The sequence below is a fragment of the Mucilaginibacter sp. GW821-FHT07G05 genome, from assembly GCF_059418565.1.
This window is the reverse complement of sequence record NZ_JBWKQC010000010.1, coordinates 173,015-227,614: the sequence shown is the minus strand read 5'-3', so window position 1 is coordinate 227,614 and position 54,600 is coordinate 173,015. Positions and strand designations below refer to the sequence as shown.

44 protein-coding genes, 1 tRNA gene and 1 pseudogene (1 of these 46 running past the window's edge) are annotated in these 54,600 nt (G+C 43.1%); 22 read left to right on the top strand and 24 right to left on the bottom strand.

The window, feature by feature from the left end:
• The 13 genes and pseudogenes from AC07NA_RS22400 to AC07NA_RS22340 all read right to left on the bottom strand — a co-directional run.
• A pseudogene (locus AC07NA_RS22400) lies at window positions 1-353 on the bottom strand (phosphoglucosamine mutase); the annotation flags it as partial.
• Between the two features lie 17 nt (window positions 354-370).
• On the bottom strand, window positions 371-2,332 hold the full coding sequence (gene nagB, locus AC07NA_RS22395; protein ID WP_494899925.1) for a glucosamine-6-phosphate deaminase: 1,962 nt from the start codon (window positions 2,330-2,332) through the stop codon (window positions 371-373).
• A gap of 138 nt (window positions 2,333-2,470) precedes the next feature.
• The gene (locus AC07NA_RS22390) at window positions 2,471-3,820 is read right to left on the bottom strand and encodes a Gfo/Idh/MocA family protein (protein WP_345209801.1); all 1,350 of its coding nucleotides are present in this window, start codon (window positions 3,818-3,820) and stop codon (window positions 2,471-2,473) included.
• 34 nt (window positions 3,821-3,854) lie between these two features.
• Window positions 3,855-5,138 carry a sugar MFS transporter gene (locus AC07NA_RS22385; protein ID WP_494899924.1) on the bottom strand — a complete coding sequence of 428 codons (1,284 nt, stop codon included), beginning with the start codon at window positions 5,136-5,138 and terminating at the stop codon, window positions 3,855-3,857.
• A gap of 13 nt (window positions 5,139-5,151) precedes the next feature.
• A complete protein-coding gene (locus AC07NA_RS22380) occupies window positions 5,152-5,817 on the bottom strand; it encodes a carbohydrate-binding family 9-like protein (RefSeq protein ID WP_494899922.1) in 666 nt (221 codons plus the stop codon).
• A 3-nt stretch (window positions 5,818-5,820) separates the two neighbouring features.
• Window positions 5,821-6,945: a phosphotransferase enzyme family protein gene (locus AC07NA_RS22375; RefSeq protein WP_494899921.1), complete on the bottom strand. Its 1,125-nt coding sequence runs from the start codon at window positions 6,943-6,945 to the stop codon at window positions 5,821-5,823.
• Between the two features lie 20 nt (window positions 6,946-6,965).
• Complete coding sequence (locus AC07NA_RS22370; protein WP_494899919.1) at window positions 6,966-8,573, bottom strand: glycoside hydrolase family 31 protein; 1,608 nt, start codon at window positions 8,571-8,573, stop codon at window positions 6,966-6,968.
• Between the two features lie 14 nt (window positions 8,574-8,587).
• On the bottom strand, window positions 8,588-10,135 hold the full coding sequence (locus AC07NA_RS22365) for a DUF4832 domain-containing protein (protein ID WP_494899917.1): 1,548 nt from the start codon (window positions 10,133-10,135) through the stop codon (window positions 8,588-8,590).
• Between the two features lie 17 nt (window positions 10,136-10,152).
• The gene (locus AC07NA_RS22360) at window positions 10,153-11,274 is read right to left on the bottom strand and encodes an acyltransferase family protein (RefSeq protein ID WP_494899915.1); all 1,122 of its coding nucleotides are present in this window, start codon (window positions 11,272-11,274) and stop codon (window positions 10,153-10,155) included.
• A gap of 59 nt (window positions 11,275-11,333) precedes the next feature.
• Complete coding sequence (locus AC07NA_RS22355) at window positions 11,334-12,191, bottom strand: PKD domain-containing protein (protein ID WP_494899914.1); 858 nt, start codon at window positions 12,189-12,191, stop codon at window positions 11,334-11,336.
• A gap of 39 nt (window positions 12,192-12,230) precedes the next feature.
• The gene (locus tag AC07NA_RS22350) at window positions 12,231-13,748 is read right to left on the bottom strand and encodes a RagB/SusD family nutrient uptake outer membrane protein (RefSeq protein ID WP_494899912.1); all 1,518 of its coding nucleotides are present in this window, start codon (window positions 13,746-13,748) and stop codon (window positions 12,231-12,233) included.
• 29 nt (window positions 13,749-13,777) lie between these two features.
• Window positions 13,778-16,789 (bottom strand): SusC/RagA family TonB-linked outer membrane protein, encoded by a 3,012-nt coding sequence (locus AC07NA_RS22345; RefSeq protein ID WP_494899911.1) that lies wholly within the window; start codon window positions 16,787-16,789, stop codon window positions 13,778-13,780.
• Window positions 16,790-17,095: 306 nt separating this feature from the next.
• Window positions 17,096-18,124, bottom strand: coding sequence for a LacI family DNA-binding transcriptional regulator (locus AC07NA_RS22340; protein ID WP_494899910.1), 1,029 nt, complete (start codon window positions 18,122-18,124; stop codon window positions 17,096-17,098).
• Between the two features lie 141 nt (window positions 18,125-18,265).
• On the opposite strand from AC07NA_RS22340, the gene AC07NA_RS22335 reads away from it, so the two are divergent.
• Window positions 18,266-18,775: a DinB family protein gene (locus AC07NA_RS22335; protein WP_494899909.1), complete on the top strand. Its 510-nt coding sequence runs from the start codon at window positions 18,266-18,268 to the stop codon at window positions 18,773-18,775.
• Between the two features lie 22 nt (window positions 18,776-18,797).
• Here the strand turns inward: AC07NA_RS22335 and AC07NA_RS22330 are convergent, their stop codons facing one another.
• Window positions 18,798-20,288, bottom strand: coding sequence for a TonB-dependent receptor (locus AC07NA_RS22330; RefSeq protein ID WP_494899908.1), 1,491 nt, complete (start codon window positions 20,286-20,288; stop codon window positions 18,798-18,800).
• A 324-nt stretch (window positions 20,289-20,612) separates the two neighbouring features.
• Between AC07NA_RS22330 and AC07NA_RS22325 the strand changes: the two genes are divergently transcribed.
• From AC07NA_RS22325 to AC07NA_RS22310, 4 genes are all read left to right on the top strand, one after another.
• On the top strand, window positions 20,613-21,425 hold the full coding sequence (locus tag AC07NA_RS22325; RefSeq protein WP_494899907.1) for a phytanoyl-CoA dioxygenase family protein: 813 nt from the start codon (window positions 20,613-20,615) through the stop codon (window positions 21,423-21,425).
• 67 nt (window positions 21,426-21,492) lie between these two features.
• Entirely contained in the window at window positions 21,493-23,985 is a 2,493-nt protein-coding gene (locus AC07NA_RS22320) for an alpha-L-rhamnosidase-related protein (protein ID WP_494899905.1), read from the top strand.
• A 28-nt stretch (window positions 23,986-24,013) separates the two neighbouring features.
• Complete coding sequence (locus tag AC07NA_RS22315; RefSeq protein WP_494899903.1) at window positions 24,014-24,838, top strand: sugar phosphate isomerase/epimerase; 825 nt, start codon at window positions 24,014-24,016, stop codon at window positions 24,836-24,838.
• Window positions 24,839-24,851: 13 nt separating this feature from the next.
• Window positions 24,852-25,742, top strand: a complete 891-nt coding sequence (locus AC07NA_RS22310) for an AraC family transcriptional regulator (RefSeq protein WP_494899901.1) — start codon at window positions 24,852-24,854, stop codon at window positions 25,740-25,742.
• Window positions 25,743-25,754: 12 nt separating this feature from the next.
• On the opposite strand, the gene AC07NA_RS22305 is transcribed toward AC07NA_RS22310, so the two are convergent.
• Window positions 25,755-27,830 (bottom strand): ATP-binding protein, encoded by a 2,076-nt coding sequence (locus tag AC07NA_RS22305; protein ID WP_494899899.1) that lies wholly within the window; start codon window positions 27,828-27,830, stop codon window positions 25,755-25,757.
• A gap of 201 nt (window positions 27,831-28,031) precedes the next feature.
• Between AC07NA_RS22305 and AC07NA_RS22300 the strand changes: the two genes are divergently transcribed.
• The 6 genes from AC07NA_RS22300 to AC07NA_RS22275 all read left to right on the top strand — a co-directional run bounded on the left by AC07NA_RS22300 (window position 28,032) and on the right by AC07NA_RS22275 (window position 34,292).
• Window positions 28,032-28,301 (top strand): hypothetical protein, encoded by a 270-nt coding sequence (locus AC07NA_RS22300; protein WP_494899897.1) that lies wholly within the window; start codon window positions 28,032-28,034, stop codon window positions 28,299-28,301.
• A gap of 85 nt (window positions 28,302-28,386) precedes the next feature.
• Window positions 28,387-30,483: an HRDC domain-containing protein gene (locus AC07NA_RS22295; protein ID WP_494899895.1), complete on the top strand. Its 2,097-nt coding sequence runs from the start codon at window positions 28,387-28,389 to the stop codon at window positions 30,481-30,483.
• A gap of 160 nt (window positions 30,484-30,643) precedes the next feature.
• Window positions 30,644-30,946, top strand: coding sequence for a hypothetical protein (locus AC07NA_RS22290; RefSeq protein ID WP_494899893.1), 303 nt, complete (start codon window positions 30,644-30,646; stop codon window positions 30,944-30,946).
• 78 nt (window positions 30,947-31,024) lie between these two features.
• The gene (locus tag AC07NA_RS22285; protein WP_494899891.1) at window positions 31,025-32,545 is read left to right on the top strand and encodes a DUF4394 domain-containing protein; all 1,521 of its coding nucleotides are present in this window, start codon (window positions 31,025-31,027) and stop codon (window positions 32,543-32,545) included.
• A 130-nt stretch (window positions 32,546-32,675) separates the two neighbouring features.
• A complete protein-coding gene (locus AC07NA_RS22280; protein ID WP_494899889.1) occupies window positions 32,676-33,044 on the top strand; it encodes a response regulator transcription factor in 369 nt (122 codons plus the stop codon).
• A gap of 93 nt (window positions 33,045-33,137) precedes the next feature.
• Window positions 33,138-34,292 (top strand): thioredoxin-like domain-containing protein, encoded by a 1,155-nt coding sequence (locus tag AC07NA_RS22275; protein ID WP_494899887.1) that lies wholly within the window; start codon window positions 33,138-33,140, stop codon window positions 34,290-34,292.
• 21 nt (window positions 34,293-34,313) lie between these two features.
• Here the strand turns inward: AC07NA_RS22275 and AC07NA_RS22270 are convergent, their stop codons facing one another.
• Window positions 34,314-35,636 carry a PAS domain S-box protein gene (locus tag AC07NA_RS22270; protein WP_494899885.1) on the bottom strand — a complete coding sequence of 441 codons (1,323 nt, stop codon included), beginning with the start codon at window positions 35,634-35,636 and terminating at the stop codon, window positions 34,314-34,316.
• 177 nt (window positions 35,637-35,813) lie between these two features.
• On the opposite strand from AC07NA_RS22270, the gene AC07NA_RS22265 reads away from it, so the two are divergent.
• Window positions 35,814-36,506, top strand: coding sequence for a hypothetical protein (locus AC07NA_RS22265; protein WP_494899883.1), 693 nt, complete (start codon window positions 35,814-35,816; stop codon window positions 36,504-36,506).
• A gap of 54 nt (window positions 36,507-36,560) precedes the next feature.
• Here the strand turns inward: AC07NA_RS22265 and AC07NA_RS22260 are convergent, their stop codons facing one another.
• Window positions 36,561-37,463, bottom strand: coding sequence for a metallophosphoesterase family protein (locus AC07NA_RS22260; protein WP_494899881.1), 903 nt, complete (start codon window positions 37,461-37,463; stop codon window positions 36,561-36,563).
• A 421-nt stretch (window positions 37,464-37,884) separates the two neighbouring features.
• Here AC07NA_RS22260 and AC07NA_RS22255 point away from each other — a divergent pair, with 421 nt between their 5' ends.
• Window positions 37,885-38,346: a hypothetical protein gene (locus AC07NA_RS22255; protein ID WP_494899880.1), complete on the top strand. Its 462-nt coding sequence runs from the start codon at window positions 37,885-37,887 to the stop codon at window positions 38,344-38,346.
• A 73-nt stretch (window positions 38,347-38,419) separates the two neighbouring features.
• Here the strand turns inward: AC07NA_RS22255 and AC07NA_RS22250 are convergent, their stop codons facing one another.
• The 6 genes from AC07NA_RS22250 to kdsA all read right to left on the bottom strand — a co-directional run bounded on the left by AC07NA_RS22250 (window position 38,420) and on the right by kdsA (window position 43,024).
• Window positions 38,420-39,532 (bottom strand): MBL fold metallo-hydrolase, encoded by a 1,113-nt coding sequence (locus AC07NA_RS22250; protein WP_494899878.1) that lies wholly within the window; start codon window positions 39,530-39,532, stop codon window positions 38,420-38,422.
• A gap of 78 nt (window positions 39,533-39,610) precedes the next feature.
• Window positions 39,611-40,324, bottom strand: coding sequence for a DUF2931 family protein (locus AC07NA_RS22245; RefSeq protein WP_494899876.1), 714 nt, complete (start codon window positions 40,322-40,324; stop codon window positions 39,611-39,613).
• 1 nt (window position 40,325) lies between these two features.
• Window positions 40,326-40,643, bottom strand: a complete 318-nt coding sequence (locus AC07NA_RS22240; protein WP_494899874.1) for a hypothetical protein — start codon at window positions 40,641-40,643, stop codon at window positions 40,326-40,328.
• 3 nt (window positions 40,644-40,646) lie between these two features.
• Complete coding sequence (locus AC07NA_RS22235; protein ID WP_494899872.1) at window positions 40,647-41,183, bottom strand: hypothetical protein; 537 nt, start codon at window positions 41,181-41,183, stop codon at window positions 40,647-40,649.
• A 114-nt stretch (window positions 41,184-41,297) separates the two neighbouring features.
• Window positions 41,298-42,233, bottom strand: coding sequence for a KpsF/GutQ family sugar-phosphate isomerase (locus AC07NA_RS22230; RefSeq protein WP_494899870.1), 936 nt, complete (start codon window positions 42,231-42,233; stop codon window positions 41,298-41,300).
• A gap of 17 nt (window positions 42,234-42,250) precedes the next feature.
• Complete coding sequence (kdsA, locus tag AC07NA_RS22225) at window positions 42,251-43,024, bottom strand: 3-deoxy-8-phosphooctulonate synthase (RefSeq protein ID WP_494899868.1); 774 nt, start codon at window positions 43,022-43,024, stop codon at window positions 42,251-42,253.
• A gap of 128 nt (window positions 43,025-43,152) precedes the next feature.
• On the opposite strand from kdsA, the gene hscB reads away from it, so the two are divergent.
• The 4 genes from hscB to AC07NA_RS22205 all read left to right on the top strand — a co-directional run bounded on the left by hscB (window position 43,153) and on the right by AC07NA_RS22205 (window position 46,370).
• Entirely contained in the window at window positions 43,153-43,680 is a 528-nt protein-coding gene (gene hscB / locus AC07NA_RS22220) for a Fe-S protein assembly co-chaperone HscB (protein ID WP_494899866.1), read from the top strand.
• 19 nt (window positions 43,681-43,699) lie between these two features.
• A tRNA-Leu gene (locus tag AC07NA_RS22215) sits at window positions 43,700-43,779 on the top strand.
• Between the two features lie 317 nt (window positions 43,780-44,096).
• Window positions 44,097-44,897 carry an alpha/beta fold hydrolase gene (locus AC07NA_RS22210; RefSeq protein ID WP_494899864.1) on the top strand — a complete coding sequence of 267 codons (801 nt, stop codon included), beginning with the start codon at window positions 44,097-44,099 and terminating at the stop codon, window positions 44,895-44,897.
• A 3-nt stretch (window positions 44,898-44,900) separates the two neighbouring features.
• Complete coding sequence (locus AC07NA_RS22205; protein ID WP_494899862.1) at window positions 44,901-46,370, top strand: sensor histidine kinase; 1,470 nt, start codon at window positions 44,901-44,903, stop codon at window positions 46,368-46,370.
• Between the two features lie 429 nt (window positions 46,371-46,799).
• Here AC07NA_RS22205 and AC07NA_RS22200 read toward each other — a convergent pair whose 3' ends face one another.
• On the bottom strand, window positions 46,800-48,353 hold the full coding sequence (locus tag AC07NA_RS22200; protein ID WP_494899860.1) for an FG-GAP repeat domain-containing protein: 1,554 nt from the start codon (window positions 48,351-48,353) through the stop codon (window positions 46,800-46,802).
• Between the two features lie 254 nt (window positions 48,354-48,607).
• Here AC07NA_RS22200 and AC07NA_RS22195 point away from each other — a divergent pair, with 254 nt between their 5' ends.
• The 5 genes from AC07NA_RS22195 to AC07NA_RS22175 all read left to right on the top strand — a co-directional run.
• Complete coding sequence (locus tag AC07NA_RS22195) at window positions 48,608-50,188, top strand: hypothetical protein (RefSeq protein ID WP_494899859.1); 1,581 nt, start codon at window positions 48,608-48,610, stop codon at window positions 50,186-50,188.
• A gap of 109 nt (window positions 50,189-50,297) precedes the next feature.
• The gene (locus AC07NA_RS22190; protein ID WP_494899857.1) at window positions 50,298-50,918 is read left to right on the top strand and encodes a hypothetical protein; all 621 of its coding nucleotides are present in this window, start codon (window positions 50,298-50,300) and stop codon (window positions 50,916-50,918) included.
• 93 nt (window positions 50,919-51,011) lie between these two features.
• The gene (locus AC07NA_RS22185; RefSeq protein WP_494899856.1) at window positions 51,012-51,566 is read left to right on the top strand and encodes a dihydrofolate reductase family protein; all 555 of its coding nucleotides are present in this window, start codon (window positions 51,012-51,014) and stop codon (window positions 51,564-51,566) included.
• Window positions 51,567-51,711: 145 nt separating this feature from the next.
• Entirely contained in the window at window positions 51,712-53,043 is a 1,332-nt protein-coding gene (locus tag AC07NA_RS22180; protein ID WP_494899854.1) for a nucleotide sugar dehydrogenase, read from the top strand.
• A 311-nt stretch (window positions 53,044-53,354) separates the two neighbouring features.
• Window positions 53,355-54,600, top strand: partial view of an undecaprenyl-phosphate glucose phosphotransferase gene (locus tag AC07NA_RS22175; RefSeq protein ID WP_345209842.1) — the 5' portion only. 158 nt of this gene lie beyond the right edge of the window; only the first 1,246 of its 1,404 coding nucleotides appear in the window; its start codon is at window positions 53,355-53,357; its stop codon lies beyond the right edge, outside the window.

The following is a 54,600-nucleotide window of genomic DNA, read 5'->3' as shown; positions in this document are numbered from 1 at the left end:
TCGTTCAGCAGTTTCAGCGCGTTCCATTGTTTGGGGTTATGGCTGGCAGTTAATATAATACCGCCTGCCGCCTGTTCCAACGGAACGGCTATTTCTACCGTTGGGGTGGTGGATAAGCCCAGGTCTACCACATCTATACCTAAGCCTTGCAACGTGCCGATCACCAGGTTATTTACCATAGTGCCCGAAATGCGGGCATCCCTGCCCAGTACTATTTTCTTTATTCCTGTTCTTTTTACCGCCCAGCTGCCATACGCTGATGTGAATTTTACGATGTCTATGGGTGTAAGGCCGTCTCCTGCCGGGCCGCCTATTGTACCCCGGATGCCTGATATTGATTTGATTAACGTCATTTGTTGTGCTTAAAGTTTTAGTCGAACTTCCATTTTACAAAGGCCTCAATGGCTTCGTATTCCGCAAGTCCCAGTTCATTGTATAATCGTGCGGTTTCGCGGGTACGGTCTTCTGCCCTCACCCAAAATTCGCGCGCGTCATCCCCCGGGAAAACCGGGATATCTTTTTGCGATTGGTGTTTGAAGATAGCCAAACGTTTACGCTCTACCTCCTGTGGCGAAAGCGGCACGGCCATTTCTATCTCGTGGATCTCAAACTCGTGCCATGCGCCACGGTACAGCCACAACCAGCAATCTTTAGTCCAGGCTTCAGTTTTACGCAAACGTGTAAGGGCTTCCAGTATGATCTCAAAGCATATTTTATGTGTACCATGCGGATCGGCAAAATCGCCGGCGGCAAATATCTGGTGCGGTTTCACCTTTTGCAGCAATGCCATGGTTTGCTGTATATCGGCCTCGTACGAGTAATTCTTTTCTACCTTGCTGCCATCGTAAAATGGCAGGTCCATAAAATGAATGTTTTCGTCTCTTAAACCTGATAGACGCGCCCCTGCTACGGCCTCCCCTTTCCTGATCAGCCCTTTTATGGTTTTCAGCTCTTTGGTATCCGACTGGTTAGGTTGCTTGCTTTTCACAAACGCGGTGGTCGACGCGTATAGATCAGTCAGGTAGGTAACATCCTGACCTGTTGATTTGGCAAAATCTATAGAAAACTCGATATAGCGCAGGGCATCATCATCCCAAACGGCGGTATTACCCGATGTTTGGTAGGCCACATGCACATCGTGCCCCTGATCGGCCAGGCGAATGAAGGTACCGCCCATCGAAATTACATCGTCATCAGGATGCGGTGAAAACACGATAGAACTCTTCACCTGTGGCAAAGCACGCTCGGGGCGCTGACTGTCATCGGCATTAAATTTACCACCCGGCCAGCCTGTAATGGTATGCTGTATATTATTAAATATGCGGATATTGATATTATACACCGGCCCAAACTCGGTAGCCAGTTGCGACATGCCGTTGGTATTATAATCGTTTTCGGTGAGTTTAAGTACAGGTTTTTGCAGCGTTTTGGCCAGCCATATTACCGCCTTTTTAATCAGTATATCTGTCCAATGGCAATCTTTTACCAGCCACGGCAGGTTAAAACGGGTTAGCTCAACAGCGGCATCCTCGTCAATAACAAACTCCGTATTGGCCGACATTTGCAGGTAGGTAGCAGGCACATCTGTTGATATGCCACCCTCAACCGCCTTTTTTATAATAGATGCCTTCTTCTCATTCCAGGCCATCAGTATAATTTCGCGGGCCTTAAAAATAGTGCCGATACCCATGGTAATGGCTTTTTTAGGCACGTTATCCTTTCCGCCAAAATCTTTAGAAGCATCCCTGCGGGTAAGATCGTTCAGCGTAACCAGGCGCGTGCCTGAATTGGGCGCTGAACCCGGCTCGTTAAAACCGATATGGCCTGTACGGCCTATACCCAGTATTTGCAAATCGATACCGCCATAACTGTTTATCTTTTGCTCGTAGGCCAAACAAAAATCGGCTATATCTTCCTGCGCCAATGTGCCGTCGGGTATGTTTACGTTGGCTATATCTATGTCCACATGATCGAACAGGTTTTCCTTCATAAAACGGACGTAGCTTTGTTCGGCATCGGGCAGTATCGGGTAATACTCATCCAGGTTAAAGGTGACCACGTTGTTGAAGCTCAAACCTTCCTCTTTATGTAAGCGGATCAGCTCCTTATACACTTTTATGGGCGATACACCCGTTGCAAGGCCTAAAACGGCCGTTTGGTTGTTTTGCTGTTTGTCTTTTATCAGCTTAGCTATCCTGTGTGCAATTGCAATACTTGCCTCGCTATCATCGGGGTATATTTTTACCGGGACCTTTTCGTAGCGGGTTTCTTCTAACAAGTTTATTTTTAGCATTTTATCAGATGTTTTGGTTTTATGCCGTCGCCTGCTCATATTTTAAACAGCGCACAGCAGTAACACTACCGTGCGGAACCCTGCATTTTGCAGGGCCGCCGGTTATTATATATTGTATCAGGGTTAATTATTTACCGGCGCTTAAAAAGCGCCGGTTGTCAGTTAAAATGATCTTGCTTAAAATCCGCTATCGTCAAGCGCGAAAGTATTTTTACGCTCCTTCCATTTACCCGCGGTAAAATCAGGGAATTGCTGCGGCGTGTTGCCATCGGCAATTGATTTTTCTGATAACGGGGTGATCACGCTCATGGTTAACGAATCGTAAATATCTATAGGGGTTTGCTTGCGTTGCTTAACCGATTGTACAAAGGCGTTAAACACAAACCAGTCCATACCGCCGTGGCCTGCGCCTTCGGCTTCACTCTGGAATTTTTTCCAAAGCGGGTGGTCGTATTTTTCGGTCCATACATCGGCTTTATCCCACTGATCGTAGTTCTTTGATTTATCCTCAATGTAAATAGCGTCGGCTACATCCATCCATAAACCCTCGGTACCCTGCACCCTGAAACCTATTGAATACGGGCGTGGCAAGTGCGTATCGTGTGTTAATGTTACGGTTTCGCCATTAGCGCAATTGAGCATGGTAGTTACAATATCGCCGTTTTTGAATTTGATATTGGCATTTTTATTACCCGGCGATACCTTTTTGATGTAGGCATTTAAACCCGGAGATTTTGAAGCGAACGATACCAGGTTGGTGAAACGGTTGCCGCGGTTAATGTCAACATAGTTCATGATGGGGCCAATACCGTGGGTTGGGTAGATATCGCCGTTCCTGTCAATGTTGAATTGGGTACGCCATTGCGCTTCGCCCATGGTATTCGGCCCAAACTCGGCTCCTTTGCCGTTAAAGCTTTTGCCATCGTTAAAGAAAATACCGCGCAGGTCGTGCTGGTAACCGGCCTCTAAATGCACCAGTTCGCCAAAAAGGTTTTGCCTCACCATGTTCAGCACCGCCATTACATCACGACGGTAGCAAACGTTCTCCAATGTCATGTATGGTACTTTGGTTTCCTGGTATACTTTTAAAATATCCCAGTGATCCTGCACGGTAATACCGGCAATTACCTCGCAACCTACATATTTGCCCGCACGCATGGCATCAATAGCCTGCGCCTTGTGAAACTGCCACGGTGTAGCGATGATCACGGCATCAATATCTTTCCTGTCCAGCAGTTTCTTGTAGGCATCCAGTCCGCCGGTGTATTCGGCAGGCAGTTTTTTGTTGGCCTTTACAAACTGTTCGCGGCAATATTTAAGTGAGCTTTCCTGTATATCACAGATAGCTACAATTTCAACATCCGACCGTAATAAACCTTCACCAATGTGGTTACGCCCACGTAAACCAACACCAATGTATCCTAAACGTACTTTATCGGCATCCCTTGCAAATAATGTTCCTGAAGGCAATATTGTTAACCCCGCTAATCCAACCACGCTGTTTTTAACAAAATCTCTGCGATCCATAAAATTCAATTTTAATTTGTTTGTTTATTGTGATTTATAATGATTTGTTTAATAACTGTTTGCCCACTTTGTGCCCGCTGATGGCGTAATAACCTATCATGAGGTAAATGGGTATCAATATGATATAGGCATGGTGCAGGCTGAATTTATCTGCCAGAAAACCATAAGCTACCGGCAATACCGCGCCGCCCGCAATACCCATAATTAATAATGATGAACCTATTTTGGTATACTTGCCCAATCCCGATAACGCCATTGGCCACAAGGCCGGCCATACCAGCGAATTAGCCAGGCCCAGCAAAGCTATCATCGCTACCGATACAAAACCGGTGGTAACCAATGCCAGTACAGAAAGAATGAGCCCAAGCAAAGCACAAAGCTTCATGGCGTTTTCCTGGCTGATGAACTTAGGGATGCAAGTAATACCGATAAAGTAGCCCAGCAGCATACATACCAGCGTACCCGTTGTAAAATATTTAGCCGCGCTTAATGCTATCCCCTGCGATGCACCGTAGTTAATAATGGTATCACCGGCTATAACCTCGGCCCCTACGTACAAGAACAAGGTAAGTACGCCCAATAATAAATGCGGGTATTGAAACACACTTGTTTTGCCTGCTCCTGTTTCGGTAACGCTGTCTTCTTTATCGGTATCAACTTCCGGCAATGCCGAATAGTAAATAAGCGCAGCAAGTATGAGCAGCACTACCACGATAACTATGTACGGAACAATTACTCTTGAAGCAAGTTCATTAAGCTCGTTCAGTTTTGTGGCAAGATCCATTTGAGTAAGGCGGGCTTTTAAACCATCGGCATCTTTAAGGGTGATGGCTCCTAATATGATAGGTGCTATGGCCCCTGCTATTTTGTTGCTGATCCCCATAATGCTGATGCGTTTCGCAGCGCTTTCGGGTGGCCCTAATATGGTGATGTATGGATTTGAAGCCGTTTGCAATAACGCTAAACCCGAGCCCTGTACAAATAAGCCTAACAAAAACAAGGTATAAGTGCGTGTAAGCGCGGCCGGGATAAATATCAATGCACCGATAGCCATAACCCCCAGCCCTAACGACATACCTTTTTTAAACCCGGTTGAATTTAGTATCCACGATGATGGAATTGCCATTACAAAGTAGGAAATGTAGAACGAAAAGGCTACCAAATAAGCTTCGGTATTATTTAACTCGCAGGCCAGTTTCAGGTACGGAATAAGTACCGAATTTAACCATGTAATGAACCCGAAAATAAAGAACAGGATACCGATGAGCACAATAGGGCTCAGTTTTGATGTAGGATTTGAAGTGGTGGTTACTGACATTTAATGCTGATAATTAGTATGTGGAAATGGCTATAGTTTTCGGATTGAATTTGATCTCTTTAAAAAACCCGCTTAAATGAAAATTGGGTTGTGTGGCCTCAATATTGTTCCAGCACAGGTAATGCGGCACCGGCAAATCGTCGCCGCATTTGTATACGTTAACCCTTGCCTGGGTTTGCGATAGCTGCAAACCGGGATGAAAACAAAACACCGATTTAGGGATACACAAGGTAAGCTGCCAATCTACCAGACCTGAAAAAGCATTTGTTTTAAGCTGCGCCTGATGATTGATACTTTTTAATATAGCCCCCGAAATAAATACCCTATCCGTTTTGCCTTCGCCATATTGGGCAAGGCAATTGCCCGCGCAGTTAAACTCCAGGTTATAGTAGCGCGTATCGTTATCAAAAGCGATGAAAAACTCCACACAGCTATCCTTATAAACAGGGTCGTTCAGTTTATTGTATTTAGCGCTGATATTTTGCTCGGTAACGTAGTATTTTAAAAATAGGTAGTCGTCATTATAAGCTAAAGAGAACGACGCCTGCACTGCCGCCTCATCTGCAGCCCATGGCGAATTGATTATCTGCTGCGCCGGGTATTGATCCAGCGAAGCCGATACATAGTCGGTAAGCCTGTATGCCTGTACGTTATCCGTATTTAAATGAGGTATCGTCATTGTTCAGGCTTGTTTTTGCTGATAAACTGCCATTTCGTTATTGATGATCGTTTGCAAGGCATCCGCGTTTTCGTGCAGTAACTTATGCAATTGCAGCTGGGCCCTGGTACGCTGCAAATTATGAGCATCAAATTTCACCTTAAAGTAATGATCTCCGCTGATATAATCGGTTAAAAAGCGCACCGCCTGCATATAAGGCAATAATAAAGCCCCCATCACCAGCGAATCAACCTCGCTGCCGGTTAAAAACTGCCCTGCCTCTTTTAAATAGCCTTTGGTATAAGCCTCAAACAAGGGCATGTTTAGTTTTATCTTATCCAGGTCGGCTTCGTCTTCGGCGGCGGTATTGATGATGGTACGTATGGCATCGCCAAAATCATAAGCGATATAACCATCCATCACCGTATCCAGGTCGATAACGCATTGTGCCTGATCGTTCTTGTCTAACAGCACGTTATTAAACTTGGTATCGTTATGGGTTACTCTTTTTGGCAAAGCAAGCTGCTGCTGTGGTTGCTGAAAGTACAGCATTTGCTGCGCGTGGGTAGAAATGTATTCCAGTTCGGGCAATACCTTTTTCATCCTGTCTAAAGCATCGGTACCGGCGGCTTCGTTCAATGCCGCGAGACGTTTTTGGATATTATGAAAATCCGGGATCACATCGAACAATAATCCCGACGGAAGATCGGACAGCATCTTTTGGAACTTACCAAACGCTTCACCACCCTGAAATGCCTGCGTGGTGTTCTCCACCACATCATAACTGCGGGTATCCTTTAAAAACAGGCACAAACGCCAGTAATCGCCGGTTGAATCCCGGTAATAATACTTACCGTCAATGGCAGGTATCAGGGTCATCACCTCCTTATCCGGATCGCCCGCGCCTTGTGTTTCCACCTTGCTTTTCAGGTGCGCTATCACCCTGCACATATTTTGGGTTAGTTGATCAACATCCTTAAAAATATGGTGATTTATGCGCTGTAATAAATAATCCTCCCCCGAAGTTGCACTGTTTTTAAGAAAATAAGTATCGTTGATATGCCCCGAGCCAAACGCCCTTAACGATTCAACATCAACCTCACAGTTAAAATTTGATACAACCTCCACTATGTTAGCTACGCTTTGCACAATATATATCTTTATATTATCTAATTTTTTAACAACTCAAATACCGGCAACCTGTCGGCCGCTACTTCTATTTCAATTTTAGCGGGGCCTTTTACCTTCTTCCCCAAATCATTTTGCCAGGTACCTTTTGGCAAATACACCGTTTTAGTAGTACCGTTAGCTACCATTGGCGCTACAAGGTATTTACTGCCCAGCATAAACTGCCCCTGTACATTGGCAAAACCCTGGTTAGGAAATTCATATTCCATACTGCGGGCAATAGGTTCGCCGCTTGTGGCAGATGCCTTTACCAATTGCATAATGTAGGGTGTATACTTTGCCCTTATCTCCACCGCTTTTTTAACCGCCGCCAAGCTTGGTTTTGATAATACCCGCCATGGTGCTACCGAAAATTGCATCATGGGCATCAATGCCGAGCATTGCGCCGATCGTACCACCAATTGCTCATCCAGTTTATCCTTACCTATGAACGAGCCGTACTCGCCACCGCCGATCATATCGGGGCAGGTAAACTGGTAACCCAGCAGCCCCGCGGTGGTAAGGTGCGGTATCAGCTTTTGCAGATCTTCCCAGTTATGTTTTTTATCGCGCAGGCGCTGTACCAATGGCTGGCCCCCCATTTTCCACATGGCACGGTACTCGTTGAGCGGGTAAAATAAACCCAATTCGGCCCAAAGCCTGCTGTGTTCATTAGGTGTCGCTTTTTTGTAGGATAAAGCCGTAGCCGGATAAAAATCAGCATCGCCTGCATCAAACTTAAAACCATCGAGGTGATAGGTATTCAGTATATGATCTAACCGGCCACGGAACCATGTAATGGCTTCCGGATTAGTAAAATCCATTACCGAGCTGTACCCGTTCCACCACGATATGATGGCCGGCTTATCCGCCTTTACCCATGTTTTGGTGGTATCGCCGCCGTTATCAAACAACAATAGTTTTTTATCAAGCAGCTCCCTGAAAACTTCGGTATCAGGCGATACAAACGGACTAACCCATAACATCACCTTAAAACCTAAACTATGCAGGGTATCAACCATAGCCTTTGCATTGCTGAACCTGTCGGCACGAAAATCGAAACGGCCATAATAATCTGCCCAGTTATCGTCTATCATAATTACTCCCGGCGGAAAACCATTATCAATAATGGCATGGGCGTAATTCAAAATGTCCTTTTGGTTCTGATTGTAAACCAGCTCAATCCAGGTGTTGTATTGCGGCTTGCTGAACAACAAGGTATCGGGCAGTTTATTTTTCGAGGGGAAAAAACGTTTCGCGGCGTTCTTAAATGCCTCGCGCAGGTTTTTACCAGCCGAATCAATTACCAAAGCGCCTTTTACATCACTGATCACCAAACTGTTCTTTTTAAACGTAAACTTAAAAGGCTCTTCGCTCCAAATAAAACGGCCTTTGGTTGATACCAATAAGGGCGCTGCCTGGTTGCCGCGGGTATCGCCATACATATTCAGGCTGTAGCCGTCGGCAAACGGCATCAGGTGGGCATCGTTTACCGCGCCGCCAAACCATTTTTCACCATTCTTAATAGCTATAGTTGTTTGCGCGTAAAGCTGTACAGTTGTACATAACATCACTGCTAAAAACAAAGCTATTTTAAATAATTTTATCATTTACAGCAGTATTATCAGTTAACTTTTATGGTGTGGTTTAGCTTGTTGTAACCTGTTGTGGCTTCCCAAACATTGTTGTTAGCTAAACGGATACTATACTCCGGACGGGTAGCTATGCTGGCATATTCGTCGGGCAGGTTAAGCAGCATTTCATAATCGCCTGCCGGGAAATCAGATGGTATACTGATGCTTTCCTCTACCTTTTGCGTACCCGAATACCATTTTCTTACATCAGTTGCCAAGGTTAGTGACTGTATCTCGCCAGTTTTGGTGTTGCGTAATACCAGTTTGGCGGTACGTTTATTATATGGCGATGCATAACCCACGTTTTTAAGGTTGATGGTGATGTTTAATGATGTACCACGAACTACGTTATCAGGCAGTACGGCACTCTCCAACACAAAACGGTAGCCTAAATTCTTTTTAATGTTATCCATACAACCGCCTGTTTGCCAGTCGTTATTTACCTCGGTATTGTAATGGGCGTTAATGTAGCTGTAGTGCATGGACGCAAATTCTTCCTGCGCGTGGCCGCCCGGTTCGCAGTCATTAGCCGGACTATAAGCATCTGAACAGGTTTCGCCGCCTACTACCACGTATTTGCTATCGGCCTTAACATACTCACGCAGGGCATTTACTACCGAGCCGTCGGCACTGCGGCCGGTTGAGCTGTTGCCCAGATCTTCGTAAGTACCAAAATCATTTGAGCTGGCCAAAAAGCAATCGTTGTGGAAACCTATCCGTGCAGCATCACTCCCCGAAAAGCCTTCGCCATCGGTTAACGCGGCTGAGCTTACCTGCGAATTGATACCGTAAACATAACGCTGTTTAAACTGCGGCGTGCGTACTTGCACCATCCTGTCGGCAGGTACGGCATCAAGCATGGCTTTCAGCACGGCTATCCTGTCCTGCCAGTTATTGTCAAGCAGTTTACCTTGCGCGGCGTTGTTTGATGGATCGCCAAAGTAATCGCTGTAATAATTTTCGCCCCAGGTACCTATAAAGCCCAACTGCACACAGGCAATTACATCGGCATTTTCATGCAGTATAGGTTTCAACTGCGCTATGTGGCTTAATATGATCGCTTTTGAAGCATCGCCATAAGGCGCGCATATAAAACCTTCGGGGCAGCTGCCTGCATTCGCGGTAGCCGTATACACAAAACGCGGTACCAGTTTTACACCGGCAGTACGGGCAGCCACCATATCTTTTTGTATGTTGCTTAAAAAGCTGGCGCCTATTACCGCGTTAGTCAAATTATCCAATATATAATAACGAAACACCAGTGTACTATACACCTGGTAATTAGCCGTAGGTATAGCTTGCAGTGTGCGGTAACTTTTCAGTTCATCGGCATTTAGCAACTGGTAGTTACTGGCGTAAGTTTCCGAATAGCGGTAAAAGCCACGTTCCGGGTTCGGAAAATCTTCGGTACTTTCGGTATAGCTAACGTTTACCTTCTCTACCTTTACCAGGTTGTCGGCCTTATCTTTACAGGACATAAAGTTTGTTGCCAGCATTACTGCCGATAACAGGTATACAGATGTAAATTTTATATTCATGTTGTTAATAGCTAATGTTATAGTTTAAAAAATATCTTGTTTTTGAACAACCAGTAGCATAGCGCCCACTCCAGTACCCAAACTGAAAGTGCCGATATCAGCGCAGCTAATTTTACAGGGATGCTAAACAAAGTGATCAGCATATCGCCGGTAAAAATGGCTACTACCCCATTCAGCCATTGTACGCCTATGGTTTCAAAAAACAGGTAAATAAAAATGGCGTTCATACCTACTACGGTAAATATCCATACGTATTTCAGGTTTTGCTTCACGTCTATAAGCCAATAGGTTGCAGCCAGTATCAACAATACCCAACCACCCGAAGCAAACGCGAACGAACTGGTACTGATACGCTTGATGATAGGCTTTATACCCGTTACATCCAACCCAAAGCCAATTAGCAGTGCAATTAAACCGGCCACTACAAGCGCTTTTATTTTATAGGCCGATGTATGGCCCGATACCAGCAGCTTGCCCGCAAGTACACCCCATATAGTATGGGCAGCGGTAGGTATGCAATTGATGGTTACCCAGCCGTCGCTGTTGATCTTACCCATCAGCAGGGTATCCACATAAGCGCCGAAATTGTGGCCTTCTGTAAAAGGTTGCTCAAAGCCGGGCATCAGTATGGTGCGGTACAAAACTTCGGTTAAAATGAGTAACGCTATTGAGAATATCAGTTGCCAGCTGTATGAGCGATTAATGATCAGGTAAGCTACTATACTGGTGAATGACAGTTGCGTGAGCACATTCCACAGTTCCCAAACGGGTTTGCCCGCGTATACACAATGCAGCGCGGTGCCGCAAATGAACAACTTAAGGCTGCGCCATAATACATGCTTAAAATTTGTTTGCCAGTTGGTGCCTTTATCCAGCTTTCGGCTGTATGATATGTACATTGCCGCCCCCGCCATAAACATGAAGGCAGGCTGCACCAAATCCCAAAAGTGCAGACCATGCCATGGGTGGTGGAAAAACTGATCCACCAATAACGCCGCGGGTTGTACCGGCTCCAGGTGTTTCAATGCTTCAAACAGCATGCAGCTTTCGGCACAAAGCAATATCATGATCATACCACGCATCACATCTAAGGATACAAGGCGACCGGCAACAGGCTGATTAGCTGTAGTAGTAGTCATATAGCGGCTAAATAATTAATCATTTAATCTATTGATATTAAAGCGAATAAGCAATAAGCTTACTCACTCATATCTAACTGAAAGCTTGCTGTGCCGTCATCCGGCGCGCTGCCCAAAGTTACCGACCAATCATTTTTTATAGCCTGAATTGCAATACGTAATCCCGAACCTGTAAGTCCTTTCAGTTTACCACGGGCAATACGCATTTCAAATTTCACTAAGCCGCCTTCTTCTTTAATGGTGCCTACAGTGTAAGCATCGGGAATTGATTGCTGATCGAAACTGAAAGCGCTTTGTGCCCCTTTGTGGTAAAATATATCTACCCCTTTGGTAAGCAACTGTCCTTCTAACAAAATATCATAACCACCATCGGTAAAGGTACCTGTCAGTAAACCTGTAGTCGCGCTGTTATCCGAATCGATATAAAAATCGAAGATATCGGCATCGGCCTTTGTGCGGGCCATTTCAATGTAGGCATAAACATAGTTACCATCATAATCAAACTTAACGGTATTGAATACTCCTTTTCTTGCACCCAGGGTAATAACGTTATTGTTAACATTATCCCAGTCGGCCAGTGAGTTATCATTGATTTTTACCGGGGTTGTTTTGGCTATACGCAACACGGTTGACGCTTCGGCTGTTTTACCGCTGACTGATGCTGTTAACGTAGGTACGTATTTGCCTTTGCCCGGATAGGTATGCGAAGGATTTGCATCGGTAGAGGTTGTACCATCGCCAAAATCCCATTTGTAATTGCTTACGCCTTCGGTTTTTACCGTGAAGGTGGCGGTGGCTCCGTCAACCTCCACTTCATACAGCAGGTCGGTTAACAGGGCGGTTTTATCTTTTTTACATGAGCTGAATACCAAACATGCTGCCGATAGCATGAACACGTAAATTTTTAAATTTTTCATATCAATTTGTATGTTAATATTACGGTGTGATAATTTCAATTATGGATTTTGAGTTACAGCAGGGTTGCTTAATACCTCATCAATAGGAATGTAGTATATGGTGCGCGGACTGGTGTATGGCACAGTAAGGTTAGGATAACCGGTTGGCGTTTTCGACAGATCTACATCGGTTTCTTTTAAACCGGCCAGGTGGTATCCCCAATAAGCCTTGTTCAAAGTCTTCTTGTTACGGAAAACATCATAAGTGCGGTGACCTTCAAATGCCATCTCAATACGTTTTTCCAACAATACTACATCTAAAGCGGTGGTGTTAGCCGGCACCACTTTGTTATAGAGCGATGCTTGCAAACCACGATTTCTGCGAATCATGTCCACATCATCCAGTGCGGCGTTATTGTTACCTGTTTTGGCTTCGGCTTCGGCACGGATCAGGTACATTTCGGCAAGGCGGAACATGATAGGCGAACTTAAGTTAGGTAAGCCGCCCTGAAAAGAGAACTTGCTGATGTAATAAACTTCAATACCGTTTCTTTTTACTATCGCACCATTCGCGTCTTTTGATGGTACAATGTACGACCATCGAACATCCTCGGGATGCGCAGACATAGCAGAACGTAATGATGATGATGCATATTCCTCGCCCCACCCCGAGTTACCATCTGAATAGATCATTGATGCTATTGAACCAAACTTGCCGTAATCATCAATTTGTGTAAAAGCGACACAGAAAATTGTTTCGGAGCTTGTAGTAGCATTAGCGAATAATGTTGGGTAAGTAGCAGCGGTAGATAAAGTGTATTTACCTGTATTAATTACCTTGTTAGCATACTCAATAGCTTTAGCGTTATCTTCTTTATAAATGTTAACACGAGCTAATAATGCCCATGCTGCCGCCTGCGATGCGTATTGTACACCGCGTGGCTGGGTCATTAAATCGGCAGCCTTTTCAGCATCGGCAATTACTGACGCGTATACCTCGCTTACTGTTGATCTTCCTTTTTTAGCCGGATCGGTAAGGTTGGTACGTAAAATTATACCCGCCGAATTTGGATCTACACTGTACGGTTTACCAAAAAGGCGTACCAGGTTAAAGTGGCAAAACGCACGTAAAAAATAACACTCGCCCAATAACTGGTTGGTGGCTGCATCTGTTTTGCCCGATTTTTCAACCGCGTCGATAACCGTGTTTACGCCGGTAATGATCTTGTATGATACATACCAGTAATAACGGGTATTACCTTGCGATGGCGAGTGGCCAAGGCTAAAGCTATAATACAGAGGGTCGGTAGTTACCTGGCCGCAAACTATGTCATCACTCGCGAAATCCGACAGGTGATAGAACTGACGCAGGTACATGTTGTTTTGATCTATAGTACCATTAAATTCGATATGGTCTTTCAACAAAGCGTAAGCTCCGTTTAAGGCATTGGTTAAACCATCGGTAGTAGTAACCAGTGTATTGGTGCTAATGGCATCGCTCGGAGAAACATCTAAGTTTTTACAGCTGCTTGCTGCAACAACCATAAGGGTAATGAAGGTGAATATTTTCTTTTTCATATACTTTATATTAATAGGCTGCAGCCTGCTTAAAAGTTGAAATTAACGGTTAACAGATACTGACGGTTGTTAGGATACTTAAAGTCGGACACGCCCGGTGTTGCAAAGCTGCCCGGTGTAATAGTAGTTTGCGGATCCTGACCAAGGAAATTTGAGAAGGTGGCCACGTTATCGGCAGTTACACCAACACTAATACCTTTCATGCTTATTTTGTTAGCCCATGCTGTTGGCAGGGTGTAACTGAAAGCGATGTTCCTGATGGTGAAATAGCTGCCATCTTTTAAGTAACGGGTTGATGTTTCGGTTGAGTTGGCCGAGTTTTGCGGACTTGGCTCTGTTGCCTGCGTATCACCAGGGCCGCTCCATATCTTAGCACCGTCAGGCAGCCTGATCTGGTTATAATATGGCTCGTGTCCGTCATTCATCATAAACCTTAAGTTATTGCTGAAAACCTTGTTGCCGTAGTTAAAGTAAGTACTCACCCTTAAGTTAAAGTTTTTATACTTAAAGCTGTTATTAAAACCGCCCTGGTATTTAGGCAACGCCGAACCAACTTCCTGGTTGGTGGCCTGCGCGTAATCTGATGTTTTTTCGCTGGCAACGGCTTTGCCTTCGTTATTGTAGATCAGTTTTTCCCAAACAGGGGCACCGGTTTGCGCGTCGACACCTAACCATTTAGGCATGTAAAATTCAAACAGGTTACCGCCGTTACGGTAGATCTGCGATATGCTCCATGAACCTGTCTTGATAATATCCGACGGGAAGCCCGATAGTTTGTTATTGTTAAAATTGATAGTGAAATCAGTAACCCATTCAAAATCCCTCGTTTTGATGTTGGTAGAGTTAATGCCTACCTCTATACCTTTATTGATAACGGTACCGGCATTTTCCCACTTGGTTTCAAAACCAACCGACAGCGGTTGCGATACTTGCAGCAACAGGTCTTTAGTATCGTTACGGTAAAGGTCGACAGTTAAGTTTACCCTTTTAAATAAACCAATGTCAATACCCGCATTGATCTGGCGTTTGCTTTCCCATGTTAAATTAGGGCTTGCCAATTGGTAAGGCACCGCGCCTACCAATGAGTTATATTGTGTAGTTAAGGAGAATAAACCAAGGTATCTCGACGCACCGATATCCTGTGTACCGGTAACACCGTAGCTGCCTCTTAAACGCAGGTTACTGATGACACTGTTATTGGCCAAAAACTCTTCGCTGCTGGCCAGCCATGATGCCGATATAGATGGGAAACCACCATATTTATTACTTGGGGCAAAGTTTGATGAACCATCATACCTGTACGAACCGGTAACAAAGTACTTGCCTTTATAGCCGTAGTTAACCTGCGATAATAATGATTGCAGTATATACTTATTATTGTAGCCATTAACCAATTGGTTGTTTGATACAACGTTCAATACTTTCAGACCTTCAGGCAATCCTTTACCCGAACCGCCCGAATATTCAATGCGGCTGCTTTCAAACGCGGCACCTGCAAAACCATTAAGGGTATGGTCGCCAAACTTAAAATCGAACTTGAACAACTGGTTACTGATAACACCGTAGTTAAGAGTATTCAATTCATCAATGTAACCGGTACCATGATAAGTACCTGCCGCTATAGGCGATACATAATTAGTGCCTTTGTTAAATGATGCCGATACCCTATTGGTGCTTGCAAAAGTTAACCAGTCGGTAATGCGGTAGTTGATACCCAGATCGTAATTTACATCGAAGCCTTTGTAAGAGTGATCTGAATTTTGCACGGTATTGATCGGGTTGATCTTATCTCTCGACCACCATTTAAAGGTAGAATTACCATCTACATAAATTGGCTGGCCATTTGCATCGTAAGGGTTATCCCATGGCATATTCAGGAATGAATAATATACATCCATGTAATCGTAGCTTTTACCCTGCGATGCGCTTAGGTTGATATTATTGGTTATATCTAATTTCTTTGAGAAATGATAGGTGGAATTACCACGTAAGTTAACACGCTCAAAATTGGTATTAATAAAAGTACCTTTTTCTTTATAGTACGATGCACCTACATAGTAATCGTTCTTTTCGGTTTTGCCGCTGGCAGATAGGTAAAAGTTATATACCGGTGCCGATTTAAACGATTCTTTCGACCAGTTATAGTCCTGATCTCTTAATGACAGTGGGCGCTCGGCATAAAATTTAACCAAATCGATCTTGTACGAGTTATCAGTAGCCCCCACGATATAATCGCGGTAAAACTCTTTTTGATAATCATACAGTTCGCTGCTGTTCATCAGCTTCATTTTACCAAAGTCGGCCGTTCTGAAACCGGTTGAAATTTTCGCCTCAAATTTGGTTTCGCCTTGTTTGGCGCTTTTAGTAGTTACAATGATAACGCCCGCGTTGGCTTGCGAACCGTATAATGCCGTTGCACCCGCATCTTTCAATACAGTAATGCTTTCCACATCATTAGGGTCGTAATTACCGCCAATAATACCATCAACCACAAAAAGTGGGCTCTGGTTGGCATTAACCGATGATACGCCGCGCAGCCTGATCTCGGCCACCGAACCCGGCGCACCAGAGCTGTTAACCACCTGTAAACCGGCAACTTTACCCTGCAACATGGTACCCACGCTGTTAGCGGTAACGTCTTTCAGTTTGTCTGCAGATACTACGGTAACGGCGCTGGTTAACTCGCTTTGTTTTTTGCTGCTGTAACCTACCACCACTACATCATTCAACTGGGTTACATCTTCAACAAGCGATATCGTTAAATTTTTTTCACCGGCGGTAACTTCTACCTCTTTGGTTTGATAGCCTATAAAGCGAGCTTGCAGTATCGCTTTACTACCGGTAATACTAACAGAGAAACTACCATCGGCTTTGGTGGCGGCACCTCCCTGGCTACCTTTTACCGATACTACTACACCCGGCAGGGGTTGCTTGTCCGCAGCGGAAACCACAGTTCCGGTAACTGTGGTGGTGGTTTGGGCAAATCCGTTTAGATAACCCAGCAGACAGCAACAACAGATAAGTAAAATTTTGTTAATCATATTGTTAGTTAAGTTTTAAGGAGTACGTGTGTATTTGATTTATCGTGATACCGTAAAATTGATGTAAAACAATTGTTAATAAAAGGCACACGCGGCAGGCGGAGTAAAAAACAATTTGCGCAAACGTTTGCGCACGTTACGCAAACGTTTGTTCTATTTTGCGTAATTTGCGCAAAAGCGGATTTTTATTTTGAATAATTCAATAAAACACCGCATTATATACCACTAACACCAATAATAACGTGCATATATTTGGCATTTATTACAAATAAGGCAATGTATACCGAATAAAAATTGGGAAGGGAATTACAGTGAGTAGTCGATCATCTGCGAATCGATGATGTGCTGAAAATAGGTTTCGTTCGATGTGGATGCTTCGTCAGATCTTTCGATCATCTTAAACAAATATTCGGTAGCCATGCATGATTGCTGCCCTGCGAATTGTTCAATAGAAGCCAGCGGCAATGTATCCATATATTCCCATATTGGGAGATTGGCAAAGCTAATGAAGCTGATATCTTTATTTACGGTAAGCCCGGCGGCTTTAACAGCGGCAATGCAATCAAGCACCACATAATCGTTAAATACAATTACGGCCGTGGGCCTGTTTTCCAATGTCAGCAGCTTCTCTATAGCCTTAACATTATCGCTTTTGGCCAGCGTGGTAGCTACCATAATATCCTGATCAACCGGGAGGTTGTTTTCTTTTAAACATTTAAAATAGATCTCCAGCCTTTGCAGGGTAGCGGCAAGTTTGGCGGGACCGTTAATAAGGCCGATACGGCTATGCCCCATGCCTACCAGTTTGGTCATGGCTTGTAACATGCCCGACAACAGGTTACAGGCCACAAAGTTGATATCCTTACGTGCGGGCACCCTGTCAAAAAACACTACGGGAATGTTATACTTTTTCAGGTTTTCGAAATGGTCGTACGTGGAGGTGTCTTTGGTAAGCGATACCAGTACGCCATCTACACGGTGATCTTTCATGTTCTCAACTATCCTTTTCTCCCGCTCAAAATTATCAAGCGACTGGCCAATAATTACGTTGTAATTATTTTGCTCGGCAATGTCCTCAATTCCCGTTAGGGCCGATGAAAAAAATGGTTCGGAAAGGTTAGGAATGATCACCCCTATGGTGTAGGTTTTGCGCTCTTTAAAGTATATGGCAGATTTGTTTACCTCGTAGCCAAGCTCCTTGGCCATTTTGTGTACGCGCATAGTAGTAACCAGCCCTATACTGGGGTGATCGTGCAACGCACGCGACACCGTGGAGGCGGAAACATTAAGCTTTTTGGCAATTTCTACTATTGTAGGTAACTTATTCTTCTGCATTTATAAAACACGCGCTTTTACTGTCTACCGTTCTAAATCTACACAAAAAATTAACATTTAATAAACTAAATAACAACCACTACTTCATAAACTATTAATGTTGAACGCTGTTAAATATACTATCACCAATCCTCAAAAACCATGAACGATCTGTTATTTGCAACAGCATTTGCTAAAGAGCTTGAGGCCGAAGCACCTGCTACCATTAAATGTCTCGAACGTATCCCGGCCGAACTTTCTAAATGGAAACCGCATCCAAAATCAATGGAACTGGGTTACCTCGCACTGTTGGTCGCCGAAATTCCGCTGTGGATAACGCACATCATTAAAGACTCGGAAATTGATTTTGCCACCTTTTCACACCAGCAGGCCACAACACCCGAAGAGCTTGTAGCACATTTCAAAAGCAATGTTGCCGGAGCAAAAGAGGCCTTGTTAAATGTTAAAGACGGCACGCTGGATGAGATATTTTACCTGAAGGCAAATGGCGAAACGCTATTCAGTTCGCCCAAGCACGAACAGGTTGAGTCAACCATTAATCACCTGGTGCATCACCGTGGGCAGCTTACCGTTTATATGCGGCTAAATGATATCGCGGTACCATCTATCTACGGCCCTTCGGCCGATGATAAGAATTTCGCCGGTCAATAGCCATACGGCATTACTAAAACAGTCACAAACTGTCTGATGAGGTTTCGGCCAGGTCACCGGCCGGGGCAATAGTTTCATCAATAACAACAGGCTCGGAAGAATAACCGAACAGGGCTTTCGCTTTAATAATATCGGCAACCTCGTTTGGTACATATTCTTCCCAGCCGGTTGTGCCTTGCTTAATAAACTTCAATACCTTATCAGTCTCCACATTCAGGTTGTTCTCGTTATAATGCCTGATATCTTCTATCTTATTATTAGCGATCAGGTAACGGAAAAGATCTATCAAATGCGGCGGTGGCGTGAATTTAAGGCAATTCCAGATAACGCCATTGCGCAAAGTTGGGTACACAAACAGTTTCACCTTACGGCTAAACAGCGTAGCGAACGATTCGAGGATACCACCCGGTAATTCGCGGTAATGCTCTTCCGAAAATATATACTCCAGGTTGGGATAACCTAATACCACCCCCATTTTAAGGCTGGTGATTTTCGACAGGTACGCCACCAGTTTATAGTACTCGTGGAAATTAGAGATCAATACCGTTTGCCCAAGCGAGCAAAGGATATCTACACGATCTAAAAAGTCTTTTTCGTCGATCTCGGCAGTGGTATCGGCATCACGCTCTTTTAAGGCTTGCAGCGTGAGCTCGGTAATTACCATTACGTTCTTTTTATCTACATCGGGCTCCTGTACAAATTGTTTTACGCCCTGGTTAAGCATATCCAGATGAACGTTGATCAGCGGACGGAAACGGCCGCGAATAACCACAATATGTTTTTTGTATAATACCTCTGATGGCTGCTGGTTCTTACCATCCGGACCGAACACGGCGGCATCTGAAAAGCCATATTTCACCAGGTGCAAGCTCATCAGCCTGTTATCAACCTTGGTAAAGCCCGGCCCCTCAAAGCGTATCATATCTATCTGTATCCTGTCTTTCGACAGGTTATCCATCAGCGATTGCAGGAAAACCGGCGGGGTATCATTATAATAAAAACAAGCGTATATAAGGTTCACGCCCAATATACCTACCGCCTGTTGTTGCAGGTTATTATCGTTATCGAGCAGTTTAACGTGTATTACCACATCATGATATTCGCCATTAGGCTCCATCTGGAAGCGCACGCCCATCCAGCCATGACCTTCGTTGGTTTTGTAATAGTTAAGCGCCGAAAAAGTACCCGAAAATGCGAAGAATGTAGTTGAGCTGCCTCGTTGCTCGGCCAAACGCTCTTTCAATAAGCCATACTCATGGTCGAGCATGGAGATGAGGCGGGTTTCGCTAACGTAACGTTTTACTTTTTGCACGCCGTAAATGGCATCAGAAAAGGTCATGTCGTAAGCCGACATGGTTTTGGCTACAGTGCCGGCGGCAGCACCGGCTTTAAAAAAATTTGCGGCTACATCCTGCCCGGCACCAATTTCGGCAAATGAGCCATATATTTTAGGATTAAGGTTTATGGCAAGTGCTTTTTGCTTTGTTCCGATATCTTTATTATGGATGCTCATATTTCAAATTGAGTATTTCAGTGTGGCTGAAAAAATAATTACTCAAAAATATAAGCATTTCACCGCATTACCGCAATAATATTGTAGAAATCTACCGGTCGGCTTTGCGGGGCCATCAATTTTAATATTAGATATATTTTATTTCGTTAAACTAAAATAGCGATTATAAACCGTTCTAATAAATCCGTAGCGTATACCTCTCTAATTTTCCATTTAAAACCGATCAATTATATCAAAAAGTACAAAAGAAAACACCGATCGTATTAACAAACGCAAAGCGATTTGGGGTACTTTTGGTTTATTAACCTCAATTAATAAACCTGTATGAAAAACGAATTAACAGCCAATGCGATAGCGCAATACCGTCGCGATGGTTTTTTGGTTATCGAAGATTTTTTATCGCCCGATGAACTTAATTTTTGGCGTGAAGCCCTAAACGAAGCGGTAGCAAAACGCAATGGCAACAAAATGCCCGATCGTAAAGAGGTTTATGGCAAAGGCGACGATGCCGATAAATCATACTACGATAATGTGTTTGATCAGCTCATTAACTTATGGCAGGATAATGATAAGATAAGACAAATAATGCTGGATGAACGGCTTGGTAAAATGGCTGCGCAACTTTCGGATTCGGATGGTATAAGAATATGGCACGACCAGGCGCTGATAAAAAAGCCCTGGGCCAACCCTACTTCCTGGCATTTGGATACGCCTTACTGGTCGTTCAGCGACAGGAGGGCATTATCAATATGGGTAGCCCTCGATGATGCTACTTACGAAAATGGCTGTTTGTTTTTTATACCCGAATCATACCATACCACAACTTTTGAAAACCCGGGCATAGGCAAAAACATGGGCGCTATTTTTACTACCTATCCCGCATTTAAAACTACAAAAGCGGTAGCCGCCCCCATGAAAGCCGGAAGTTGCTCGTTTCATAACGGGCTAACCATACATGGTGCCCATGCTAACATGACACCGGGTTACCGACGTGCCATGACCTGCGCTTACATGCCAGATGGCGGCACATTTAACGGTACGCAAAATATTTTAAGCGACGAAGAGGTTGCCAAACTACAACCCGGCGACCTGCTTAACAACGACCTGCTTACACCATTAATATACAGCAAACATTAAGTAAATTTGACATTAGCTTACACAAGTACATTATTCTTAACATCAAGTATTTATACCATACCAGTAAATGACATTCAAAGCCCCATTATTTGCTTTTCTTATTTTGTTATACGCTTTTCAACCTGCACGCGCAGCGGAAAAAGTCGTACCGGGAATAATCAACAACACAACCGCTAAAGAAATTACCATCAGCACCCCGGATAAAAACCTTTCGATGGTGATTGATTACTCTACGGGCTGCGTGGTGAAAAAATTGAATATAAAGGGCAAAAATGTATTATCAGTGTCGGGCATTTATACTGGTTTACGTATCGGTGGAGATAAATTTTCTTCCGCAGAGGTACTGAATAGTATAAAGGTTATCAATAATACACAAGGCATCACTTTAAGCAATATAAGCTATGCCGCCGGAGTAAAGGAAACGTGGGCATTCAAACTGAACGGCAATAAAATAGTCTGGAAAATCACCCGCGACTATGCTACCGACCTTCACCTCGAAGATATGGCCTTCCCGAAATGGAATTTCGCTAATCTGAACGTTTGGAAAGGCGGCATAATAGATAACGGCGGCATGGTATGGTGCAAATATTTGAAAGAGGTAAATGATACTTACGGTGTACACACAGGCGGCATAACCTTTTGGAATGCCGAAACAGGCAACGGTTTACGCATAGTGCCGCGCATCGCCAATGGCAAATCAATTGCCTCGGCTTACTCCCACAGTCCTGCTAACGAGTTTACTTTTACACAACTGCTTACCGATGCACCGCTTAAACAACGTTATAATCTGAACCGTTTTGTTGCGCAAAAAGCAGATGTATTTGCCCCTTTTGATATAAAAAAAGGCACCGCAACGGTAAGTTATGAGTTGCAATATATCGACTATGGCAAAGAATATTCGAAAGGCGAACTGCCCGGTGTAGATGCCACCGTAGTGCGTGAGCTGATGAACACTACCGGGCGTTATGGTGTGGTAGATAATACCATTGTGGGCGCTAATGGCTGGCTTACCAACTGGAAATGCCTGCACGAACCCTTCTTCGCGCAGATAGGAATGGCGCTCAACGACAGCAATTACACCGCCAACATGGCATCAACCCTGAATCGCGAACGGGATGTGGCCATGCAGCCCGATGGCCGTGTACTCTCCCGTTGGCATAATGAGGCAGGCGATGAAATACCCGGAACTTACAATGCCGAAACAGGCTATTATGAAGCGATGTGGGGCTATACCATTGATTCTCAAACAGGTTACGTAATTAACGCAAGCGAACAGTTTGACCTTACCGGCGACGTGGAGTGGCTGCGTTCGCACCAATCGTCCTGCGAAAAGGCGCTCGACTGGCTCATTAAACGCGATAGCAATAATAATGGCCTGGTTGAAATGATGAACAACAACATCGCCGAAAAAAAGGCCAGCGACTGGTTAGATATTGTTTGGGCAAGCTTTGAAAACTCCTTTGTAAACGCGCAATTATATGAGGCTTTAACGCTGTGGACCAACTGCGAAACCATTTTAGGCAATAAGCAAAAAGCAAAGTACTACGCTGCCGTTGCCCAACGCCTTAAAACGGCTTTTAATAAACCTATTGAGCAGGGCGGCTTTTGGTCGGCCAGCAAGCAGCAATATGTTTACTGGCGCGATAATGATGGTTCGGTACATGGCGATAATTTAGTTACACCGATCAATTTCGCGGCAATTGCCTTTGGTTTATGCGATGATGCTGACCGCAAGGCATTAATATTAGATCAGATTGAAAAACGCGCTAATACCGAGCATTTGTTTCACTGGCCGTTATGTTTTGATTCTTTCAAAAAAGAGGAAGTGAGCGGCGGTAACTGGCCCTTCCCTAAGTACGAGAATGGCGATATATTCCCTACCTGGGGTTACCTGGGCATAAGAGCTTACGCGCAATACGATAAGGCTATAGCATTAAAATACATCAGTAACCTTATTGAGCAGTATAAAAAAGACGGCCTTTCATCGCAACGCTACAGCCGTACCACGCAATTGGGCCTTGGCGATGATATTTTGGCCGGGATATGCACAAGCATCACCGCTTTATACCGCGATATTTACGGCATTCGCCCTAAATGGAACAGGATGGGCCTTGAACCCAATCTGCTTGCCAAACTCAACGGAACCGAATTTAAATACACGCACCTCGGCACATTATATACGCTCAACTTAAGCGTTAACAATTATGTAATGCGCAGCAATGGTTTCACCATCAGCAGCAAAGCAGCCTTCGGAGCTAATAAAACAGGCAACACATTGAGCTATTACCCCAGTAATGCAGAACTCGTCGCCTTAAAAATAACCGCTGCAACCAAAAAAGCTATCGATGTAAAGATCATCGACCCGTCATTGCCCACCCTTTCGTGGAATATTAACTCGGCCGATGCCTACCAAATTACATTGCAAGGTTTGCAGCCTGCAAGTGGTTACAAAGTTTTGATAAATAACAGGGCGCAAAACGTAAAGACAGATACAAAGGGAAGTTTTTCAATAAAAATAACTTGTAAAGGGGTTACGCATTTTGTTGTTAAGCGTTTATAACAGACATTTGAATAAACCAGCTACCAAAATGCAGATCAAATTTTTCAGCCCGCTTTGGGGGCATGAACACCTCCCAATTTCCGACTATCTCGACCTGATAAAAAACGCCGGGTACAATGGTATTGAAACATGGATACCCGCTAACGCTACCGATAAACGCATACTGTTCGATTACTTACAGCAGCACGAAATGGATATCATTTCCTTTCAGCATGAGGCCGATGGCAACACATTCGACGAATTTAAGGCATCGTACCTGAAGAACCTGCATGCCTGTGCCGAGCCGCAACCCATCATGATCAATTCGCATACCGGCCGCGATTATTTTTCGCTTAGCCAAAACATGGAACTGATTGATATAGCGACAGAATTCACCGAAAAAACCGGGATACTGGTAGTGCACGAAACCCATCGTGGCCGGGCAGGGTATTCGCCGCAGGTGGCAAAAGAGATGTTCGATATCAATAAGGATTTTATGATCACTGCCGATTTTTCGCACTGGGTTTGCGTAACCGCCAGCATGCTCCAAAATTTTCAGGAGACTATAGCCGAGGCGATAAATCGCGCACCTCACATACATGCAAGGGTTGGTTTTGAAGAGGGCCCGCAAATTGGCGACCCGAGAGAACCCGCGTGGAAGTACGCTTTAGATACCTTTTTACAATGGTGGGATAAGATAGTGGAGATTAATGCCGCCAGCAATTCAGATGTTTTAACCATTACTACCGAGTTTGGGCCGCCGCCTTATATGCAATTACAGCCGTTTACTGATCGGCCTTTGTATAACCAGTTTGATATTAATTGCTACATGAAAGATCTGCTTACCGAAAGGTATAGCCAATACATCGGGTAATCATCAAAGGCCAATGCATCCTAACTATTTTAAATACCTTAATATAACCCCGGTTGAAGAGCGCTGGGGCTTGTATGTAACCACCACAGGGTATTCGAGGATAGCGCCAAATGACGATTACCCCAATACAGAGCATCCGCCAAGTCATCACCTTACCTGGAACAGGGGCCGCATTTTAAATGACTATTATGTGGTGTTCATTTCAAAAGGGAAAGGCGTGTTCGGTTCGGCCTTAAGCTCACCGGCAGACATTGTTGCCGGTAATTGTTTCCTGCTTTATCCGGGTGTATGGCATCGCTACAAACCCGAGCAACGATCGGGCTGGGAAGAATACTGGATCGGTTTTAATGGCTATTATGCCAAGCAGCTGATGGAGAACGGTTTTTTTGACAATAAAAACCCGGTTATTGATTTAGGTTTGAATAAAGATATGCTCGTACTTTTCCGCTCGTTAATTGAGCAGGTACAGCAGGCCTTAACAGGTTATCCGCAGCAAATCGCGGGCATTACGCTTCAAATTTTAGGATTGATCAGTAACATTATCCAGCACCGCGATAACCATAACGACCCAACCGGCAAATTGATAGCCAAAGCTAAATTCATCATTCACGAATCGTTTGAGAACGTGCTGGATATGGAGAAACTGGCCAAAGAGTTGCCGATGGGCTATGTTTCTTTCCGTAAGGCGTTTAAAAAGATCACCGGCGAATCGCCCAATCAATACCACCTCAATTTAAGGATGGAACGCGCCAAAGACCTGCTTACTTCAACCGTTTTAAACATCAACGAAATTGCAGATCAAACCGGGTTCGATTCTGTCTTTTACTTCTCCAAGCTGTTTAAAAAGAAACATGGCATTTCGCCAAGCGTATATCGTAACAACCACGAAAAAATTATTGAATAATAATTGCGGATATTACGCCAAAGGCAGGCTAAAGTAAAAAGTAGAACCTTCACCTAAAATACTCTCCGCCCATATTTCGCCGCCATGGCGATAAATGATCTCGGCACACAGGTACAGCCCAATACCAAAGCCGCTGATGGTTTTGGTTTGGTTGTTCTCCACCCGGTAATAGCGTTCAAACAGGCGTTCCAGATCGTGTTCGGCTATGCCAATTCCCTCATCTTTTACGCTTACCTGTACGGTACCGTCCAAATGCGTGCATACCAAATGAATGGATTTGCCTTTAGGCGAATATTTAATGGCATTGCTCAAAAAGTTATTGATCACCTGCCCTATCTTATCCCTGTCGGCCTCTACAAATATGGCCTCGCATTTGGTAAATTCAAGTTGATGGCTCGGGTTGGTTAATTGTACATCGCCCTGTACTTCTTCAATCAACTCTTCAAGGTTAAAATGTTGCGTACTCAGGTGGATCTTGCCCGATTCCAGTCGAGATACATTCAGGAAGCCATTGATCATGGCGGTCATTTTTTTAACCTGGTTGTTGGCTTTTTCTAAGGCGCCGCCGGTAAAGGTATCTTCTGCTTTTTGGGCTTTAGATGCCAACATTTGAATGTAAGCGCTCAATGAAGTAAGCGGCGTTTTAAGCTCGTGACTCACCATACCAATAAAGTCGTTCTTACGCAGATCGTCCTGTTTTGATTCGGTGATATCCAGCAGTGTGCCGGCTACAAAGGCGCCGTGTAAGTCATCGCCCTCATATAATTGTCCCGTTGCCCTGACCCAACGCAGTTGATGATCGTGCAAGCCGGTAACATTAAACTCTTGTTCAAAACTCACCTTGTTTTGTATGGCTCCCCGCATTGCGCCTACAAATACATCTTTATGTTCATCGCTGATACAAGCCAAAGCATTCTCATAAGTAATGGCTTCATCGACATGAAAGCCGAATAACTCCTTAAATCTTTCCGAAGCCGTGAATGTTTTGGTATTAAAATTAAAATGCCAGGTACCCAATTTGGACGATTCTATAGCCAGTCTTAATTGCGTTTCGGCCTGCTCAACGGCCTTACGGGCAACAACGCTATTGGTATTATCAATAACCGTGGCCAGTACGCGGTTCACTTTGCCATCCAGGTCTTTCAAAGGCTGATAATGGTAGTCAACATAAAATAAGCGCCTGCCCTCTACATGATTGAAGTAAACAGGCCTTTCGTGGTGAACAATGGTTTCGCCGGTTTCCAGTACGTGCTTCCATAATGAAGGAAAAGGCTGCGATTTCAATTCAGGAAACACCTCCAGCATCGGGCGGCCAAGCACTTCATCGGCCTTTTTATTCCAAAAAGAAAGTATGGCCTTGTTGGTGGTAGAAATTATATGATCGGGGCCTAACAGCACCACTACCGGCGCGGCCAGCGTATTCAGTATCTGGTCGAGTTTTGACTTACTGTAACTAAGGTCGTGATGAGCAGCGGTCAGTTGCTCGTTTATAGCGGTTAGTTCCTCGTTGGTAGCATTCAGCTCTTCGTTAAGCGCGGTATATTCTTCATTGAGCGAGCTAAGCTCCTCGTTACTGGCCTGGTACTCTTCCACTACGGCAGCCAACTCATCGTTTGAGGTGGCGAGTTCTTTTATAAGCCCTTGTTCTTTAATATCCTGTTCGGCAATGGAGTGCCTGTCAGTTACGTTTTGGGTTACATCGTGCGCGGTATGCAATAAAGCGTACACCTGCCCCGCTCCGTTGCGGATGGCGCGGTATTCAAAATTAAAGTAGAAAGTTTGCAATACACCATTCGCCATCAAATCGGCAGGCGTATTTTTAGCGGTATACGTTTTGCCGGTTTGCCACACGCCTTTTAGCAGGTCGGTAAAGGGCTGACCTTTAATTTCGGGAATAGCTTCTTCAAAAGTTTTGCCGATAACAGAGCGGTCTTTACCCCAAATAGCGATCATGGCATCATTGGCGAAACCTATTTGCAGCTCTTCATTGGTATAAATCGCCGTTGCTTCATTGGCGAGCATCAACACATCTATTAATGCAGTATCCTGCAAATAATTACCTGTATCCATCAACCCTATATGCTCCATTCAGCAAAAATAAAAAAAGGCCTCACTTTACAGCATCTTATCATCGTATTTTCAAACAGTTTTATTTACAGCTGACATTTATTCTTAACGGTTTATTTAGGGCGATGTTTTAGCTTATCCAATTTAAAAAAACCTCAATAAATACTAAAATAATTAGTAATTTATTATATTTGACACCAAATATTGAGTGTTTAAATAGTGATGAATAATAGTTGCCTTACCAAAGAAGCAAAAGCCTGGGTAAAACGCAAACACGGGCCCGATGAAATAGTACGCGTTATACCCGCCATGGAACGCAATGGCGTAGTATTATGCTATCAGCTATATTCCGCATTCGACGAAAACCCGGAAGACCTTGGGCGGATCTTGTTCGATACGCAAGGCTATTGGATATACGACGGCGATATGCTAACCATTGCGGAACAGGAGCAGGTGGCCCGCTTTATTATCAACTATACCGAAGTTTACTGATCGTTCCCTCCCATTAAGCGTTATTAAAATTTACGGGTAGCTATCCGGCAGCAAATATTACCTTTGAACTCATTTGTTAAATTATATGGTACTGGAGCCCTTTCATCAACTTGTTCTGAATTTTATTGAACACACCAACAGGCCCATATTTTTAACAGGAAAGGCAGGCACAGGCAAAACCACTTTTTTGCGCTGGATAAAATCAAACATTACCAAAAACCTGGCTGTGGTAGCCCCTACAGCGGTGGCTGCTATCAATGCAGGCGGGGTAACCATCCACTCCTTTTTCCAGGTGCCGTTTGGCCCGCAATTACCTGCTACTAATGGCAGTTACGAAATAAGGCAGATCAGCCTTGAAAAAGATAAGTTACTGAAATGTCTCGACCTGCTGATCATCGATGAGATCAGTATGGTGCGTGCCGATACGCTGGATTATATCGATGCCGTTTTGCGACAGTCGAAAGGTTCATCACGACCGTTTGGCGGGGTACAGCTGTTAATGATAGGCGATTTGTTTCAGCTGCCGCCCGTTTATGAGAAAGACTGGCCCGTACTGAAGAACTTTTACACCGGTCCGTACTTTTTTCATAGCCTGGCATTCAGGCAATTTCCGGTACTTACCTTTGAATTAACACAGGTTTATCGCCAAAAAGACCCGCTTTTTGTAGATATCCTCAACCACATCCGTAACGGCTATGCCAATGCAGAAATGCTTGCGCAGCTAAACGCGCATTACGATGCCAACCTGAATGCCAACTGGCTTAAAGATTACGTAACGCTATCAACCCACAACAAACTCGTTAACGAAATAAACCAGCAGCGGCTGCAAGAACTGGATGGCGAACCCTTCACATTTAAGGCCACCGTTACCGGCGATTTCCCGAAAGATGGTTACCCTGCCGAGCAGGAACTGGTGTTGAAAGTTGGCGCGCAGGTAATGTTCATTAAAAATGACAGTTCGGGCAAAAAGCAATATTACAATGGCCGTACGGCAAGGGTTACGGGCATGTCGGCAACCAATATCAGGCTTACATTTTTAGATGACGATTCGGAATTTGAGGTAGTGCCCGAAACCTGGAACAACGTAAAATACGCCCTGGCTGCCGATGAACGCCGGGTGAACGAATCAAATAACGGCTCATTCAGTCAGTACCCTTTGCGCCTGGCCTGGGCCATTACCATCCACAAAAGCCAGGGACTTACTTTTGAAAAAGCGGTAATTGATGTAGACGCGGCTTTCGCGTTCGGGCAGGCTTACGTAGCGCTTAGTCGCTGCCGTACGCTGGAAGGGATGATTTTGAAAGCCCCTGTTCGTGCCGAAAACATCCGTACCGATCCGGAGATCATTCGCTTTATGCAACAGGCCGTGGCGACATTGCCGGATATGCATCTATTGGAGAAAACAATCCGCGAGTTAGAGTTGGAAACGCTTAGCGACATTTTTGATTTTACTGTATTGGCCAGTGGCTGGCAGCAGCTTAAAAAGTATTTCCCTGCGGATGAACAACAGAACAGCACTTTAAACAACCTGATACAACAGGCCGAAACTTTAATATTACAGGATATTAAAACCATAGGCGACCGCTTTATTCGAAAGGAATTATCTCCGGCCATCGCTTCTGCCGAGCTTTGGAGTAATGATGCGTTTACCGGTCGCTTAAAAAATGCCGCTGCTTATTTTGTGCCGAAGGTTAGCAGTCTTGGCAAAATTATCAATGATATTTATACCGTTATAAAAGGCACCGACCTTATGGTTGAGTTTTACGACAGCCTGAACCACTTCCTCGTTAACCTGAAAGCTAAAACAGCAGCGTTTACACGGTTACCCGTAGCATCGTCCGTTAACGATGTTTTATCGTCGGTACAGGAAGCGGGTATTAGCTTTCAGCCTATTTATAAAAACTGGAACAGCAAAGCCCTTCCGCAAGAGAAAGAGATTGTAAACCCCGAGCTTTACCAGCAATTACTTTTGTGGCGCAAAGAGGTAAGTGAAGAGCGCAAACTTTTAGAATACAACCTTGTATCAGATAACGCGCTTCGGGATATTACGGCCAAGCTCCCACGCTCATTAAATCAGCTGGCTCAAATAAAAGGTTTCGGCGATGTAAAAGCTAAAGACTTTGGCGACCAATTATTAAAAATGATCCGCGGCTATTTGGGTGAAAGCGACTTGTTCGGATAAATGGGTAAACCATTTTAAAAAATACCAGTGCATTTTGAAGAATATGAAAATCACCCTTCGTTTTAAGAATATTTTTATCGCAAAAGCATCGTTTAGCAAATCTATAGCTAAACAAATAGCGTATATAGCTGTATATTGATACATAACATCAATACAGCCTATGCATCAAAAGTTACTTTATATCATAGCCATTACCCTGCTCTTCGCCTTTTCGGCCAGGACGGTGGCTAATATTAAAGTAAACTTTATTGATAAGAAAGTTTTGGTTGAACAAACCGAAAGCGACGAAGATACCGAGAAAGACATCAGCAAAGAGAAACCGGAACCGATAACCTATCATTCCACCCCGGTACGCTGGCGGGCATTGGTAACTGCTAAAGTTACCTTTCTTAACTTCAACGAGCATCCTGCAACGGCTAAGCATTTTTTCGCGGTACCTACCCCACCGCCCTGGCTATCGTAAAACTCCCATTATTGTTTCTTATACACGGTTAATTCAAAGGCCGTAATTATTCATCATTTATCTTTTTAAAACATTAAAATGAAAACATTTAAACTTTCGTTAACAACGAAGCGTGTGGCTATGTGCGCTATTCTGTTAAGCATCTTTTTTACGGCCTGCCGCAAGGACAGGAACGATAATATGAACGGCGACATCATTGGCCCCAACATTAACTTCTTCGCTTTGGGTGCAGATAACAAATTGTCTATCATCAACGCGCAAACAGGCCAAAGCGGTGGGCAGGCAACCGTTACCGGTTTACAAAGCGGCGAAACCCTTATCGCTATCGATTTCAGACCAGCCACCGGTCAGCTATACGGCTTAAGCAGCGGCAGCCGTATTTATGTGATCGACTTAAAAAACGGCGCGGCCAAACAGATCGGTACAAATCCCTTAACGCCAACTATCAGCGGTACCGCGGTAGGCTTTGATTTTAACCCAACGGTTGATCGTATACGTATTGTTACGTCAACAGGGCAAAACCTACGCGTACACCCCGAAACAGGCGCGGTAGCCTTTACCGATGGCAGCATTGCTACCACAAGTAAAGTAACATCAGTAGCTTACACCAACAACCAGGCAGGTGCAAATACCACTACACTTTTTGATATTGATGTAGCCAACGACAAGCTATACAAACAAGACCCGCCGAATGACGGCACATTGGTTGAAGTAGGTAGCCTTGGTGTGGATGCCGACGAAGCAGGTGGTTTTGATATTTCACCGGAGGGCGATATCGCACTGGCTGTATTAAGCGTTGGCGGGCAGTCAAGATTATATGTTATTGATTTGGCTACCGGTAAAGCTTCACGGACAGGCAGTTTCGGTAACGCGGTTATCGGCCTGGCTATACCAACCAACCCGGTTGCTTACGCCATCAGCTCGGCTAATGAATTTATTATTTACAACCCAGCTACCGGCGCTACCGTAACTAAACCAATTACCGGTATGCAAACCGGCGAAAACGTATTAGGGTTAGATACCCGTCCGGCAAATGGTCAGCTTTATGTGTTGGGCAGCAGCAGCCGTGTGTACACGCTGAACGCGTCATCGGGCGCGGCAACAGCAGTGGGTACCGAGCCTTTTGCTACCCTACTTTCGGGTACCGATTTCGGTTTCGATTTTAACCCGACGGTAGATAGGATCCGCATTGTGAGCAATACCGGCCAAAACCTGCGTGTACATCCCGAAACAGGTGTAGTAGCATTTGTTGACGGCGCGCTTAAACCGGGCACACCATCAGTAACAGCAGCAGCTTATACCAACAACTTTGCAGGCGCAACTACCACTACCCTGTTTGATATAGACAGCGAAACCAATACGCTTTACAAGCAAGACCCGCCGAACGATGGTACGTTAACCAGCGTTGGCGCATTGAACGTAAACATTACTGCGGCCAATGGTTTTGACATAGGCGGTTACAGCGGCGATGGTTTTGCCATATTAAGTACCGATGCAGGTACTAATTTTTACAGGATAAATCTTACCACAGGCGCGGCCACAGTAGGCAGGGCATTCCCTACCGGTGTGCGTGGCTTTACAATGGGCTTAGGTTTTTAATTGTTTTTAATGATTGTTGTTTAGGTTTTACCCCTTCGGCATTTGCCGGAGGGGTTTGTTATTTTAAGTGGTCTACATTAATTATATCAACCCGATGCTTAACTGGCCTTTTATTTGCATGGTTAATAGCATGAAAAGAAAAGTACTAATTATAGAGGATGAGCCGGTTATCAGCGAGATGATGTGTATTTTGCTGGAAACAGAAGGCTACATAGTGATCAGTTTGAGTGACACTGCCATTGCACGGCAACAATTACTAATGCACGATGTAGCCATGGTAATGCTGGATGTTAATTTAAACGGCGAAGATGGGCCATCCATGTGTACCTATATTAAACAGGAAGCAAACCTGAAACATGTTCCTGTGGTATTGGTTTCGGCAAACAGCGAATTGGAGACAATTAAGAACACCTGTGGTGCCGATGATTTTATTCAAAAACCCTTCGATCTCGACTACTTTATTAATAAAGTAAACACTTACGGACGTGCTGTTGCATAAGCAATTAAAAAGTAGAACTGTTAAAAATTCTTTTAACCATCTTATATAACTAAATATTTAGTTATATATTTACAGGAAACAAATCACATTATCATGTACCTGATTTCCTGTCGCATAAGTCGCTTGCTATTTGTAGCATTTTCAATAATAACTTTATCATCAATAGGTAGTAAAGTATACGCGCAATATAACTACCACATTAACGGCACAATAAAAAGTGGAGCAGGCAAAATGCTCTACCTGTCCCCAGATGTTTTTGTAGCCAATACCGATAAAAGAAAAATGGACTCGGTAAAAATTAATACTGATGACCGGTTTCAATTATCAGGTAAGATTAGGTACGCCGGGCAGTATGCTCTGTTCTTTGCTGATCAAAAATCATTCAGGCCATTAATATTAGATACCAGGAATACCGTTACGGTAAATGCCGATGTTAATGCGATTTACAGGGGATCGGTAACAGGTATGGAACAAGACTTGATCAATCAATTTGAAAACCGCGACCGACCGATCATGGATTCTTTAGCTCACTTTCAAACACTGGCTGTACGGGCAAGTAAACAAAATCCGGTTGACACCGCATTAGTTTCAGGTTACAGTTCTAAAATAATCACTTTAAACAAAATGCGTGCAGCTGAGATAGGTAGTTTTATGAATGTTCACCCGCATAGTTTCGCCACACTGTTGTATACAGAAAACTTTTTGGGTAATCTGATAACTTTTGAAACAGCAGAAAAAAGAATGAAAATCATGCCGGCGATATACAGAAACAATCCTGTCTATCTTAAAATAATATCATTAATTAGCGGACATAAAGCCACGCAAACAGGTAACGTGCTTGCCGACATCATTTTGCCCGACCTCGCCGGAAAGAAAACGGCGATAAGTACTATCCGCAACGCGAACGATTATGTTATAATCGATTTTTGGGCAAGCTGGTGTGGCCCGTGCAGGGCAAATAACCCGGCGTTGAAACTCCTTTATAAAAAGTACAAGCCGCGTAAAGTTGAAATTATAGGCATTTCAATCGACGAAAATATAAATAGCTGGAAAACCGCCGTTAAACAGGAAGCCACCGATTGGCTGCAATTATCAGATGCTAAAGGTTTCAGCAGTAAAACAGCTTTGCAATTCAGCATTCAAAGCATCCCAACCTATCTTTTGGTAAACAGCTCCGGCAAACTATTGCTGAACACACACAGTGTAGATGAATTAGAACAAAAACTCAGCGAGTTGGTAAAAGATTAACAGGCGGTAAGGGGCAATTGCTTAGCGCACATCATCCGCGTTTATTTCGGCCATGATCTCTTCGCTGTGATGAACTATCTTTTTAACAGCCTCATCCAAATCATTTACCGATATATCCAGGTAACGCAGCAACTGTGGATCTGCCTGTTCGCTGAGTTCATCTGTGATCATATCAGATAGGGACATAATGCGTGTGAGCGGTAACCTAATAACGTGCGATTGCATGTGAGCGATCTCTTTAAGCTTATCGTTTTGTTTACGGATGGCATCGGAATGGCTTACCAGCTGACTAATATCCGTTGCTACGATCATTCGTGCATCTTTACCCTCAAAGCGGATATCACTGCGGGTAATTTCGGTATGGATGCGTTTACCATCGCGGGCTAAATGCTGTGTGGTGTAAGCGGGCAATACATTATCACCATCGGCAGGCGACCGTAAATGAAACAACATCTCTTCCATTTTTTCATCTGGGTGGATATCAGAAAGCTTCATAGATAAAAACTCCTGCTCTGAGTAGTTGTAATTACGCACAGCCGCTTCGTTCACCTGCAAAAACTGAAGGGTATCCATATCAAAAATAAGTTTGGGTGATGGGCTGCGGAAAAACAGGGTTTTATAATGCTCTTCAGAATCTTTTAGGTAAGCGTTCAACCGCTTCCTTTCGGCCAACTCTTTTTGCAGGTTTGAAAACAGTACCGCCTCTTTACGCATGGTACGTTGTAAGCCGTTCAAAATCTGCCTGATCAAGGTAACCACTACCAGGTCCATAAACAAAAAATTGGACGAATATATAATCCAATGCGAAAAACTAACATTGGTATTAAGCGGTATATCGAATAACTTATAATTGATCACCACTCCAAAACCCAGGCATATTAAAAAGTTAAGCGCTACCGAGCCATAAGCCAAAGCATCTTCAAATTGCAAGGCGGCAAATACACTAAGTGAAAAAAGATAGATGCAGCCCATACTGAATGAACCTAAAGACGCGGTTAATACTACAGCCACCAAAGCAATGGTTACAGCTACTGTTATTTTGCGAAAGTAAAGTGTTAAACTACTGCTCAGCGTAATGCAGCCCACTACCGTTATAGCAAGGATATCAAAAATAGCGAGAAAGAATTGCCCCTCTTTATATTCGATAAGCACACTGGGAATAAGGGCGATAAGGCTTAGCGGCATGGCAAACATTATGGCATTGGTAAACAAGCGGTTTTGCCAGTATAAAAAACCCTGCCCGCGGGAATAAGCCGGTGCCTGGATAGCATTTTCAATATAAAGTCGGTATTTTTTAAATACAGATAAGCAGAATGAACGGAATGTGAGAGGCTGTTTTTTCATTCAATAGCAGATTAACCCAAAGTTAAATACAATTATGTTCTTATACTAAAGTGCCTGCCTTATTGTTGCGCTGTAGTGCCAAAAAGCCTCTTTTTTAACAAAATGAAATAACTAAGAGCAAAATAGATTCATTAAATTTATTGTAAAATATTAAATAGATACGCTTAAACCTTAGTAATGAAATTCGATATACAAAATGTTATTATAACAACATTAACGATCAGCCTTTTTTATTCATGTCAATCTGATCAAACAGCAAAAAGCACTCATCGTTATAACAAACCCCATACTAATGTTAATAAAACTCACAGCAATATTGCGCCTGCTAAAAAACTATATGTAAAAGGTGACAGTATATATATTACAGTCCATTCAAAAATATTCCGCGTTGTAAAAGACTCAACTATAAACGTCAACAACCCTTATGACGGAATTTATGAGGTCAATAATGGTAATTTCAAAAAACATTTTAGTTTCATAAAAGGCGACCTACTTTACTTTAATATATCTGATGATGTAGGTTTTGGTTATAGGGCTAATTTGTATGTTTATAATCTTAAAAAGAAAACATTCATTACAGACAATCACTTTCACAGAAACTACCTCTATAGTTCAGCCGGAGTATTCTTTCTTACCAATAGTAAAATTATCGTAATGGGAAAATCATCGTGGTATGAAAAAGAAAATACAGGTATTACACCAGCATCAATTTACTCGATCAAAGGCACCCATTTTAAATACCAAAAGTCCATCTATACACCCGGGGATAGCACTGCAGATGATACATCAATAACAAACTTTTACAATATAAACTGGGGAAAGAAAGCAAAAAAACAACTATTGTTACCTGCTGATTGGTGGAAACAATAGTTGTTGTATCTTAAAAAAACAATATACCTTATCAGTATAACTGATAGTAAAAAATTAATAATTCACATACCGTTCTTCAAAGCTGCCATCACTGTACAGATCTATCAAGCCGTAACCGGGAGCAGTTTCGCGGCGGTTACCCTCCCACCAGGCACCGCTTACTGCGCCATCGCATATGTAGGTTACGTTGTTGTACTGCAACTTTTCGCGCAGGTGAATGTGCCCGCTCAGGCATAGCTTTACGTTAGGATGCTGATAAAACAGCTTGATGATCTTTGATACATCGGTATGCATATCGCCGCCAAGCATTTGCCAGCGGTTAATAATATCATCCTCTATTAAATTGGTAGCCGTAAGTATAGGTATGTGCGACATGATGAGCACCGGCATAGCCGGGTTGGTAGTTTGCAATTCATTTTGCAGCCAGTTAAATTGCTCATCGCCAAGTTTACCTATGTACCAGGTACCGTCAATATCCAAATTCACGCTATCAAGAATAATGAACTTCCAGCCGTTTTTTACCATGCTGTGATAAGGCTTGCTTAGTTTTAACTGATCCATAGCGTATTGTTTACCGTATACGGCCTGCCCTTTGTTGTTTTCGGCCCACCATATATCATGGTTGCCCAGGCAATAGCTTACCGGCAAGCTGCATTCGGCCTGCATAATATTGTTCACCAGTTTCCACTGGGCGTTAATGGTGTCGAGATTTTCTTTATTCATGTCGAACACAATATCGCCGCCGTTCAGCATAATATCTACCTTGGGGCTTTGTTGTTGCACGTGGTGCAGGCATTTTACAAACTTGGCGGGCGCGCCAAATTTATCTTTCAGGTGAATGTCGGTTAAATGGGCTACACGTAATACCTGCTTACGTTCGGCTTTGTTTGCCGCTAAAACTACCGATGGTGCCAGCAATATACCACCAAGACTTTTAAGCGCTGATCTTCTTTCCATAATCAATTATCAAAAAAATATAAAAGCAGCGATGCGTTATTTCGCTTACAGCTGCTTGTTGTTTTACGGTTTGGATAGGGTTCTACAATGAGGCGAATATTTTGGTAAAAAGAGTGGCGAATGCCTGTTTCCCTTAAGTTTTTTATCGCCTTTATTGCAGCGCAAAAGTATAAGTGCTATAATTCGGCTATATTATCAGTTTATTAAATTATCGGGCTACATACATCACATTTCCTCCATCAGCCAATGTTTTCAGCCCATGTTGAGATCTTAATATCTCCATGTATTAGCGGTCATCATTTTTGTTAAGCCATATTGTAAACTAAATCTCCAAGGCAATAACTGCGATGACTATCAACAATACTTCTACTATATTTAAGTAAAATATTTACCTTCGCCGAAATTTATTTACTATTTATATATGAGAAAAATCTATTCTATGCTGATTATCGGCCTTTTGGTGATTGGCGCAACATCGTGTAAGAAAGACAAAAGCGAAAAATCAAAAGAGAAGATTGAAGGCAAATGGTTTGTAACTAAGGTATCGGCTACCCTTTATAAGAATGGTACGCAGGCAAGCCAATCTGAAAATACCAATTTTAATGATAGAAATGCCTTTATCCAATTTAACAGCAGTGGTACCGGCCGCGTAGAAGAAGCCGGACATGGTTACAATTTCAACTATAATGTTAGCGGTTCTGATATTCAACTTACCAACCTGAAATTTGATGATAACGATGCTGACCTGGAAATAGATGAATTGCCATCGTCACTTACCATTACCCGAGTAACCTCAACAGAGCTTGTTTTACATACCGAAGTGAGCTACAAAATACTTAATGATAACTACAGAAGTGTGGAAGACACTTACCTTAACAAGTAATTGATACTTGAATTTAGCAATGCCGCACTGTAAACCAGGGCGGCATTGTTATTTATACGCAATTGGTTTACCATTAATCAACACTCCACCAATCATTGGTAAGCGCAGGGCTGTCAACAGTGTAGGCTTGGCCAATTTTAGGGATAGTAACCGGGATATTAAGGCTATCGGCAGCGATTTTCATCCGTGTTACCGATTCATTCCAAGGGTGATTAGCTTCTGCGAATTTACCCCAATGTACGGGTAGTATCATGCGGGCTTTCAGGTCGGCTGCTGCCTGCGCGGTTTGCGGCGGGAACATGTGGTTCTGCGGCCAGTTCTTTCCGTATTGCCCGCACTCCATCATGGCCAGGTCGAAAGGGCCATATTGTTCGCCTATCATTTTAAAATGACTGCCATAACCGGTATCGCCCGAATAAAATAATTTAAAGCCATCCGCTTCAATTACATACGAAGCCCACAACGTTTTTTTTGCCGACAACATCCTTCCCGAAGTATGGCGCGATGGCATGGCAGTAATGTTCACCCGGGTGTTAACGGCGTTGGTTTCGCCCCAGTTAAGCTCATGCACTACTTCGGGCTTGTATCCCCAATAAATAAAATGACTGCCAATGCCTAAAGGCACCACTACCCTTTTAACCTTGTCTTTCAGTTTCATTACCGTTCCGTAATCGAGGTGGTCGTAATGATCGTGCGATATGATGAGCACATCTATCTGCGGCATATCATCGGCACTGTAGGTATTGCTGCCTTCAAAGGCTTTCATAAACCAGGAAAATGGCCCTGCAAAGCCGCTAAAATCAGGGTCGACCAAAATATTGGCTGTTTGGGTTTTAATAAGGAACGAAGAATGGCCAAACCATATAACGGTTGGTTTAGTGTAAGCGGTATTTTTAAGATCGGTCTTCACAATAGGCATTACCATATTTGGCCTAACGGTAGCGGGGCGATTGCGCATATCCATTAATACACTGAACATGTTGATGCTGCGTTCTTCCTCGTCGTCAAGGTTTAAAAAGCCTTCTTTAGAATAGTTGGGTAACTGCTCCAGCTTTTGCAACGCCTCACCTTTGGGATTTTTCCCTGTTGACCGGAGCGATCTGCATCCCAAAGGAACCGAAAACAATAACGCGAAGTATAAGTAAACTAATAACCTTGAAATTCGGGTATTTAATGTAGCGATCAATTGCGTATTGTTTTTATGTTAAAGGCAGTAGCTTAACGTGTAAAGCCACGCGATAGTATCATTATAATTATGTACCCGTTATTGGCCGCCATTACTAAGCCGCAACTTAAAGAGTGAGGGCGTATCGATAAAATTAGCCGAAGCATCCAAGCCCTTATCATAAGCAGCTTGGTCGGCGCTATCTATGTAGAAAACCTGTTTCAGGTATTCCTTTTTAGGGAGCCTGCCGTTATGATAGGTTTCGTCGCCAATGGGTTCATGCGGATTGATCTTATGCTTTAACAGCGTAGTCTCGGTATCTTCACCACGAAGCCAAACAACAATATTACCCTTATTGGCTACGCCGATCACAAAATCAAGCCTTTTAACGGGCAAACTATTATAAATATCGGTACTAATACCACTTTCGCCCATATTTTCAAAGGCTTGCTTAATAACCATTGCAGGCAATGTTATGGTATCCGCATAAAAGGATTGATCACGGTATGACGCGTATTCCAGCACCAGTTTTTCGGGCAACCGTTCTTTTGTGTTCGGGCTTTGAAAATCGCCATAACCCCAATCTGTACCATGGTTATTTACGTCACTTGAACCAACAGGCGCTATGTCACCATCGCTTAATATGAAATACCCGTTACGGATGTAGACAGGGTAACTACGCGGTGCCGAGAAAGTAGCGCCATAGTAATACCGTTCCCAGCTTTTATACCTCAAAAGCTTTACTGCGGTGGCTATAATCAGCAATATTAGTAAAGCCGCGTATATTTTGTTGGTTAGATTTAGCTGTTTCATATTAATGCTGAAAAGCTTTGGCCAACCCGGCTACGTAATACAATATCCCCAAACTAATTATACTCAATATCAAAAATATAAAGAAAAGGATCCTCGCCTTTAAATGCGCTTTGCCACGGTAAGTAAACGTGTATATAGCCAACAGCACAGTGACCACCGGCGATAGTAATGCCCCTTGTAATAGCATATCATCTTCGGTATTGTAGGTGCAGTTTAAGTATATCAATGTCATAACCAAAACAGCCGCCATCAATATCCTGCTTATTAAAGCTTGGCGTTGATTTTCTGTAGACTGGTCAATTTCTGTAGGTAGCTGCATTGGTCAATTTTTTACGAGCCTGATGTATTTTGCATCGCAGCCGGAAAACTTAACATAGTAGTTCATGGCATTGCCGGTGTTTTGAATAATGAGCTCGTGGTTTTCGAGCGAGGCATCAATACCTACGGGAATTTCCACATCCGTGGTATCATGGTCTGCCGATTCATTCGAGACGTCGCCTTCATACTCGGCCCATTTTATACCTTCAAAATTAATAAAGGTTTCTTCCCCTGTTTTTGAAACTGTGGCCTTTCCTTTCAACGTTTCTCCGTTTAGCTTAATCGTGTACGAATAATCCGCAGGTTCTTTAACAATCTCTACCCACATGTCGCATGCCTCGGTATCACCCTCTAATGGCTTTGCTACGTATCGGCCCTCTATACTATTTAATACAGGCATTTTCATTGATGTTGTTTCGAGGCTGTCCGTTTTTACTATCTGATGCGGCGTATCCATGGCAGGGACACTCTTCTTTTCCGCAGGACTATTGCAGGCAACAAACAATAAAGCCAAAAGAATGATTAAGATTGATCTGTTCATTAATATGGTTTAGTACAAATCAAAAAGGTTTAAATAGCCAATTTGTTTTAAAGTCGGCGGCCTTGGGGGAGGGAAATTGATATGCAGCTTTTGACAGCGCTGCATATCAATTCATTATTGATTGTATATCTGGTACACGCCTTCCAGCTTGCGCGTTGCGGCATCGCCTACCAATACGGTAGTTATCTTTTTATCTATCATTAATTGCTCGGCCCGGTTAATCAGTTCATCGCTGCTTAAAAATATGGGCGAGTGCGTCATCATATCGGTAATGCTAAGCTGCGAGGTATCAGGGTTGCGTAACAGCGCACGTCTTAAATCGCCATCGGTAATAATACCTTCTACATTACCGGCATCGCCTATGATTACCATGCCCAACCTACCTTTCGACATTTGGAGCAATACCTCGGTAAATGCCGCCTGTTTATCAATAAAAGGCAAGGCTTCGGTACGCATCAAATCTTTTACCTTTACCAGTAATTTACGGCCAAGGCTGCCGCCGGGATGAAACCGCGCGAAATCTTCTTCCTGGAAACCACGGGCTTCCATCAAGGCTACCGCCAGAGCATCGCCCATTACCAGGGTTGCCGTGGTTGATGATGTTGGCGCGAGTTTAAGCGGACAAGCCTCATTGATAATACCCACGTTTAAATGATAATCGCTGTTTTTAGCAACCGTAGATTCGGGGTTGCCGGTTATACCTATAATAGTGTTGCTGTTCCATTTCAAAAAAGGGATGAGCTTTAATACCTCGTCTGTTTCGCCCGAATAGGAGATCAGAATCACAATATCGTCGCTGCCCACCATCCCGAGGTCGCCATGAAAAGCTTCCGCCGAATGCAAGTAGAAACTTGGCGTACCCGTGCTGGCCAAGGTAGCCGCAATTTTACGCCCTATCAGCCCGGATTTGCCGATACCGATAACTATCAGTTTGCCCTTGCTGTTTAATATTGCTTTTGCCGCAGCATCAAAACCCTCGTCAATTAAAGCCGCTACGTGTTGTAACGATTCAATTTCTACTTCAAAAACCTTTTTGGCAATATCTTTCATAGGTGTGTGCAGCAGCATTAAACCAATGGCGCTATTACTTTTTCAAGATCGCGCAGCTTCACCATGTTTGGCCCGTCGCTCAACGCGTTATCAGGATCGGGGTGCGTTTCTAAAAAGTAACCATCGGCGCCAAAAGCCTTGGCAGCCAGAGCCATCATTGGTACAAAGGTACGATCGCCACCGGTTTTGCCGCCTGCGCCCCCCGGGCGTTGTACCGAGTGGGTGCAATCCATACAAACCGGGTAGCCGAAGCCTTTCATATCGTAAATATTCCTGAAATCAACCGCGAGGTTATTATAACCATACATGTTACCGCGTTCGGTAAGTATCACTTGTTCGTTACCGGCTTCAACCACTTTTTGGGCAGGGTAAAACATATCTTGCCCTGAAAGGAACTGCGCCTTTTTTATATTAACTATTTTGCCTGTTTTAGCAGCCGCGACCAGCAGATCGGTTTGGCGGCATAAAAAGGCGGGGATCTGTATAATATCAACCACTTCGCCAACCGCTGCAGCCTGGTGGCTTTCGTGTATATCGGTTACCAATGGTAAGCCAAAACGCTGTTTTACGTTCAGCATCATCTCCATACCTTTGTCAAGACCGGGGCCACGGTATGAGTGGATAGAGGTACGGTTTGCCTTATCAAAAGATGATTTGAAGATAACCGGCACATTAAACTTTTGGCCAATTTCGGCTACCTTTTCGGCCACCTGGTATAAAAGTTCCTGGCTTTCCATTACACATGGGCCCAATATAAAGAACGGCTTTTGGCGTATTTGATCAAACAGCATAATTGATATAGTGTTATTTAATTGGCAAAGATGGCAAAAAATAAACCCTCTCCCAACTCATAACTATCGCGCTGTTTGTTTATTGCTTTATACAGATACAAAAACAGCGTAACACGTTTAACTTTGCAATGATGAATTATTTTGAATTTTATAACATCCCCGAATCATTTACGCTTAACGAAGCAGCGCTTAAAAAGCAATTTTATGTGCTGAGCAAAGAGTATCACCCCGATTTTTACGCCAACGAAGGCGACGAAAAGCAGCAGGAAATACTGGAATTATCTACGCTAAATAACAAGGCTTACCAAACGCTTGCCGACCCTGCAAAGCGCCTTGAATACATTTTACGCACCCACGAATTGCTTGTTGAAGGGGCAAAACCACAACTTCCGTCAGATTTTTTAATGGAAATGATGGATATTAACGAAAGACTGATGGAAATTGACAATGCCGATCAGCTTGCCGACATCAGTGCGGAAGTACTTGCATTTGAGGGCGATATAAATCAGTCGTTAGAAGCACTTACCCATGATTATGCCGGTTTAGACGATACAGCGAAGGAAAACAGACTGAACGAAATATTAAATATTTACTACAGACAAAAATATCTGTTGCGAATTAAAGAGAGTTTAGATACATTTGCAGCCCGCTTCTAAGGAAAGACGCTTAGAACATGCCCAGCTGGCGGAATTGGTAGACGCGCTGGTCTCAAACACCTGTGGGAAACCGTGCCGGTTCGACTCCGGCGCTGGGTACGATTGAAAGAAAGCCCTTTAAAGGCAAAACCGAGTTTTGATTGTTCAAAACTCGGTTTTTTTTGAATTTCCTACGTTTAAGCCATTACATATTGTGTTTAAACTATTCCCGCTCAAGCTTTTCATTATAAGGGTTTTGATATCTTTTCGCACTGATCCGTTTTGACCTGTAAAGATTGAACCGTATTTCTGCACTTTAATTCATTCAAATAATAATTTGATTTTTATTTTTAATTAGAACCTTATATCTTTTAATCTGTTGTAATAGCATCCAGCATTTTTTTATCTTTAACAGTTTCAATCCTGATTACAATAATTTGAATTCTATTTTAAAACGTAATAATGTTAATATAATAGGTAATGGCACACGAGTGATCCTTTTTGCCCACGGCTTCGGCTGCGATCAAAATGCCTGGAAATTTGTGATTGATGCCTTTACCGATGATTTTAAAGTTGTACTATTTGATTACACAGGTTCTGGTCAATCAGATGTGCAGCAATATAGTTCAGCTAAATATAGTACGCTGGATGGATATGCGCAAGACGTGATCGATATTTGCCAAACGCTAAACATAAAAAACGCGATTTTTATTGGCCATTCCGTTAGTAGTATGATTGGCGTTTTGGCCGCTAATCGTCATCCCGAATATTTTTCTAAATTGATATTGATCGGGCCATCGCCAAGGTATCTGAACACAGATAATTATACAGGCGGATTTGAGCGGAACGACCTGGAAAATCTCTTTGAATTCATGGAAAACAATTACTTGGGCTGGTCTAGTGCGATGGCTCCGGCGATCATGGGCAATGCAGAACGTCCTGAACTCGGTGAGTTTCTCACCGGCAGCTTTTGCTCTACTGACCCGGATGTGGCACGTGATTTCGCCCATGTTACCTTTATGTCTGATAACCGTGCCGATTTGGCTAAACTTTCTGTAAAAAGCTTGACCTTGCAATGTGCAGATGATATTATTGCTCCAATTTCGGTTGGCAGGTATGTTCATGAACATACGCCGGGAAATGAATTTATTCAACTGAACGCAGCCGGTCATTGCCCGCATATTAGTGAACCCGAGGAAACAATCTCGGCGATCCGTTCGTTCATTCAAAAAAACTAAACCATGGAAAAGTCAGCCAGCGGCGAAAATGATCAGTTAACGTCACTGGTTGATTTGGAGGAGCTTTACCAGCATGCGCCCTGCGGCTATTTTTCTTTATCTCAATCCGGCAAAATTATCAAGATCAATCAGACTTTGCTGAATTGGGTGGATTATACTCAGGATGAATTGCTGAATCAAAAATTCTCCGGCCTTTTATCCAAAGGTGGACAAATGCATTTTGAGATGTTTTTCTGGCCTATGGCTACCGTAAATAAAGGGGTAAAAGAATTTAGTTATGAAATACATAAAAAAAATGGCTCCGTACTTCCGGTCTTATTAAATGCATCGGCGAAACTGGACGCCGGTAATCGCTTATTAGCAGTTAATGTTGTATTGACAAATATTAGCGAGCGAAAAACCTTTGAAACCGAGTTACTGCAATCAAAAAAGTCGGCCGAAAACGAAAAAAAGCGCCTGGAATTCATGGCCGACTTAGTGCCTGAAATTATCTGGACTGCAACAGCAAATGGCTATGTGGATTATGTCAACGCCCGTTTTTGCCAGTATTTTGATTGTGATGGCAAATATACGCGCGTTAGCTTTATCGTTTCAAAAGTGCATCCCGATGATCGCAAAGACGCGCTGCGAAACTGGCATAATAGTTTACGTAGCGGCGAGCCTTTCGAACAAAAATTTAGGCTGATAAACCCGGTTGGCAATTACGAATGGCACCTGCTTAAAGCAGCACTTTTCTTGGATGAAGTTGGTAAACTGACTAATTGGTTCGGTTCGTGCGCCAATATCGATCAACATGTGCTGGATGTTAGCAAACGCGATGATTTTATTAATATCGCCAGTCATGAGCTTAAAACACCACTTACCAGCTTAAAAGGATTACTGCAATTATTGGACAGGTTAAAAACAGATCCAACCAATAAAATAATACCAGGCCTGATCGAAAAAGCTAACCGGAATGTCAACAAAATGAATGACCTGGTTTCTGATCTATTGAATACCGATCAAATGAAGGACGGACAATTGCATCTTAATAAAACATCCGTTAACCTCACCGAATTGATTGGTGATTGTGTGCATCAAATTCGAATTGATCGTCAATATGAGGTTATCACAGATGGTGACTCCAGCATTAGTATTGTAGCTGATGAGGCTCGCATTGATCAGGTATTAACTAATTTCATTACTAATGCGGTTAAATATGCACCCGACAGTAAAACAATCCGGATAAACGTGTCACGTACTCCTGAGCGAGTACATGTAGCGGTCATTGATAACGGGCCGGGTATCGCCGCAGAAAAAATTCCATATCTATTCGATCGTTATTATCAAGTAAACAACAGCGGGAATTATTATTCCGGCCTCGGCCTTGGATTGTATATTTGCGCGGAGATTATCAAAAAACACGGTGGGCAAATTGGCGCTGAAAGCAAAATAGGTTCAGGTAGCACCTTTTGGTTTACAATCCCATACTAAGTTGCTTTCTTTCTTTTAAAAAAAGCAACTTAGTTGAAATCAGGTATCATGGTAAGTGTATTGCAACAAAATAGAATCTGTTTACTCCTCCATAATATTATTATAATATTTGCCAACTATTTGGTTGAAAACTGGTAGGCTAAAGGGTATTGCACACCAAATTTATTGTAAAATCAGGTGTTAGTTTTCATCTATTTTTTATAAATCCTTTGCTTTTCAAATCAACGATACAGGCTCTGTAAGCCGCAAAAAGGCTTCCAGAAATTGAAAATACTCCCTCTCAACGGCACAAAGCCTGAGGCTCTATAGGCCTTAAAATTGCTTCCAAATATTGCCCCCCTCAGCGGTATGTTTCTGAGCAATATTACCTTTCTTATAAAATTCATCAAGACTCACCAATTCCAGTAACATACGCACTGTAATACCATTTCATTTTTTAGGCTGATATAATTGATTAAAAAATACCGATAAGCCATACTTAGCTGATTGCCATTTTTTGTTGAGGCTTTCGGGCACTTCACCTGGGCTTTGGGCAAAGAGCCCTGTAACAATATCGAGATCACCATCGCCGTCGATATCAGCTTTTTCCAATACAAGAGTTTTGATGGGTATATCGCTTGCCGCTGTGTACGATTTAAATTTGAAATTCTTGCTGTCAGTATTTTCAAGATAAACAAAAGACTCATCCATCAGCCAGTCGAAGGCCGGAAAGAAAGCCGTGGCAGCCAGATCAATGTCGCCGTCTTTATCAAAATCTTCGGCCAGCACTTTAGTTACACCATACAAGGGATAAAAAAACTTCTCTGTAAACTTATTACTGCCGTTATTAATATTGATCCTGATACCGTGGTAGGGTTTTAAAATATTGGAGTAATCGGCATTATCACCATGTACGGTGATAATATCTGTAAGTCCGTCGCGGTTAAAATCGGTTAATACCATATCTGTAGTGCCATAGTTGGGCGGAAAACGCAACACACGGTCGGCCCTGAAACTCAAATTATTTTTTTGATATAAAATATATACGCTTTCGTCTCCTTGTGAAAACATCGTTATAATGTCCTTTTTACCGTCGCCATTCATGTCCCTTACATAGCACTTAACGGCACCGGGCATTTCAAGCAATACTTTCTCTGAGTAATTGTCATTAGGCTTCTTTTTACTGAATAATGAAAGCTTGCCGGTTTTATTACCAAAATTACAAACCACTATTTCATTAATCCCGTCGGCGTTTATATCATCAATGGCGATACTAACAGGGCGATGTAATGCCGGTAGTATATTCGCTTTTACACCATTCGCATATCGCGATAGCGTACCTGTACTTAGCTCTGTTGGATATAATTTACCTATCTGGGTTAAATAAGTGGTATCATTTTTAAATACAAAATTAACCGCGGGGCTCTCCGTGCTGATGGTTCCGGTTACGCCTTTGCCAAACTGCCATTGCAGCACTTTATTATTGAGCGTACCTATCCATAAGGTTTGCTTTGGCTTATTGAACTTGATACCTGTTATTAACGATTGCTGTTGATCATTCAGAACAATATCCTTCCGTATGAAAGCTTTTAGGGGAGCATCTCGGGTTAGCCGGCTTTTGTCTGTCGCTAATGTATCGGGGGCGTGGGCTAAAATATAATCGGTAAGTTTTTTCCATTCCTCATCAGTCATGGCAGGCTGATCGGGGATAATATATTTTTTGTTTACGATCTTTTTTTCTTCGTCTGACAGGCCGCGTAAGGGATCATACCCCGGATAGATAATGCCAAGCCGGGCAGCCATCACCGGCAACACGTGGCTATGCCATATCTCCTTGGTCAGGCTTGCCGGATCGGGTAATGTATGGCAAAAGCTGCAATTTTTAATAAACAGGTTTCTGCCCTCATCATCAGATGGCTTTATAGCACCGGTGGAAAAAGAGCTGGGGCTGTTTGACACAATTACCAGCAAAAGCAAGGCAATAATAGCTGATTTTGAGCTCATTATTATTCGTTGACGTAATTGCGCAGAAGGTAGATATAAAGCTGCGTTACACACTAAGTATCTTTATAACTTATTTGATACCATCATAGTTTTGACAAACGAATGAATAATATAAATCTCGAAAGTATTCCCGCTGAAAATTGTAGAAAACAGAAACCGTAAGTGAAGCGTATGTTTGGCTTACTTTAATACATTTCAATTAGCAAATTCACAAACGTTAAGTTTATATTTAACACATGATAAAACCGATTAAAATGTTTAGAATTAAAGCTGCATGCTTTGTTTTGTTCCTTCTGTTTGTCACGCCAACCATGGGTCAAATCAAATGGCCATCCGGTCAGCTACTTCCATCTTTCCCGGCACCGGCGCAAGTTCAGGATCTGATCATGCTCCGTCAAAACTCCCGTTACTCCGCTGCAGAAATGTACCTGTTTGCTTCGTTAAAGGGCATCATAAACAAAACTAAACCACGCATCTTCTCCTACGAGGGTGATGCTTTCGGTGAAGGGCCGCATACATGGTTGCAATCTTTGGGTTTAAGTTGGACGGAACCTGCGGATAAATGGGATTTGATTATAAAATACCGGAGTGAAATTTCAGGTTTAATCGTTTATGATTCTGCACAGGTACATACTATCAACCTGGCTACAGTACTTGCAAAAAACAAAGGCGCACTTATTGCCTCGCCCCTGCTGTTATCTAAATTAACTGCCCCGCCTTATAATTTACCTGTAGTACTTGATTTGCGGGGAAAATTTAGCAGCAAGCTTGAGGTTTATCAATCGTTATATGATACATATTGGCCACATCTTGATCACCGTTTACTAATCGGACTAAATCCTAACGCGCATAAAGCGGCCCTACGTGAATATGCGACAGCATTGGGTGTCGCGGTAATATGGCTCGATCCTAAAGTTGCCGGTGAAAGTGAATTACTCAATAAATTTCTGTCTTCCATGTCTCCCGGTTCGGCGTTCATGGGTTGGTGGCCACAAGAAGGGCCCGGCGTGGAGAGGGCTTCAAAATACGGTATAGCAACCGTTGCAAGCGATTGGTGTTCAAACCTAACAGTACACAGCGGTACATCCAGAATTGTAAATATCAAACCAATTCCCCAAAAGCCCGCACTCAAAAATAAGATCTATGTCGCGTTTATATTGAGCGACGGAGATAACTTACAATTTACAGAACATTTGATGCGTAAACTTTGGAATAATCCGGACAGGGGTGCCGTTCCAATGGGATGGACTGTATCTCCTGCTATGCTGGATGCAATGCCCGGCGCGCTTAACTACTACTGGCAAACTTCTACCGATAATGACAATCTAATTTCCGGCCCTTCCGGCTATGGTTATACTTATCCTAATACCTGGTCTGATAAAAGTTTGTTAAAACGGTTTGTTGCCAAAACGGAGGACTATAATAATCGTGCAGGTTTACGGGTAATCACCATCTGGAACACAATCACCGGAGGCATTAATCCTGATGTTGGGAAAACTTATGCAGATAAGGCAAAATCTTTGTTTGGTGTAACTGCCCAAAACACAGGAGGCGGACTCACCATTTATAACGACAGCTTGCCGGGAATGGCGCTTAGCTGTAATTACTGTACAACTGAACAGGCGATGAAAGATCATATTGCCAGGGCTGCCGCAGGTTGGGATAAAACTTCGCCACGTTTCATAATTATACAGGCGCAACCATGGACGAATATATCACCAACAAGTTTTAAAAATGTGGCCAATTCGCTTAATGAAGATTACGCGATAGTTCGCCCGGATCATCTTTTTCAGCTTATCCGTGAGAAAAATGGCATCCCCATTAATCCAAAATAGAAATACATTTGAGCCAGCCGTTACGCTGATATAACCGGAAAATATTTCTGCTCAACAGTTTAATTTTGTACACTTGGGCTGCCTTACAAAGCTAAATTCAACCTAAATAATGGCACCTCAACAAACAGATCAAATAATTAGATTCCTGATAAACAACATTGAACCATTAGATGACACCATTCATGGTTCCGGATACAGAGCCGCTGTGTATTTGACAGACGGCACATTTTTACCTTGTGTAATGTTTCGTAATCCCAAAGCAATCGTCGACTTAGCAATCAGACGGTTTAAAGAGGAACAGACAGTTAAGGGAATTTTTAACCGGGCTTCAGGATTGGGTTACAACGATATAGTTAAATCTTTCGTAACAAAAGGTAATTGTATAAACGATTATGATATTGAAAGAATAGAAAAAAGCAGGTATGCTTTCCCGATGGCAATGCAACAGCAAATTCGTGGCGAAACTACAATGGGCTGGACAGGCTTCGCTGCTAAAATGAAAGATGGAAAATACTTTGGTTTCGGAACAAGATTTCATTCGGAGTTTTTTCAAATGCCGGAAGGGTATTCAGTTGATGATATCGATGAAATTATAAATCACAGTTATGTTTTGAATACCGGAGAATTAAGAAACCACAAGGTTCCGTTTTTTGAGCCCCCAGAAGATTATAAAGACGCTGTTATTTTCAGAGAACGCCCCTTTTTTGAATGCTACATAGATAATTTATAGTGATGTTTTCTCGTTTGAATAGCTGGATATTCCTGGGTATTGATTCTTCACTTGTTTTATTCCGATTCGCCAAAATTTCATAATTTTAATATTATGAGAAAACTTGTTTACGGTATCAATATTAGTTTGGATGGTTGCTGCGACCATACCCGGTTTGGCGGCGGGGTTGACGTTCACGACTATTTTCGGGAACTGCTGGAAGATACAGACCTTATTATTTACGGACGAAAAACGTATGAGTTAATGGTACCATTTTGGCCGCAAGTGGCACAAACGCAATCATTAACCGCCACTGCCAACGCCTTTGCAACTACCTTTGCTAATATTGATCGTATTGTGGTTTCCCGCACGCTTAACCATGTGGATGACGAGCATGCTACTATTATTAACAAAAACATTAAAGAAGAAATCCTGAAGCTAAAACAACAACCGGGCAAAGCCATTTCTACCGGCGGTGTAGAACTGCCCGCCCAATTGATTGAATGGGGCTTGGTGGATGAGTTTCATATGGTAATTCACCCGGTGATAGTTGGCGAAGGGCGGCGTTTGTTTACCGAAATGCACTTACCCGAAAATTTAGGATTAAAATTAATGGCATCACAAAAGTTTAACTCCGGCTGTATAGCATTGAGATATGATAAGGCTTAAGAGTAGCTGTAAGCTTTCTCATACGGGTTACAACTACTCCTTTTGCTAATATTCCTCAACTCAAACTTTTCTCCATTTATTCCGCTGCTTTTATAATTTTGTACCTTGCTCTTATATTTATCATCAACCCTGTGTATATTTAATAATGTCTAACCTTCAGTCTCCTGCCAAAAACACGTTCAATACCCCTCAAAATATTCATATAGCAATCATTGGCCTTGGCTATGTTGGCCTGCCGCTGGCCGTAGAGTTCGCTAAGCAATACGCTGTGGCCGGCTTTGATGTAAAGCAGGAACGTATTGCCGAGCTAAGCGCCGGTAACGACCGCACGATGGAGATTGACAGCAAAGCACTATTAAGCGTAATTACTACCGATGCAGGCAAACAAGGCCTGTATTTCACCTCAAATATTGATGATATTGCTACCTGTAACATTTATATAGTAGCCGTACCCACCCCTACCGACAAACATAACCGCCCCGACCTTGGCTTGCTGATAAAAGCCAGCGAAACAATTGGCAAGGTTTTAAAGGCAGGCGACGTGGTGATCTACGAATCTACTGTGTACCCCGGCGCTACCGAAGAGGTTTGCATCCCGGTACTGGAAAAGGTATCCGGATTGGTTTTTAACCACGACTTTTTTGCGGGATACTCGCCAGAGCGTATCAACCCAGGAGATAAGGTGCATACCCTTACCAATATATTAAAGGTAACATCGGGTTCAACGCCCGAAGCAGCTGACTTTATCGACGGCTTATACCAAACCATTATCCATGCGGGTACCCACAAGGCTCCCAGCATAAAGGTGGCCGAGGCCTGCAAGGTGATAGAAAATTCGCAGCGCGATATCAACATCGCCTTTGTTAACGAACTGGCCAAGATCTTTAACCTGCTGGGTATAGATAGCCATGATGTGTTGAAGGCTGCCAGTACCAAATGGAACTTCCTCAACTTTAAACCTGGTTTGGTAGGCGGGCATTGTACCGGGGTTGATCCGTACTACCTGGCGCAAAAAGCGCAGGAGATTGGCTATCATCCCGAAATTATACTCGCTGGTCGCAGGCTGAACGACGGCATGGGCACTTACGTAGCGCAGGAAGTGGTAAAGCTGATGATCAGGAACGACATTGCCGTAAAGCGATCAAACATACTGGTGCTGGGTTTCACCTTTAAAGAGAACTGCCCCGATGTGCGTAATACGCGCGTTATTGATATAGTACGCGTGCTTGATGAGTACGAGGCCAACATTGAAATTTACGACCCATGGGCCAATCCCGAAGAAGTAAAGGCCGAATACAATGTGAATACCCTGAATAAATTTGTAGATATCAGCGGCAAATACGACGCTATTATTGTTGCGGTTTCACACAGCGAATTTCTCACCCTAAATTATAATCAGCTCAAACGCAACCCGCAGTCGGTTTTGTACGATTTGAAAGGCATACTGGATACACAGATCATTGACGCCCGACTGTGAAAAATTATGTTGTATGAGTGTCAATATATAAATATTTATTATTGCGCAATATATGGGCTATATAGTGCATACATAAAGGTTTTCTTAATTTATTGTTAAAATTGAAAACCAATAATAACCGTAGTATTGACATTATAAAACTCATTAAAAATTGAAACTTAATTTGTAATTAATAGTGTAAATACGCTTTAAAATTTTAATTTTGCTATTGTTAATAGTGCTTATTTATTAAAGATGAAAAGTATTATTTTAAAGCTTAATTTTAAAAAACGCCCCGAATTAGGCAGCATCACATATAACACCCGTATTAAATGATTCACAGATACGCTACGTTTATTAAGGCGGTTAACCTCACTATTGATTACATTATTCTGAACCTGAGTATGGTTATCTCTTACTTTATAGAGGACAAATCATACATATCATGGATAAGCAATAAGAACTACCTGCCTATTGTATTGGTTTTTAACCTGATATGGTTATTATCGGCCAATGTAACAGGCCTGTACGAGCAGGTTTTAAATAAGGATTCCATTAAAACCTACCGCGGCTTAATTAAAACCTACCTGTTATTTGTAAGCTTTATTTGCTTTACCATCATCATTTTAATAGGTACAAAAGCATACTTCATTACCCGCGAATATCTGTTCTATTCTTTAGCCCTTTTTGGTTTCCTGCTCGGTTTCTGGAAGTTGATATTCCTGAGCATTCGCCGCAGCGACCGCGCTCTATTAATCGATTCGCGCAGCGCCATTGTTATCGGCGGGGGCCGTATTGGTAATGATCTGCATAACTTCTTTAAAAACAACCCGAGCCGTGGTTATAAAGTGATCGGTTTTTTTGACGATAATTCAGAAAGCATTATCGATAAAAAACTCTACCTCGGCGCCACGCAAGATTGTATCAGCTATGTAATAGCCAATAAGGTAGATGAAATATTCTGCACGTTGCCAAGTTCCGAGTCAGCGAAAATTGAGCGCCTGATGCTTGATGCCGATAAGAATTTGATCCGCTTTAAGTTCATTCCAGATTATTATGATTATGGTGTAAAGCCAACTTCTATACAAAGTTTCGGCCATATCCCGGTAATATCCATTCGCCCCGAGCCTTTGGAGAACATCCTGAACCGTTTCATCAAACGTGTATTTGATGTACTGTTCTCGCTTTTCATTATCCTGTTCGTGTTCAGCTGGCTGTTCCCGATACTGGCTATCATTATCAAAATGCAATCGAAAGGACCGGTTTTCTTTGTGCAGGCCCGTTCAGGCAGGGATAATAAATCTTTCAACTGCTACAAATTCCGCAGTATGAAGGTGAACAATGATTCGGACAGTAAACAGGCCACCCGCGATGACGACCGTATTACCAAGATTGGTAAATTTATGCGCAAAACCAGTTTGGATGAGTTACCGCAGTTCTTTAACGTACTGATCGGTAATATGTCGGTAGTTGGTCCGCGCCCGCACATGCTGAAACACACCGAACAATATTCGGCCCTTATTGATAAATTTATGGTAAGGCATTTCCTTAAACCGGGCATTACCGGCTGGGCACAGG

Bases quoted from the DNA above. Each gene is read 5' to 3' on its own strand.
- AC07NA_RS22320 (WP_494899905.1), top strand. From the start codon at position 21,493: ATGACATTCAAAGCCCCATTATTTGCTTTTCTTATTTTGTTATACGCT.
- AC07NA_RS22275 (WP_494899887.1), top strand. From the start codon at position 33,138: ATGTACCTGATTTCCTGTCGCATAAGTCGCTTGCTATTTGTAGCATTT.
- AC07NA_RS22370 (WP_494899919.1), bottom strand. From the start codon at position 8,573: ATGATAAAATTATTTAAAATAGCTTTGTTTTTAGCAGTGATGTTATGT.
- AC07NA_RS22280 (WP_494899889.1), top strand. From the start codon at position 32,676: ATGAAAAGAAAAGTACTAATTATAGAGGATGAGCCGGTTATCAGCGAG.
- AC07NA_RS22390 (WP_345209801.1), bottom strand. From the start codon at position 3,820: ATGGATCGCAGAGATTTTGTTAAAAACAGCGTGGTTGGATTAGCGGGG.
- nagB (WP_494899925.1), bottom strand. From the start codon at position 2,332: ATGAGCAGGCGACGGCATAAAACCAAAACATCTGATAAAATGCTAAAA.
- AC07NA_RS22190 (WP_494899857.1), top strand. From the start codon at position 50,298: ATGGCACCTCAACAAACAGATCAAATAATTAGATTCCTGATAAACAAC.
- AC07NA_RS22385 (WP_494899924.1), bottom strand. From the start codon at position 5,138: ATGTCAGTAACCACCACTTCAAATCCTACATCAAAACTGAGCCCTATT.
- AC07NA_RS22380 (WP_494899922.1), bottom strand. From the start codon at position 5,817: ATGACGATACCTCATTTAAATACGGATAACGTACAGGCATACAGGCTT.
- AC07NA_RS22325 (WP_494899907.1), top strand. From the start codon at position 20,613: ATGAAAAACGAATTAACAGCCAATGCGATAGCGCAATACCGTCGCGAT.
- AC07NA_RS22200 (WP_494899860.1), bottom strand. From the start codon at position 48,353: ATGAGCTCAAAATCAGCTATTATTGCCTTGCTTTTGCTGGTAATTGTG.
- AC07NA_RS22355 (WP_494899914.1), bottom strand. From the start codon at position 12,191: ATGAAAAATTTAAAAATTTACGTGTTCATGCTATCGGCAGCATGTTTG.
- AC07NA_RS22205 (WP_494899862.1), top strand. From the start codon at position 44,901: ATGGAAAAGTCAGCCAGCGGCGAAAATGATCAGTTAACGTCACTGGTT.
- AC07NA_RS22230 (WP_494899870.1), bottom strand. From the start codon at position 42,233: ATGAAAGATATTGCCAAAAAGGTTTTTGAAGTAGAAATTGAATCGTTA.
- AC07NA_RS22295 (WP_494899895.1), top strand. From the start codon at position 28,387: ATGGTACTGGAGCCCTTTCATCAACTTGTTCTGAATTTTATTGAACAC.
- AC07NA_RS22335 (WP_494899909.1), top strand. From the start codon at position 18,266: ATGAACGATCTGTTATTTGCAACAGCATTTGCTAAAGAGCTTGAGGCC.
- AC07NA_RS22240 (WP_494899874.1), bottom strand. From the start codon at position 40,643: ATGCAGCTACCTACAGAAATTGACCAGTCTACAGAAAATCAACGCCAA.
- hscB (WP_494899866.1), top strand. From the start codon at position 43,153: ATGATGAATTATTTTGAATTTTATAACATCCCCGAATCATTTACGCTT.
- AC07NA_RS22285 (WP_494899891.1), top strand. From the start codon at position 31,025: ATGAAAACATTTAAACTTTCGTTAACAACGAAGCGTGTGGCTATGTGC.
- AC07NA_RS22340 (WP_494899910.1), bottom strand. From the start codon at position 18,124: ATGCAGAAGAATAAGTTACCTACAATAGTAGAAATTGCCAAAAAGCTT.
- AC07NA_RS22350 (WP_494899912.1), bottom strand. From the start codon at position 13,748: ATGAAAAAGAAAATATTCACCTTCATTACCCTTATGGTTGTTGCAGCA.
- AC07NA_RS22345 (WP_494899911.1), bottom strand. From the start codon at position 16,789: ATGATTAACAAAATTTTACTTATCTGTTGTTGCTGTCTGCTGGGTTAT.
- AC07NA_RS22255 (WP_494899880.1), top strand. From the start codon at position 37,885: ATGAGAAAAATCTATTCTATGCTGATTATCGGCCTTTTGGTGATTGGC.
- kdsA (WP_494899868.1), bottom strand. From the start codon at position 43,024: ATGCTGTTTGATCAAATACGCCAAAAGCCGTTCTTTATATTGGGCCCA.
- AC07NA_RS22300 (WP_494899897.1), top strand. From the start codon at position 28,032: ATGAATAATAGTTGCCTTACCAAAGAAGCAAAAGCCTGGGTAAAACGC.
- AC07NA_RS22290 (WP_494899893.1), top strand. From the start codon at position 30,644: ATGCATCAAAAGTTACTTTATATCATAGCCATTACCCTGCTCTTCGCC.
- AC07NA_RS22245 (WP_494899876.1), bottom strand. From the start codon at position 40,324: ATGAAACAGCTAAATCTAACCAACAAAATATACGCGGCTTTACTAATA.
- AC07NA_RS22185 (WP_494899856.1), top strand. From the start codon at position 51,012: ATGAGAAAACTTGTTTACGGTATCAATATTAGTTTGGATGGTTGCTGC.
- AC07NA_RS22195 (WP_494899859.1), top strand. From the start codon at position 48,608: ATGTTTAGAATTAAAGCTGCATGCTTTGTTTTGTTCCTTCTGTTTGTC.
- AC07NA_RS22180 (WP_494899854.1), top strand. From the start codon at position 51,712: ATGTCTAACCTTCAGTCTCCTGCCAAAAACACGTTCAATACCCCTCAA.
- AC07NA_RS22365 (WP_494899917.1), bottom strand. From the start codon at position 10,135: ATGAATATAAAATTTACATCTGTATACCTGTTATCGGCAGTAATGCTG.
- AC07NA_RS22270 (WP_494899885.1), bottom strand. From the start codon at position 35,636: ATGAAAAAACAGCCTCTCACATTCCGTTCATTCTGCTTATCTGTATTT.
- AC07NA_RS22360 (WP_494899915.1), bottom strand. From the start codon at position 11,274: ATGACTACTACTACAGCTAATCAGCCTGTTGCCGGTCGCCTTGTATCC.
- AC07NA_RS22235 (WP_494899872.1), bottom strand. From the start codon at position 41,183: ATGAACAGATCAATCTTAATCATTCTTTTGGCTTTATTGTTTGTTGCC.
- AC07NA_RS22265 (WP_494899883.1), top strand. From the start codon at position 35,814: ATGAAATTCGATATACAAAATGTTATTATAACAACATTAACGATCAGC.
- AC07NA_RS22310 (WP_494899901.1), top strand. From the start codon at position 24,852: ATGCATCCTAACTATTTTAAATACCTTAATATAACCCCGGTTGAAGAG.
- AC07NA_RS22305 (WP_494899899.1), bottom strand. From the start codon at position 27,830: ATGGAGCATATAGGGTTGATGGATACAGGTAATTATTTGCAGGATACT.
- AC07NA_RS22315 (WP_494899903.1), top strand. From the start codon at position 24,014: ATGCAGATCAAATTTTTCAGCCCGCTTTGGGGGCATGAACACCTCCCA.
- AC07NA_RS22330 (WP_494899908.1), bottom strand. From the start codon at position 20,288: ATGAGCATCCATAATAAAGATATCGGAACAAAGCAAAAAGCACTTGCC.
- AC07NA_RS22260 (WP_494899881.1), bottom strand. From the start codon at position 37,463: ATGGAAAGAAGATCAGCGCTTAAAAGTCTTGGTGGTATATTGCTGGCA.